44 protein-coding genes, 4 pseudogenes and 1 other annotated feature are annotated in these 42,156 nt (G+C 56.3%); of the genes and pseudogenes, 38 read left to right on the top strand and 10 right to left on the bottom strand.

The window, feature by feature from the left end; translation table 11 throughout:
• Positions 1 to 151, top strand: a pseudogene (locus AKU79_RS20060) (IS110 family transposase); the annotation flags it as partial.
• A 49-nt stretch (positions 152 to 200) separates the two neighbouring features.
• Here AKU79_RS20060 and AKU79_RS13085 read toward each other — a convergent pair.
• Together AKU79_RS13085 and AKU79_RS13075 are read right to left on the bottom strand one after the other, a co-directional pair.
• A pseudogene (locus AKU79_RS13085) lies at positions 201 to 1,414 on the bottom strand (IS3 family transposase); the annotation flags it as partial.
• A gap of 113 nt (positions 1,415 to 1,527) precedes the next feature.
• Positions 1,528 to 2,018 (bottom strand): annotated as a pseudogene (locus AKU79_RS13075) (transposase); the annotation flags it as partial.
• Positions 1,606 to 1,722 (bottom strand) — a sequence feature (AL1L pseudoknot). Its footprint overlaps the pseudogene before it by 117 nt.
• Positions 2,019 to 2,382: 364 nt before the next feature.
• Here AKU79_RS13075 and AKU79_RS13070 point away from each other — a divergent pair.
• Positions 2,383 to 2,976 (top strand): L,D-transpeptidase, encoded by a 594-nt coding sequence (locus AKU79_RS13070; protein WP_050524038.1) that lies wholly within the window; start codon positions 2,383 to 2,385, stop codon positions 2,974 to 2,976.
• A gap of 428 nt (positions 2,977 to 3,404) precedes the next feature.
• Positions 3,405 to 3,911, top strand: coding sequence for a L,D-transpeptidase family protein (locus AKU79_RS13065; RefSeq protein WP_050524037.1), 507 nt, complete (start codon positions 3,405 to 3,407; stop codon positions 3,909 to 3,911).
• Positions 3,912 to 4,163: 252 nt separating this feature from the next.
• Here AKU79_RS13065 and lnt read toward each other — a convergent pair whose 3' ends face one another.
• On the bottom strand, positions 4,164 to 5,750 hold the full coding sequence (gene lnt, locus AKU79_RS13060) for an apolipoprotein N-acyltransferase (protein ID WP_050524036.1): 1,587 nt from the start codon (positions 5,748 to 5,750) through the stop codon (positions 4,164 to 4,166).
• A gap of 218 nt (positions 5,751 to 5,968) precedes the next feature.
• On the opposite strand from lnt, the gene AKU79_RS13055 reads away from it, so the two are divergent.
• Positions 5,969 to 6,631: a L,D-transpeptidase gene (locus AKU79_RS13055; RefSeq protein ID WP_050524035.1), complete on the top strand. Its 663-nt coding sequence runs from the start codon at positions 5,969 to 5,971 to the stop codon at positions 6,629 to 6,631.
• Positions 6,632 to 6,759: 128 nt separating this feature from the next.
• Here the strand turns inward: AKU79_RS13055 and AKU79_RS13050 are convergent, their stop codons facing one another.
• The 3 genes from AKU79_RS13050 to AKU79_RS13040 form a co-directional block, all read right to left on the bottom strand.
• Positions 6,760 to 7,062 carry a hypothetical protein gene (locus AKU79_RS13050; protein ID WP_050524045.1) on the bottom strand — a complete coding sequence of 101 codons (303 nt, stop codon included), beginning with the start codon at positions 7,060 to 7,062 and terminating at the stop codon, positions 6,760 to 6,762.
• A 126-nt stretch (positions 7,063 to 7,188) separates the two neighbouring features.
• Positions 7,189 to 8,370 (bottom strand): ZIP family metal transporter, encoded by a 1,182-nt coding sequence (locus AKU79_RS13045; protein WP_050524034.1) that lies wholly within the window; start codon positions 8,368 to 8,370, stop codon positions 7,189 to 7,191.
• On the bottom strand, positions 8,367 to 9,506 hold the full coding sequence (locus AKU79_RS13040) for a multicopper oxidase domain-containing protein (RefSeq protein WP_050524033.1): 1,140 nt from the start codon (positions 9,504 to 9,506) through the stop codon (positions 8,367 to 8,369). Before AKU79_RS13040 ends, AKU79_RS13045 begins: the two co-directional genes overlap by 4 nt.
• A 115-nt stretch (positions 9,507 to 9,621) precedes the next feature.
• Between AKU79_RS13040 and mntR the strand changes: the two genes are divergently transcribed.
• The 8 genes from mntR (at position 9,622) to AKU79_RS13005 (ending at position 15,606) form a co-directional block, all read left to right on the top strand.
• Complete coding sequence (mntR, locus tag AKU79_RS13035; protein WP_022705387.1) at positions 9,622 to 10,125, top strand: manganese-binding transcriptional regulator MntR; 504 nt, start codon at positions 9,622 to 9,624, stop codon at positions 10,123 to 10,125.
• An 885-nt stretch (positions 10,126 to 11,010) separates the two neighbouring features.
• Positions 11,011 to 12,357: a multicopper oxidase family protein gene (locus AKU79_RS13030; protein WP_231580177.1), complete on the top strand. Its 1,347-nt coding sequence runs from the start codon at positions 11,011 to 11,013 to the stop codon at positions 12,355 to 12,357.
• Positions 12,358 to 12,395: 38 nt separating this feature from the next.
• Complete coding sequence (locus AKU79_RS13025; protein ID WP_050524032.1) at positions 12,396 to 12,851, top strand: DUF411 domain-containing protein; 456 nt, start codon at positions 12,396 to 12,398, stop codon at positions 12,849 to 12,851.
• 55 nt (positions 12,852 to 12,906) lie between these two features.
• Positions 12,907 to 13,050: a hypothetical protein gene (locus tag AKU79_RS19325; protein WP_156209739.1), complete on the top strand. Its 144-nt coding sequence runs from the start codon at positions 12,907 to 12,909 to the stop codon at positions 13,048 to 13,050.
• Between the two features lie 184 nt (positions 13,051 to 13,234).
• Complete coding sequence (locus tag AKU79_RS13020) at positions 13,235 to 13,630, top strand: c-type cytochrome (RefSeq protein WP_231575889.1); 396 nt, start codon at positions 13,235 to 13,237, stop codon at positions 13,628 to 13,630.
• A gap of 99 nt (positions 13,631 to 13,729) precedes the next feature.
• Positions 13,730 to 14,242: a TlpA family protein disulfide reductase gene (locus tag AKU79_RS13015; protein ID WP_050524031.1), complete on the top strand. Its 513-nt coding sequence runs from the start codon at positions 13,730 to 13,732 to the stop codon at positions 14,240 to 14,242.
• A gap of 40 nt (positions 14,243 to 14,282) precedes the next feature.
• Entirely contained in the window at positions 14,283 to 14,774 is a 492-nt protein-coding gene (locus AKU79_RS13010; protein WP_231580176.1) for a hypothetical protein, read from the top strand.
• 265 nt (positions 14,775 to 15,039) lie between these two features.
• A complete protein-coding gene (locus AKU79_RS13005) occupies positions 15,040 to 15,606 on the top strand; it encodes a DedA family protein (RefSeq protein ID WP_050524030.1) in 567 nt (188 codons plus the stop codon).
• 2 nt (positions 15,607 to 15,608) lie between these two features.
• Here AKU79_RS13005 and AKU79_RS13000 read toward each other — a convergent pair whose 3' ends face one another.
• Positions 15,609 to 16,046, bottom strand: coding sequence for a MerR family transcriptional regulator (locus AKU79_RS13000; RefSeq protein ID WP_050524029.1), 438 nt, complete (start codon positions 16,044 to 16,046; stop codon positions 15,609 to 15,611).
• 85 nt (positions 16,047 to 16,131) lie between these two features.
• Between AKU79_RS13000 and AKU79_RS12995 the strand changes: the two genes are divergently transcribed.
• From AKU79_RS12995 to AKU79_RS12935, 13 genes and pseudogenes are all read left to right on the top strand, one after another.
• Positions 16,132 to 18,399: a heavy metal translocating P-type ATPase gene (locus AKU79_RS12995; RefSeq protein ID WP_050524028.1), complete on the top strand. Its 2,268-nt coding sequence runs from the start codon at positions 16,132 to 16,134 to the stop codon at positions 18,397 to 18,399.
• A gap of 1 nt (position 18,400) precedes the next feature.
• The gene (lspA, locus tag AKU79_RS19000; protein WP_156209736.1) at positions 18,401 to 19,498 is read left to right on the top strand and encodes a signal peptidase II; all 1,098 of its coding nucleotides are present in this window, start codon (positions 18,401 to 18,403) and stop codon (positions 19,496 to 19,498) included.
• The gene (locus AKU79_RS12985) at positions 19,491 to 19,928 is read left to right on the top strand and encodes a disulfide bond formation protein B (RefSeq protein ID WP_050524027.1); all 438 of its coding nucleotides are present in this window, start codon (positions 19,491 to 19,493) and stop codon (positions 19,926 to 19,928) included. Before lspA ends, AKU79_RS12985 begins: the two co-directional genes overlap by 8 nt.
• A complete protein-coding gene (locus tag AKU79_RS12980; RefSeq protein WP_050524026.1) occupies positions 19,925 to 20,587 on the top strand; it encodes a DsbA family protein in 663 nt (220 codons plus the stop codon). The genes AKU79_RS12985 and AKU79_RS12980 overlap by 4 nt, the downstream gene beginning before the upstream one ends.
• A 34-nt stretch (positions 20,588 to 20,621) precedes the next feature.
• Positions 20,622 to 21,211: pseudogene (locus AKU79_RS19770) on the top strand (SCO family protein).
• A gap of 3 nt (positions 21,212 to 21,214) precedes the next feature.
• The gene (locus AKU79_RS12970) at positions 21,215 to 21,685 is read left to right on the top strand and encodes a copper chaperone PCu(A)C (RefSeq protein ID WP_050524025.1); all 471 of its coding nucleotides are present in this window, start codon (positions 21,215 to 21,217) and stop codon (positions 21,683 to 21,685) included.
• Positions 21,667 to 22,266, top strand: a complete 600-nt coding sequence (locus AKU79_RS12965) for an SCO family protein (protein ID WP_050524024.1) — start codon at positions 21,667 to 21,669, stop codon at positions 22,264 to 22,266. Before AKU79_RS12970 ends, AKU79_RS12965 begins: the two co-directional genes overlap by 19 nt.
• Positions 22,267 to 22,279: 13 nt before the next feature.
• Positions 22,280 to 22,747 (top strand): DUF411 domain-containing protein, encoded by a 468-nt coding sequence (locus tag AKU79_RS12960; protein ID WP_050524023.1) that lies wholly within the window; start codon positions 22,280 to 22,282, stop codon positions 22,745 to 22,747.
• A gap of 48 nt (positions 22,748 to 22,795) precedes the next feature.
• Positions 22,796 to 22,984 (top strand): hypothetical protein, encoded by a 189-nt coding sequence (locus AKU79_RS19550; protein WP_197087328.1) that lies wholly within the window; start codon positions 22,796 to 22,798, stop codon positions 22,982 to 22,984.
• Between the two features lie 334 nt (positions 22,985 to 23,318).
• A complete protein-coding gene (locus AKU79_RS12950; protein ID WP_231580175.1) occupies positions 23,319 to 23,705 on the top strand; it encodes a FixH family protein in 387 nt (128 codons plus the stop codon).
• Positions 23,702 to 25,138: an efflux RND transporter periplasmic adaptor subunit gene (locus AKU79_RS12945; protein WP_050524020.1), complete on the top strand. Its 1,437-nt coding sequence runs from the start codon at positions 23,702 to 23,704 to the stop codon at positions 25,136 to 25,138. Before AKU79_RS12950 ends, AKU79_RS12945 begins: the two co-directional genes overlap by 4 nt.
• Positions 25,135 to 28,284, top strand: a complete 3,150-nt coding sequence (locus AKU79_RS12940) for an efflux RND transporter permease subunit (RefSeq protein WP_050524019.1) — start codon at positions 25,135 to 25,137, stop codon at positions 28,282 to 28,284. Before AKU79_RS12945 ends, AKU79_RS12940 begins: the two co-directional genes overlap by 4 nt.
• 668 nt (positions 28,285 to 28,952) lie before the next feature.
• On the top strand, positions 28,953 to 30,068 hold the full coding sequence (locus AKU79_RS12935) for a Fic family protein (RefSeq protein ID WP_050524018.1): 1,116 nt from the start codon (positions 28,953 to 28,955) through the stop codon (positions 30,066 to 30,068).
• Between the two features lie 93 nt (positions 30,069 to 30,161).
• Here the strand turns inward: AKU79_RS12935 and AKU79_RS12930 are convergent, their stop codons facing one another.
• The 3 genes from AKU79_RS12930 to AKU79_RS12920 all read right to left on the bottom strand — a co-directional run bounded on the left by AKU79_RS12930 (position 30,162) and on the right by AKU79_RS12920 (position 32,237).
• The gene (locus AKU79_RS12930; protein ID WP_050524017.1) at positions 30,162 to 31,001 is read right to left on the bottom strand and encodes a hypothetical protein; all 840 of its coding nucleotides are present in this window, start codon (positions 30,999 to 31,001) and stop codon (positions 30,162 to 30,164) included.
• A gap of 219 nt (positions 31,002 to 31,220) precedes the next feature.
• Positions 31,221 to 31,859 carry a hypothetical protein gene (locus AKU79_RS12925; RefSeq protein ID WP_231580174.1) on the bottom strand — a complete coding sequence of 213 codons (639 nt, stop codon included), beginning with the start codon at positions 31,857 to 31,859 and terminating at the stop codon, positions 31,221 to 31,223.
• Between the two features lie 12 nt (positions 31,860 to 31,871).
• The gene (locus tag AKU79_RS12920; RefSeq protein ID WP_156209734.1) at positions 31,872 to 32,237 is read right to left on the bottom strand and encodes a hypothetical protein; all 366 of its coding nucleotides are present in this window, start codon (positions 32,235 to 32,237) and stop codon (positions 31,872 to 31,874) included.
• Between the two features lie 217 nt (positions 32,238 to 32,454).
• Here AKU79_RS12920 and AKU79_RS19545 point away from each other — a divergent pair, with 217 nt between their 5' ends.
• The 13 genes from AKU79_RS19545 to istA all read left to right on the top strand — a co-directional run.
• A complete protein-coding gene (locus AKU79_RS19545; RefSeq protein ID WP_050524014.1) occupies positions 32,455 to 32,793 on the top strand; it encodes a hypothetical protein in 339 nt (112 codons plus the stop codon).
• Positions 32,777 to 33,394 carry a lytic transglycosylase domain-containing protein gene (locus tag AKU79_RS12910; RefSeq protein WP_197087326.1) on the top strand — a complete coding sequence of 206 codons (618 nt, stop codon included), beginning with the start codon at positions 32,777 to 32,779 and terminating at the stop codon, positions 33,392 to 33,394. Before AKU79_RS19545 ends, AKU79_RS12910 begins: the two co-directional genes overlap by 17 nt.
• 17 nt (positions 33,395 to 33,411) lie before the next feature.
• Entirely contained in the window at positions 33,412 to 33,711 is a 300-nt protein-coding gene (locus AKU79_RS12905; protein WP_050524012.1) for a TrbC/VirB2 family protein, read from the top strand.
• 15 nt (positions 33,712 to 33,726) lie between these two features.
• Positions 33,727 to 33,993, top strand: a complete 267-nt coding sequence (locus AKU79_RS12900) for a VirB3 family type IV secretion system protein (RefSeq protein ID WP_050524011.1) — start codon at positions 33,727 to 33,729, stop codon at positions 33,991 to 33,993.
• A gap of 121 nt (positions 33,994 to 34,114) precedes the next feature.
• A complete protein-coding gene (locus AKU79_RS12895; protein ID WP_197087324.1) occupies positions 34,115 to 35,785 on the top strand; it encodes a VirB4 family type IV secretion/conjugal transfer ATPase in 1,671 nt (556 codons plus the stop codon).
• Positions 35,761 to 36,324 (top strand): hypothetical protein, encoded by a 564-nt coding sequence (locus AKU79_RS19540; protein ID WP_050524009.1) that lies wholly within the window; start codon positions 35,761 to 35,763, stop codon positions 36,322 to 36,324. Before AKU79_RS12895 ends, AKU79_RS19540 begins: the two co-directional genes overlap by 25 nt.
• Positions 36,325 to 36,542: 218 nt before the next feature.
• Positions 36,543 to 37,637, top strand: a complete 1,095-nt coding sequence (locus tag AKU79_RS19890) for a lytic transglycosylase domain-containing protein (protein ID WP_050524008.1) — start codon at positions 36,543 to 36,545, stop codon at positions 37,635 to 37,637.
• A complete protein-coding gene (locus tag AKU79_RS12880) occupies positions 37,634 to 38,431 on the top strand; it encodes a type IV secretion system protein (protein ID WP_050524007.1) in 798 nt (265 codons plus the stop codon). Before AKU79_RS19890 ends, AKU79_RS12880 begins: the two co-directional genes overlap by 4 nt.
• Before the next feature lie 2 nt (positions 38,432 to 38,433).
• Complete coding sequence (locus tag AKU79_RS12875) at positions 38,434 to 38,916, top strand: hypothetical protein (RefSeq protein WP_156209732.1); 483 nt, start codon at positions 38,434 to 38,436, stop codon at positions 38,914 to 38,916.
• Positions 38,916 to 39,917: a type IV secretion system protein gene (locus AKU79_RS12870; protein WP_082224038.1), complete on the top strand. Its 1,002-nt coding sequence runs from the start codon at positions 38,916 to 38,918 to the stop codon at positions 39,915 to 39,917. The genes AKU79_RS12875 and AKU79_RS12870 overlap by 1 nt, the downstream gene beginning before the upstream one ends.
• Positions 39,918 to 39,962: 45 nt before the next feature.
• Positions 39,963 to 40,643, top strand: a complete 681-nt coding sequence (locus AKU79_RS12865) for a virB8 family protein (protein ID WP_050524004.1) — start codon at positions 39,963 to 39,965, stop codon at positions 40,641 to 40,643.
• Position 40,644: 1 nt separating this feature from the next.
• Entirely contained in the window at positions 40,645 to 41,169 is a 525-nt protein-coding gene (locus AKU79_RS12860; RefSeq protein ID WP_050524003.1) for a TrbG/VirB9 family P-type conjugative transfer protein, read from the top strand.
• Between the two features lie 107 nt (positions 41,170 to 41,276).
• Positions 41,277 to 42,156, top strand: an 880-nt coding sequence (gene istA, locus AKU79_RS12855) for an IS21 family transposase (protein WP_050524041.1), incomplete at its 3' end; no start/stop codon positions are given.

Genomic DNA, 42,156 nt, shown 5'->3' with positions numbered 1-42,156 from the left:
GTTCAACCCTGATCTAAAGGCCAAATATCAGCAGTTGGTATCGACTGGGAAGTGCAAAAAACTGGCCATCACAGCAGTCATGCGCAAGCTAATTGTCATGGCAAATGCATTACTGCGCGACGGTCGAAAATGGAATGAATACCCCACTTGACCAATACGGATACTCGGTGATGCAAGCATCACCTGCCGGTCAAAGGGTAGCGTTGGTTGTTGTAATACTCGACGAAGGCCCCGATCTGGCGTTCGAGGTCGCCGGGGAGGTAGTAATTTTCCAGCAGCACACGGTTCTTCATAGTTTGGTGCCAACGCTCTATCTTGCCCTGGGTTTGCGGATGGAATGGCGCCCCGCGAACATGCGTCATTTTGTGGCCTTCCAACCATTCTGCCAAATCGCCTGAGATATAGCATGAGCCATTATCGCTCAGCAGGCGCGGCTTGTGCCGCACAACAGCTTGGTCGCATCCTGATGCCGTCAAAGCCAATTCGATCGTGTCGGTAACGTCATCAGCCCGCATGTTGGTGCAAAGTGTCCACGCAATAATGTAACGGCTGTAATCATCCAAAATTGTGCTGAGATAATACCAACCCCAGCCGATAATCTTGAAGTAGGTGAAGTCCGTTTGCCACATCTCATTGATCGCCGTGGTTTTGTCGGTGAACTCCTCTGCGGCCTTGATCACCACATAATCGGGTGCCGTGATCAGATCAGCCGCTTTCAATATGCGGTAAGCCGATGATTCAGATATAAAATACTGCTTCTCATCGGTGTATTTGACGGCCAATTCCCGAGTCGTCAACGCCTCATCCTCCAGCGCAAATCCAATCAAGTTATCGCGCCGATCCTGCGGAATGCGGTTCCAGACTGATCCCGGTCGAGGAGATTGATCTGCCAGTGCATCAAACCCACCTTCGAGATAACGATCATACCACCGATAAAAAGTGGTGCGAGGGATGCAAAGCATATCAAGCGTCTTCTTGGTGGGCAGATGTGATCCTTCGACCGTGCGGATGATCTCGAGCTTTTCAGAAGCGGGATACCTCATTCCTCGACCTCCCCAGCCCCTGTCATACTTTTTTTAAGCAATCGGTTTTCAAGGGTGAGATCGGCTACGCATTCCTTCAAGGCCAGCGATTCCGAGCGCAGATCCTTCACTTCTGGTGAAGTGGCTTGACGGGCCGTGTCGCCCGAAAGCCGACGCTTGCCTGCCTCCAGAAATTCCTTCGACCAGCTGTAATAAAGGCTCTCGGCGATGCCCTCGCGGCGGCAAAGCACTGAAATGCTTTCTTCGCCTCGCAGCCCAGCCAAAACAATGCGGATCTTTTCCTCCGCAGAATAGGTCTGGCGCGCCTTGCGGCGGATGCTCTTGACGAGCTTGTCAGCCGCGTCTTTCGAAGTCTCAGGTTTCTTCATCATCTCGATCTCCTAATCGATAAGATGAACCAGAAATCCTCCGTTGATCAAATCCTCAATTATGCCCCACGAGTGCTGACGTCAGACACATCTCAGGCCGCGTCGATCTTAACGCTCAAGGCGGAGTCCGACTTGGCCCGGGCCGATGCACGGCCAGGATCACGCGCGATGGCAAGCCGGTCATAATAGGTGGAAGGGGCAAACTGCAACGCCCTGCAGATTGGCTCGACCCCGAGAGCTCCACAGCTTTCCTCAATGAAAGCAATCATTTGCGAAACGGGCGGTCGAGCTCCGCCTGGGCAAAATACGCGGAAGCTTTGCGCAGGATCTCATTGGCCTGCCGAAGTTCACGCACTTCGCGTTCAAGTTCCTTGATCCGTGCCTTCTCCGCACTGGTTTGCCCCGGTCGTTCGCCACCATCGCGCTGGATCTGGCGCATCCAAACGCGAAGGCTGTCTGGCGAACAACCCAATTTACCAGCGATCGCTGTCAGCGCCGCCGCTTCGCTCTGATAATCATCGCGGTGCTCCATAACCAACCGAACCGTACGCTCGCGGAACTCAGGTGAATACGGCTTCGAGGTCTTCTTCTTTTGTGCATGTTCCATAACGGGCAATTCTCCGAGAGTTTTGCCCTCCGGTAAACAAGGGGCGGTTCAAACTGCTTTAGTAGCTTTAGGTGCAAGGCATCTATTGGGAGATCACAGCATTGTCAGATTGGTGCGAAGGCGATCGATTTTCGACAGGCGCTTGCAACTGTGGAAAGATTGTCTCGCTCAATACAAGCTTACCACGTGTCCATTGGACATCTGCGTCGCTTGCACGCCGCGTCATAACTTGGTGTGCGGTTGAGGGGAGAAAGGATGGTCGCGCTCCTCGCCGCGAATAGCGACAGCTAACGGATGTTTGATTTGTCTCTTCCAAAAGTGAATGATACCCCATCTTGAAAAATGACCAATGAAGGAGTGTGCCATGGCCAACGATATGATGAAGCGGCGGGCTTTGCTGGGTGGCGCAATCGGGATGGCCAGTTTTGTAACTCTGCCAGCTTGGGCGCAAGAAGGCAGCACAGAATTTCAAGTTCCAGTCTCCGGCAGCGTGCGTAACAACGTGTCCAGCTTCGTGATGCCTAAGTGGCAGGATTACTTTGAAAGTACTCGGGGTGGTGCAATTCTGGCGGACACTACGTCACGCGCACTGCATTATTGGTCAGAGGATCAATCAATCTACCGGCTCTATCCCTCGTCCGTTCCTCTGTCCGAGGAACTAACCCGGCTGGGGCGGACCGAGATTGTTCGCAAAGCCGTGAACCCGCCGTGGCGTCCGACGGCATCCATGCTCGAGCGCAACCCGGACTGGCCGAAGATGGTGGAGGGTGGCGTTCCGGAAAACCCGCTTGGTGTCCGCGGACTGTATCTGTCTTGGCCTGCCTACTTGATCCACGGCACCCACGACACCCGAAAGATCGGACGCAGATCATCGAATGGCTGCATTGGTCTTTACAATGAGCATGTCATTGAACTCTACGATTTGGCGCAGGTCGGCACTCAGGTGCTGCTGATCTGACGACCAAGAGCAAAGCTGTCGGGCGCTATAGCGGGGGTTTGTGTAGCAACCGGCTAAGGCTAACCGTGGTTTGCTCCAGTTCAACGTTGTCCTTGCTTCAAGGTGGATATTTCCGCGATATTTGCTTGTAAGTACGGCGAGACGGATTCTTGTCATGGTGAAAAACCCGTCCGCGTTCAGGCGATGAGACTGTGGCCAATCATCTGACAAATTGGGCAACCCTACGCCGCGTGGATTTCCGATGGCTGCAATCCATGATTTGCTGGACCCCTAAAACTCGCGGGATTTCTCCATGACTGCAGTCAAGGCCGCTAGCTCAAGGCTATCTTTTTGCCAACGCCCGTGGTTGAGCTTATCTCACCTTGGTCAGGACTGATCACAAAATTGTACTTTATAGCAATCCGACCCAAATGGATTGAGGAGTGAATATGATACATGCGACACGCCGCATAGTCGTTCTAGGTAGTCTTGCTCTTGGCTTGGTCGGCTGTGCCAATAGCAGGTTCAGGACCTATGACGGCCCGGAAGTCACCCGCATACAATTATTCAAGGGCGACCGACGTTTGTTTCTTTACAACGGTGATCGCGTTCTTAAATCCTATAAAACAGATCTTGGCTTTGCGCCGATGGGACACAAGCAATTTGAAGGCGATGGCAAGACACCCGAAGGCAAATACATCATTGACCGGCGCAATCCGAACAGCTTGTTTCACCTTTCCATCGGCATTTCCTATCCAAATGAGGCTGACATCGCTTTCGCCAAAGCGCAGGGGCGCGAACCTGGCGGCGAAATATTCATTCACGGCGGGCGGAGGCGCAACATCGATCCGATCAAGCCGGATTGGACGGCGGGGTGCATCTCGGTTTCAGATCGCGAAATGGAAGAGATTTATGCGATGGTACGAGATGGAACACCGATTGAGATCTTTGTTTGAAGCCAAGCATGGCTTGTTGCGTCTTGGACCGCAATGTTTCGAGGTTCAGACAAGAGCTCATTCAAAAAGGCGTTGCCAACTCAAAATCCGATGCGCAGAAAACAGGCTCATGACTGTTCTAACCAGCCGCCAATCGCCAAAGGCGTTAGCGGCCAAGTGGGCTGGGGTCCAGCCGACGTAAGGTCAGATTCGAGCCATTTGTTGTGTTGCCCGGCCGGCAAAGATTGTGCATAGGCTCTCAAAGCGAGCCGATCATGTCATTATGCTTGTCAGGCGTGCTGGCTTTTGCAGCCGCAGTCGCAATCCGGCGATGATCCATGCAAACATGATCAACGCTATTGCAGTCCAGTCACCAAAACGAGCATAGGGTGTTGGCGGAAGCGGTCGGGGTAAGCGCGCATCGATGATGCCTGACCTTTCGAGCTCGATCATGGCAATTGTTCTGCCATACGCATCGACCACAACAGAAATCCCGGTGTTTGCGGCACGAACAAGGGGAAGGCCTTCTTCAACAGCCCGCATGCGCGCTGATGCCAGATGCTGCCAAGGCCCGATTGATGTTCCGAACCAGGCGTCATTTGTGGCGTTGAAAATCCAGCTCGGTCGGGTTGCGCCATCAACGACATGACCTGGAAAAATGGCCTCATAGCAGATTGCAACACCAACCAAGGGGAGGCCGGCCCCAATCGCCAACGTGCTTGGCCCCGGGCCGGGCACAAAGTCGCCACGAGACTCAACCAAGCGCGGAAGGGGCAATATGCCGCGCAAGGGAACATATTCGCCAAAGGGCACGAGGTGGTGTTTGGCGTATTGCGCCAAAATCGTTCCGTCTGAGGCAATGGCAAGCACGGCATTGCGGTATGTCGTTCGGGTTGCGGTTTCTTCCTGCACTGGACTGCCCGTGATCAAGACGCCGGATTCCGGTAGAAGGCTTGCCAATATAATGCGTGCTCCTTCATCCTCTGCCAGAAAACCTGGCCAAGCAGTTTCGGGCCAGAGCAAAAGATCAAACGATCCAGCGCGTTCGGACAAGGTTATAAGTCGCTGTTTGTTCTCGTCTCGGGTAGCTTGATCCCATTTGGCGCTTTGGGCTATGTTCGGCTGAACAACCCGGATGCGCGTACCACCTTCTGGGGGCAGGGTAGAGGCCGCTATCCGCACTATGCCGAACCCAGATATGCCAATCAAGATTGCGGCCGTCCCGGCGACACGGAGCCTGCGCAAACGGTGATCGGAGGGACAAAAGGTATATCCCGCGAGTGTTGCGCTTAGCACGATCAGAAACCCTAACCCGTAACTGCCGACCAACGAAGCAGCTTGGGATAGCACCGTCCAGTCCGCAAGACTATAGGCCGCTAGATTCCAAGGGAAGCCAGTCAGAATATGCCCTCTCAGCCACTCTGAGGCGACCCAAGCTGAGGCCAACGACAGCGCCGACGGTAGGCCGGCCCGCGTCATGCGCGTAGCGATAGCACATGCCAATGCCGGAAACGCTGAGAGCAACATCGCAAGTCCGAACACGGCGGGCAGGGCGAGCCATCCGAACCGGTCTGCCTCCACCTGGAAGCTTTCGGTGATCCAGAAAAGGCCTGGCACGAACTGACCCAAGCCGAACACATATCCCAAACTGAACGCCTTGAGGGGGGACACACCACGCAAAAACACCGCCAGGACCGCAAAGGGAATGAGCGCAAGCGGCAGAATCGAATAGGGTGGGAGGGCCAAGACAAAGGATGCACCCGCCGCGACGGAGACAGCAAAACTGGCCAAGTTTTGTAAACGCGTTTTGCTGCAAAGCCTATGTGTTTCCATTCGGACCGAAATTTGAAAACCCTCCATATCGAGCAAAGACGCTTAGGGGCTCTAGTTCCTTTAGGTGCAATAGATCCTTTGACACATCACGGTATTGTCAGAATGACTAGTACGTGTGCAGGCTTTCAACTTTCATCAATGGTCACACAGACTTGACTGGACACCTGTCCCGTATTGCTTGACCCTTAAAGCCCGTCGGAAAAATATAAAGTAACGTTCCAAGTATTGATGAGAAAGCAACGCCCATGCTCACACGACGCCATTTTATCGCAACGGCAACAGCGCTGTTTTCGTCGCCAATCGCAGCACCGGTTTTCGCCTCGTCTCATATGGAAGATCAGTGGGCGACTTGGGATGCGCTCGTTACCCCAGCAGGTTATGATGCTGCGACGACCAACCCTTGGGGATTGCAACCGCGCTTGCTACCAACTCGGGTAGAAGCGCGTGCTGGGCTTGTGCCGGGGGATATTCATGTCGATGCCGTTGCTCGGTATCTTTATCACATTCAGTTCGATGGCACGGCCATGCGTTACGGTGTCGCCATTGGCCGAAGTGGATTATACGAGCCTGGTACCTATACCATCAAACGCAAGGTAAAATGGCCGATTTGGACCCCCACGCAGTCCATGATCGAGCGTGAGCCCGAACTCTATGCCAAATACGCAGATGGGATGGAGCCTGGACCGGCAAACGCCTTGGGATCGCGGGCGCTGTATCTGTTTGTGGGTGATCGTGATACCTATTTGCGGATCCATGGGACACCGCTTCCGCGTTCTATAGGTAACCGGGCGAGTTCCGGGTGTGTGCGTATGGTCATGCCACACATAAATTCGCTGTTCGACCAAGTTGAGACCGGCGTGACAGCATACCTTTATCCGGCAGAAGAAGGTCGTTTAACGACAAGCTAACAAAAAGTCTTAGTGCGGGCGTGGCACCGCGGCGGAAGTTCATCCTTTACAGAGGCAACTCGACTCCGTGTGTCAAACACATGAATGCACGGCTTAAAAGCCAGCGCATAGCCTAGTAAACGGTTTTGTTAGCCTGCGGCTTTTGTGCAGATTGGTCTTCCATCGACCGTAAGTAAAGGAAGCATTGTCGTTTCGACGGGTCCGAAATGGCGATACCAATAGCACCCGTCGTCGGGTTGCAAGATCACCTCCTGAAGGTTTTGATAGGGTGCCGCAATCAGGGCGACCCCCTCGGGCAGTTCCTTGAGGAACCCGGTGGATTTATCGGTAGTCTGATTTATCGGCGTGGAGCAGGCTGCAAGTACCAGAAGTCCGGAAACAAGTAAGATCGACCGAACTTGTTTTTTCACGACGGGAATTTTGCTGTCCATGTGCGCAGGTTCCTTAACTAAGTTCACGGGCCAAATATCATAATGTGGTGGCATAGGGTATCCGCATTTCTTGCTTTGTCGCGTAGACGATCCGAAGTGTTGAGATCTGGATAAAACGTGCGTTGATCAAACCTTGATCAGCGCAGCAGTTGCATACATGAAACCGAGTCCCGCAAGAAACCCGCCTAGAACGGCGGGAGAAAACAGCACCACTTGCCGGTCGCTGCTCTGGCGCATCAGATAAGCCGTAACCTCGACCATGACCTGCAAAATTGCGCCAGCCCCAACGGCCATCGCCAATGCCGACCATTGCGGAGCGTATGCAAGACTTCCTGCCCACATTCCTAGAACGGCAGGGCCACCCGCTAAAAGTGTCAGGGCTGCAAAACTCCAGAGTGGCGGCCGGATCCGCAACATCGGCGCAGCGATGCCAATCCCTTCGGTAACGTTGTGGAGAGCAAAGCCGAGAACGAGGAACGTACCGAGTCCTGCCGATCCGGCAGCAAACGCGCCGCCAATCGCCAGCCCTTCGCCAAAGTTGTGCAAGCCTATCCCTAGGGCAATGTAAAATGCCAACGCCAGCCCTTCCGGCGTGCCGCGCCAGCGTCCGATTGCCATCAGCATGAGGAAACTCGCGAGCCCAGACAGCCAGACCATGGCCGATCCTTGGAACAATGCTGCAGCCTGGTCTGCAAGCTCCAACGCCTCGGACGTCATGTCAATGAGCAGGAAGGTCAACAAACCGACCGTCAGCGCGAGAAGAAAACTCACCCCAACACGCCCGGCGCTTCGCATTGCCGGATAGAAAATCAGACCTAGCGCCACAGGCAGCAACCCAACAATCGCTCCCACTAATGCCTGAAGGCGAAGCTGACCCACCGTGGCCTTTGGTGTTGGCACAGCTACAGCGATTTCATGTTCGAACGAAGCACCAGTGTTAGACAGCATATTAATTGCGTGCGCCTCGCCGAAAACCCACGGATAGGGTATCTGGATCCACACAGCACCCCCACGAACGATCGGCCCGGGCGGGTTCTGCGTGAAAGTCCAGAACGCGTCGTCCACCGCCACCTGGGCGATCACCATGGCGTCTGAACCACCGGCACGGACCAAAAGCCCGATCCCGGTCTCGTCCAGAATTGTCCGCTCCACGGTCAATGCCTCTACTGGCGGCGCGCCATTGTTGAAACTGCGCAGGGGATCAAGCGACGCGATCCAAACGAACATGCCAAGCATGACTGTCAATGGCACAAGCACCAGCAGCAGGCGGCTCAGGGCGGGGCGCTTCAGTTGGGCTTGCTCGTTCATTTCGCAGAGCTCCTTACATCAAACATTCCGACCCAACCAAGTTCGGTGAACTCGGACTGATGTGCATGAAACATGTACATTCCATCTTCGTGATCGGCGAAGCTGAACTCGAGGATTCCGCGCTGCGCCTGACATTGCATGATCAGATCAACGGTGCGCAGCGTTGGCGTCAACGTGGTTCCGGTGTCGTAATAGTCAAAAAAATTCGCGTGCAAATGGAATGAATTGATCGGGTCGAATTCGGTCACGTTCACCAAGTAAATGCGAACTGGGCGCGATTTGTCGATGCGAATTGGCTCATTCATGTAGGCTTGGCCGACAGTGTTTGCAGCATAAACTTCATTTGCGCCGTCGAAATTAGTGTCGAAGGCGTTCATCACCATAGCCATCTCTTGCCAATGAGCATTCTCAGGGCTGCCAAGCAGGCGCGATGCCGCGACGGTCGCGTTCTCGGGGTGACGCTCAGGATCGGGGTCGATAACGAAAAGACCATACATACCTTTGTGCATATGCCGCTTTAGGGGCAAGGCGTGGCAGTGATAAAGGTGGCAACCAAAAGGTTTAGCGTCAAATTCGTAGATAAACTCCTCGCCCGGACCAATCAATCCAGCACCAGGAACACCATCCATCCGCGCCGAATGGATGCCATGGAAGTGCATGGAATGTGGGTGCGAGCCTAAGTTGCGAAAGACTATCCTAAGCCGTTCGCCCTCCTTCGCCCTCAGGGCAGGACCAGGGACCCGGCCATTGAAGGTCCAGGCTGGAAAGAAAATGCCGGGTGCAATCTCGATTTCCTTGTCAATGGCATCGACTTCGAATGTTCGAAGCGTTCTCCCATCAGGCAATAGCTCGGTTGTTCCCCTTTCCCAATCCGTCAACATGGCAGTCGGATCAAACCCGTTTCGATTGTGATCGACCAAGCCAACCGTTGTCATGTTGCCGTGCGCCATTCCCTGCATTGGGGCAGCATATGGATCTGCCGGCATGGTGGACATATCGTGACCAGCCATAGGATCCGCTGTGCTTTGAGAGCGCGCACTGCCAGCGGCGATGGCTGCTCCGCCTGCGGCCACAAGGCCACCAACCAGCAGAGCGCGGCGCGAAGGATCAAGAGAGGGTTTGGAAGCGTCGGCCATGAATCGGGTTTCCTTGCGGGAGCAGTGCTAAAGTCTATGCATCAAAAGTTAGACAAGGCTAACTTGTCTACTCTACACCTTTACCTGTCAATCCAATTCATGCAAAACTTAACGGATGAAAAAGAATGATAATCAGGAAGTAGAAGCCGTCATGCCTGACGAGCGCGCGGTGGATTCCCGTGCCGAAGCGTTTGTCGGGGTGCGTGCGGCCCGACGAAATGAACTGGCGGAGGACTATGTCGAACTGATTGCCGAGCTGATCTATGCGAAAGGCGAAGCGAGACCTGTTGATATTGCAACGAAAATGGGGGTTACAGCACCTACCGTTGCCAAGACGCTCGATCGTCTCGCACGCGAAGGACTGATTACCCGTGCGAAATACCGCTCTGTCTTTCTGACTGAAGAGGGACGCGCTCTGGCGAAAGAATGCCGCCACCGGCATGAAATTGTATTGCGCTTTCTTCTCAGCCTTGGTCTCGACTTAGAGACCGCCGAACGGGATGCCGAAGGGATTGAACATCATGTGAGCGATCGAACGCTCGCGCTATTCGCAGCATTCGCAGACGGGTCGAGAGTAGATCGCAGGAACCTCATGGGCGAGGCATTGCGCAGCAACTAGCCCCTAATCGAGGCAGTATCGATACTTGCCAGCGTATAAGCAATCAACATTGCTGACCATGCCAAACCGAAGGGCGCCAGAAAACCTTCACTGCTTTTTCAAGAATTGCCATCGGCACTCTTAGGCACCTTGCAGCAATTGAGTAACGATCTGTGCTGGCTCAGGACACGTGCGCCGCTTAACCCGCGTGAACTCACTTGCCGGGTAGGGGCCAAGACTAGCTGCCCAAAAAATGTGATGGGTTCCGACAAGAGAGAGGCAAGAATAAGCACTGGAATTGAAGGTTATCACGGCCAAGTGACAGAGTATCGCTTGACCTCCCCTTACTGGAAGGCTGCATATGGCTTCTATGATCCATGTCCTTCGCCTTGCTTTGATTCTAGCCCTGACCTTCGGTGCAGTGGTTGCCCCAAAGGGATCGTCGGCGAGCATGGCTGACATCGCCATGGTGCATATGGATACCGCCGGAAGTGCAGATCAGCGTTGCGATGGGTGCGGTCCCGAGGGATATGTTTCTGGCGTAATTTGCGAGGGCGGGTGTCCTGTTCCTTGCGGTTCAGTGGGAACGGCTGGGATCATAGGTCAAGCGTCTTCTTGGCGATTTGCGATACTATTTTGTCTCATCGTTTCGGTTGACGAACCTTTGATCCCGCGCGGCGTCAGCCCTTCGCTTGACCCATTCCCTCCCAAGCTTCCTATCTGAATTTGAATTTGGTCTCGCTCGTGGCGAGGCCTGACCGTTGACTTGGCCGAATTTGGCCAGCGCGACATTTTCAGAACAAGGCAGAAGCGATGATGCTCAACAGAAATATCTCACGAAGGCAAGTGCTGCGCACTGGTGCCGCTTTCACAGCCATATCCGCTTTGTCACCTGCACGAATAGCCATGGCAGGCCCGACAGACGAACCGTTCGTGCTGCGCGCGGCGTCCGGCCAGGCGGCCTTGCGTCCAGCACCTTATGGCCCGACCGATGTCTGGAGCTACAACGGATCTATTCCGGGCCCTGAAATCCGCGTGCGTCAGGGCGACCGTATTCGTGTTTTGGCCCAAAATGGGTTGGATGAAGGCACAACGGTCCACTGGCATGGCATACGGACTCCGAATGCTATGGATGGCGTGCCGTTCCTGACACAAGATCCGATTTCGGCTGGCAGCGACTTTCTCTACGAATTCGATGCACTCGACGCAGGCACGTTCTGGTATCATCCCCACCACCGCAGTTCGGAACAGGTCGGACGCGGGCTTTCCGGGCCATTGATCGTTGAGGAAACGGACCCGATCCGCGTGGATCGCGACATGACTTGGATGCTCGATGATTGGCGGATGTCTCCCGACGGGCAGATTGTGGATGATTTCGGCAGTCAGGCCGATGCCATGCATGGCGGACGTATTGGGAATTCTGTGACTATAAACGGTCAAATACCGGAACGTATTTCAGTCCGGGCCGGAGAGCGCATCCGACTTCGGCTGATCAATGCAGCCAATGCCCGAATTTTCGCGTTAAATTTTGGAACGTTTGCGCCAGTTATTGTCGCGCTGGACGGTCAGCCCGTGGCGCCCCATGCACCAGAAGGCGATATCGTGCTTATCGGCCCGGCGATGCGGGTTGATTTGGTCATCGACATGACCGGCAAGCCTGGTGATGCGGCTTTTGTCACCGATACTTTCTACCAAGGGTTGGAATACCGTCTGGTCGATCTCGTCTATGCGCCTGACAGATTACGGGACACGGTGCCGGATTGGCCGATGGATCTGCAGCCTAACCCGCTTGCCGACCCTGACATGGCCTCGGCTGAGCGGCATCAGATCGTCTTCAATGGCGGAATGATGGGGCAGATGATGATGGGCAATAGCATGAGGTCGATGATGGACCAGATGCGCGAGGGCAACATTTGGTTCATTAACGGCAAGGCGGCGACAGGTCCGATCAAGGAACCCTTACTGGTTTTGCCGCAGGGAACGTCGCACGTGTTCGAGATGGACAATCGCACGGCCTGGCATCACCCGATCCATTTCCACGGGCATTCGTTCCGCGTCATCTCGCGCAACGGGCAACCAACGCGTTATCGCGAATGGCAGGATACAGTGATGATGGCCCCCGAGGAACGGGTTGAGATCGCGTTTGTGGCGGACAATCCAGGAGACTGGATGTTCCATTGCCACATTCTAGAACATCAGGCAGCTGGCATGATGGGCGTCGTCCGCGTCGCCTCCGGCAGCACTAAAATTTGAAGACCCACAAAACACTGATCACATGAAGGAATGAACCTATGAAAAAGATACTTGGGTTTGCAAGCCTTGGCACCGCTGGTGCTGCCGCCATATTCGCGATGAGCCTGAATGCCGCACCGACGGCAGCGCAGGAGGTCATGCTTTACAAGAATCCGAAATGTGGATGTTGCGAAGACTACGCCGACTATCTGCGCCAAAATGGTTTCACGGTAGAAGTGAAACCTACCCAAGATCTTTCGCAAATCAGCCGCGAGGCAGGTATCCCGGATGATTTTCAGGGCTGCCATACTGCATTTCTGGGCGATTATGCTGTGAGTGGCCATGTTCCGATTGCCGCCGTCAAAAAACTTCTTGATGAGCGACCAAAAATTGCCGGAGTGACGCTTCCGGGCATGCCGATGGGGTCGCCGGGTATGGGCGGCGCTAAACAGGAGCCATTCAAAGTGTTCGCTGTCGAAAAAGGTGTGAGCCCGACTGTCTACATGGTCGAATGATCAATTGCACGGTCTGGCGCAATTGCGCGCCAGACCGGCTTCACAGGAAAAAAGGATGAATTGTATGATGATGGGCGGTGGAATGATGGGTGGCAGTATGGTGGTTGCGACGGGTCTCGTTTGGCTGCTGATTGTGGTGGTGCTGGGGCTGGCGGCAATTGCACTGGTCAAATACATCCGCTCGGACAACGGGAAATAGTAAGGCACCGAGATGCGGATTGAAGGTGCCAGTAGCGGCGACAGCCTGTTGATGATGGGATTGGCCTTGGCGGTTTGCGTCCTGCTTATCTTGTCGTTTTTCGTGGCATTTTTCATCCTCTGTAGGTGGCTCGCAACGAGGAGGCGGAAGCGCAGTGAAAAACACCATTAGGCTCTCCGCATTTTTGTTCACCGCAACGGTCTTACCGGTTGCGGCGCAGAACGACATACCCACGGGCGCGCGCCTTTATCAAGAAAACTGCGCCAGTTGCCACGGTGCTAACCTTGAGGGGCAGCCTGAGTGGCGCTCAAGATTGCCAAACGGCAGATTGCCCGCCCCACCGCATGACCCATCGGGGCATACTTGGCATCATTCGGACCGCATATTGACTGACATCGTAAAGCGTGGAACTGCGGCGATCGTCGGGAACGGCTATGAAAGCGACATGCCCGGTTTCGAAGAAGTGCTGAAGGATGAAGAAATTGTGGAAATCTTGGCCTTTATCAAGAACACATGGCCCGACCGGATCCGCGAATTGCAGGAAAGCCGCAGCCAAGCGGATGAGAAGGTACAACCATGACGCAGAAGTCTGCAAGCAAGAATGAACCCCCAAGCTCATGCTGGTGCCTCTGCTGGCGATCCGTAATTTGAAACGCAAAACTGCCAAGGGACCAACGCAATGAAATATTTTACGCGGGCTCTGATTGTATGGGCATGGTCTTTTGGAATAGCGTTCGCGGGACCGCAAGGGTTTGCTGTCCGTGCAATGCCACAACCGATCGTCAATGTGCGCTATCTGACAGAAGACGGCCGTCGGGGAGATATGGAAGATTTTCGAGGTAAGGTCATCCTCGTGAACCTGTGGGCGACATGGTGCGTTCCATGCCGAGAAGAGATGCCGACGCTGGATGCGCTACAGGCAGAACTAGGGAGCGATGTTTTCGAGGTGGTTGCTCTGTCGATAGACAGGGCAGGTGCGCCCGCAGTCCGACGCTTTTACAATGATATTGGCGTTAATAACCTTACCATGTATGTCGACAATACCATGTTGTCGATGACCGCGCTGCGCGCAATTGGCCTGCCGACGACAATCCTGATTGACGATAAAGGGCAAGAGCTTGGGCGACTGATCGGGCCGGCCAAATGGGACGATCCAAAGATGGTGTCCTTCTTGCGGGATTTTATAGAATGAACATCGCCAACCCAAATGGGAAACCGAGCCAGGAGGGCCAATGAGCGATCCCACAATAGGCGTCATGCCGTCGTTGACCGACGCGATTTCTTTAACCGCAGTTCGTCGATATTTTTCAGTGATCATCCCAGCCAATCTGATCTGGGAGTTTGCACACATGCCGCTTTACACGATTTGGACCGCGGGCAGTTGGAAGGAGATCGTCTTTGCGGCCGTTCATTGCACGGGTGGGGATATCCTGATCGCCCTGAGCACACTGATGCTCGTCTTGATACTGATAGGCAAAGGCTGGCCCTATTTCGCTGCGACGCGACGTTCCGTAAGAGCTTTGACTGTAGCTTTCGGCTTGGGATATACTTTCTTCAGCGAATGGCTCAATATCACGATCCGCGAAGCTTGGGCCTATTCAGATTTGATGCCGATCATTCCGTTCCTCGATGCGGGCCTGTCGCCGGTTTTGCAATGGATTGTTATTCCGTTGGTCGCGTTCTGGTGGGCAGGACGGACCTTTAATGACAAATGCAATCAATGATGGGTTTTGCGGTATAGCATCTTTGCCGAATTCTCGGCTGGACCGGCAGCATCGGCTCGCTCCTGATGCTCGGCTTCACCTCCACAGGCATGCTGGCTCATATTGATCTATTCCGAGGGGAGGGGCGTATATTTCCAAAAAGATCATTGTTCGCCAATGCCATCACCGCGCGGGTCCGCTATGTATCTAACGCTGAGGGCAGAACGCTACATGATCCATAAGCATCGGCCACTCAACAAAACTTTCGCCCAAAGGATCGTTTTTCTTGGAAGCTATTATCTCTCTGATTTCGCAGTATGGCACATTGGTTTACCTGCTGCTTTTTGGCTATTGCACCTTGAAAAGCGGGTCTTTGCCGTTGTTCGGGGGGTATGCGGCGCAAGCCGGGGCGCTGGATGTCGCACTGGTCGCGGTTGCGACATTTGCGGGTGGCTATTTGGGTGATGAATTGCGCTTTGCCGTGGCGCGGCGGTTTGGCGCAGGCTTTCTGGCGTCACGGCCGCGTCTTTTGGCGCTGATGGACAAAGCCGAAGCACTGCTGGATGCCTATGGCTGGGCTTATATCTTCATCTATCGTTATCCCAAGGGAATGCGCACAATCGGGGCGCTGCCTGTGGGTCTGACGCAAATGAAGTGGCCGGTGTTTACGGTGTTGAATGCTTCCTCGGCTTTGCTATGGACGGGGCTTTTGGTGGGTGCTGGATATTACTTTGGCGCCGCGATTGAGCGTGCGGTGGTTGACGGGTGGGGCACCTTCAGCATCGTGCTGCTTTTGGTTTTTCTCGGCCTTGCTGTTCTGGGATGGCGGCGGCTCTCGCGGACGGTCGGCTGACGTTATAGGGATGGGTGATCCGACGCGTTATGCGCATGGCCGCATAGATCATGGTTCCCCAGCACCTCAATCACGCGGCAATCGGCGATGGTGCCGTGGGCGCATTGAGCGATCATACGTTCCAGTTCTACTTCCAGCGCCCGCAAGCGGGCAAGGCGATCCCGCACGGCGACAAGTTGTGCCTTTGCTAGCTGATCCGCCGCCGCACAGGATTGATCGGGGGTATCGGACAGGCTGAGCAGGTCGCGGATGGCCTCCAGCGTGAAGCCCAGCTCGCGGGCATGGCGGATGAAAGTCAGCCGGTCCATTGTGGCCGAGCCATAAAGGCGCTGATTTCCGGCGCTTCGTTCCGCTTCGGGCAGCAGACCGATTTCTTCATAATAGCGGATCGTCGGCACTTTGACGCCGGCAGTCTTGCTCAACTTTCCGATGGTCAGCATAAAAAACCTCTTGAACCTCTAGTTGCTAGAGACATTAAAGATGGGAATCAATAAGAGCAATGCCTTGACCAGACCGGAGATAGATATGACCACGCCACCCGTTGAACAAACCGACAGCAGTTGCGAATGGACCGTTTCGGGCATGGACTGCGGATCCTGTGCCAATAAAATCAAGGATGCGGTGGGGCGGCTGCCGGGGGTTTCTGATATCAGTGTGGCACTGATGACGGAACGCCTGCGGTTGACACTGGATGAGGCGCAAACCCCCCGTGGGCGGATTGAGGCGACAGTCAAATCGCTTGGCTACGGTATTGCGCCAAAGGGCGAGGCCACCGCGCGGAAGGGGTTTGTGATGCCCGAGCAGGCAGGTGCGCAGGATCATTCCGATCACGACGGCCATGACCATGAGGCCAAATCCAGCCCCGATGCGGGCCACGGCAGTGCAGGCCATGTGCATGACGACCCCGCCGACAGGGGCAAGCGTTGGTATCAGACCTCCAAGGGCCAACTGGTCATCGTGACCGGTATTCTTTTGGTGGTCGCCTGGGCCATCGAACTTTTGACTTCGTCTGAAATCGGCTATTGGGCGTTCTTTGTTGCCTGCCTGATCGGAGTAGCACCCGTGGCCAAACGGGCCTTTGCCGCGCTGCGCGTCGGCCAACCTTTTACCATCGAAAGCCTGATGACCATTGCCGCCATTGGCGCGCTGTTCATCAACGCGGCGGAAGAGGCGGCGTTGGTAGTCTTTTTGTTTGCGGTGGGCGAGGTGCTGGAAGGCGTTGCGGCAAACAAAGCGCGTGACGGCATTCGTGCCTTGGCCAATCTCGTGCCCAAAACGGCGCTGCTGGAGGAAAATGGCGCCACCCGTGAAATTCCCGCGGATACCCTGACTGTGGGCCAGATCGTGCTGGTGCGTCCCGGTGATCGCATCCCAGCGGATGGTGAGATTGCATCGGGCACAAGTGGCATCGATGAAAGCCCGGTAACGGGCGAAAGCGTGCCGCGCACCAAGGGGCCAGGCGATGCGGTCTTTGCAGGCTCGATCAATACCGAGGCCGCCTTGCGGGTGACTGTGACCAAAGCCGCGCAAGACAACACAATTTCCCGCATTATCCAATTGGTGGAGGAGGCTGAAGAGGCCCGCGCGCCGACAGAACGGTTCATCGATCGGTTCAGCCGTTGGTATATGCCTGCAATCGTAGGCGTAGCGCTGCTGGTTATCCTCGTGCCCCCCCTTATGTTCGGGCAGTCGTGGGACACATGGGTTTATCGCGGCCTCGCACTTTTGCTGATCGGTTGCCCTTGTGCGCTGGTGATTTCGGTGCCTGCGTCCATTGCCTCGGCCATGTCTGCAGGTGCGCGCAAGGGGCTGTTGATGAAAGGCGGGGCCGTGATCGAGGCCGCCGCCAAGACCACCCATGTGGCCTTTGATAAGACCGGCACTCTGACGCATGGTCGCCCGGTTGTGACGGATGTGGTTCCGTTGGGGGCGTTGGAGGAAAGCGCCGTGTTATCACTTGCGGCAGCGGTTGAGGCCGGATCAAACCATCCGCTCGCCATGGCAATCTCCGGCAAGGCCAAGGACGCAAATGCGCCTGTATTGGCGGCGAAAGACGCCCGCGCGATCCTGGGTAAAGGGGTTGAGGCAGTGATCGACGGCGCGTCCGCATGGGTTACCAACCCCAAATATGCAATGGAACAAGGCGGTCTGGACGGTATTGGGTTGCGGCGCGCGACAGCGCTGGAGGAAGAAGGCAAGACCGTTGCCGTGCTTTACCGTGCCCGCGAACCCCTTGCCCTGTTTGCGCTGCGGGACGAACCGCGCAGCGATGCCGCCGATGCGGTGCGCCAGTTGCGCGCCATGGGGATCACCCCAGTGGTTCTGACAGGCGACAACCCACGCACCGCAGCAGCTATTGCGGGCGGCCTCGGCATAGAGTTTCAGGCGGAAATGATGCCCGAGGACAAGCTGGCGGCGATCAAGAAGATGAGTGAGACCGGTCATGTGATGATGATTGGTGACGGCATCAATGACGCGCCGGCGCTGAAACAGGCGTCGGTTGGCGTAGCGATGGGGTCGGGCACCGATGTGGCGCTGGAAACCGCCGATGCCGCCATTCTTCGCGACCGGGTGACGGATGTGCCTGCGCAGATCCGGTTGGCGCGGGGGGCTATGGCCAATATCCGCCAGAACGTGACGCTCGCACTGGGACTGAAAGCGGTGTTCCTTGTGACCTCGGTGTTGGGGATTACGGGGCTGTGGATCGCCATTCTGGCTGATACCGGTGCCACCGTGCTGGTTACCCTGAACGCGCTGCGCCTGCTGCGCTTTGACCCTGAGCGGGAGGGATGACGTGATATCACTGTTTGGGTGGGTCGTTCTTGCCATTTTGGCGACATATCTTGCTCTGTTCGTCTGGGGCAATGCGATGGCCTCGCGTGCAATAGGACGATCGGTCTGGCTGTTTGGCAAGGCCAAGGGCAGCGACCGAGTCGCCGCGCTTGGGTTTCGCTCATCCTTTGTGGTGGCAGGCTTTGGATCAATGCTTTGGCTGGCAGTTCCGGCGCTGCACAAGGCTGACCCGCTTTGGACCGAAGGCGCGTTTCCCGGCCTTGGGATCATTGGTATATGCGTCGCAGCAGTTGGTGCGATGGTCGCCGTTCTGGCGCAAAAGTCGATGGGCACCTCTTGGCGGGTCGGGGTTCCTGAGGTTGATACCGGAGCTCTGGTTCAGGCCGGGTTGTTTCGCATCAGCCGCAATCCGACTTTCTTGGGGCAAGCTATGCTGTTGGCCGGTGTGGCACTGGCGATCCCAGCGCTGCCGACCGCGGCGGCTGTCGTGATATTCCTGACCTCGGCCAGCCTGCAAATCCGATCAGAGGAAGCTGCTTTGGCCCGCACGCTTGGGCAGCCCTACCTAGCATATTGCAAGGATGTTCCGCGCTGGATCGGATTGAAAATGGAATTTCCAGAAACGCGTCTTGCGATGGGTCTTGTTCTGGTTTGCGTGGTCGCTTTTGATCAGATCACAAAGCTCATGGCGCTTGTGTGGTTGACGCAAGGGGATGTCTATCCTGTTTCGCCCAGCTTTAATCTCGCACTCGGTTTCAATGAAGGTGCAAGTTTCGGCATGTTGTCTGGGGTGATGTCAGGCAGGCCTTGGGCCATGGTTGCCCTGACGGGTGGATTGACATTGATCATAGGGATCATGGCATTGCGGGCGAACAATCGATGGGAGCGGCTGGGGCTGGCGCTGGTCGTCGGTGGATCGCTCGGAAACATTATTGATCGGGGGCGGCAAGGCATGGTGACAGATTTTCTCGACGTCTATTGGCGGACGTGGCATTGGCCGACTTTCAATATGGCCGATGTGGCGATCAGCCTTGGGGCGGTAGCATTGATTTTGGCAATGCTGCGTAAGGCACCTGAGCAGGAGAATGCCAATGCGTGAAAACGGATTCCTTACAACTTTCCGTTTGGAAGGGGCGCTGGCGGTAGCTTTCGGGATTGCCCTTGTCGCCACCCTGGCCGCGCTGTTCATCGGTGAGGTGCTGGGCCAGATGCCTTGCACTCTATGTTGGTATCAGCGCATCGCCATGTTTCCTTTGGTGCCGCTTTTGGGGATAGCCACATTGCGCGGGGATACAGGCGTGCGGATATACGCGCTGCCCCTCGCACTGGCGGGGCTCGCATTGGCACTTTGGCACAGCGGGCTGTATGCAGGGTTGATCCCTGCTGCCATCGCCCCTTGCACCGCATCAGGCCCGTCCTGCACAGATCAGGCACAGGTGGTCCTTGGAATACCCTTGCCCTATCTATCAACCATCGCTTTTGCGGCCATCCTGGCCAATCTCAGCTTACTAAAAGGATCCCGCACATGAATCGCCGCGCTTTTGTTCTCGGCTCGACCGCTTTGGGCGTAATAGCCTTTGGTGGCGGCGCGTTTTACGTCACCCGCCAGCGTCAGCGTGACGCCGCCCTTGCCGCAGAAACAGCCCCTATTTCCGATGACGCTGTTCTGATTCGACCCTATTCGCCCATCCTTGGCCCGTTCGATGCCCCTGTGACGCTGGTCGAGTTTTTCGACCCTTCCTGTGAGGCGTGCCGCGCCTATCACCCCGTGTTGCAGCAGTTGCGCAAAGAATTCCCGACGCAGCTGCGAATTGTGTTGCGCTACACCGTGTTTCACGAAGGGTCAGATGAGGTAGTGCGGATGCTGGAAGCCGCGCGGCGTCAGGATCTGTTCGAGCCTGTTTTGGACGCTTTGCTAGAAGAGCAGCCAGGCTGGGCCGTTCACGGAGCGCCCCAGCTTGACGTGGCTTGGGAAATCGCCGGGGCTGCTGGCCTTGATCTTACCCGCGCCGAGGACGACATGCTGTTTCCCGGCACCACCGCTGTGCTGAACCAGGACGCCGCCGATGTCGAAACGTTGAACATCCGCCAGACGCCAACATTTTTTCTGAACGGCAAGCGCTTGGAAAGCTTCAGTGCCGACACTCTGGTTGCCGACATTCGGCTGGCTGTGGAACAAGCAGGCTGATTGCAATCACAAACGCTAATGGAGACTACCGTCTATGAGGCTTCGACATATTCAGATCGGACTTTGGATCATGGCCTTGCTTGCGGCCCTAGCCTACGGTGCCTTGGTGCTGCGGCCCCAAATGAACGCGCAAACCCAAGAAGCCACGTTTCGGCCTGCATTTTCTCTGGCCGATAGCGCAGGCCAGCTTCGCACAACAGACGAATTCGCGGGCAAGTTCCAACTCGTGTTTTTTGGCTTCACCAATTGCCCTGATGTCTGCCCGACCACCCTGTCTGAGGTGGCGCAAGTATGGATGATTTGGGCGATGCCGCAGCAAAGGTGCAACCCATCTTTATTTCGATCGATCCTGAGCGTGACCGCAAGCTGGGCATCGACGCCTTCACCCAGGCTTTTCACCCCGCCATTCTGGGGCTAACGGGTGATGCAGAGGCCACGCGGGCAGCAGCGGAGAGTTTCAAGACATTCTTTGAGCGCGAGGACGCGCCAGATGCTACCGATGGCTACACCATGTCGCATAGTGCAGCCCTTTACCTTATCGGCCCGAAGGGTGATTGGTTGCGCCAATTCGACTATGGCACCCCTGCCGATGCCATTCTTTCCGATCTGAAATCGAGGTTCTGACACATGAAAAATCTCCTTCCTGCAATGGCATTTTTGTTGGCGGCCCCAATGGCGCAAGCCTGTGAAACCTTTACGAGCGGCGATATCAGCGTCCAACAGGCTTGGTCCCGTGCCTCTATCGGAACGGGGCGCCCGGCGGTTTTGTATCTGGAGATCACCAACAGCGGCGCGATGGATGACGCCCTGCTTGGCCTCACGACACCGGCGGCCAGCATGCCGATGCTGCATGAAACCACTGTCACAGATGGTGTCGCCGCGATGCCCCATGCTGCATCAATTCCCGTTCCAGCAGGCCAAACTGTGGCTCTGTCGCCGGGAGGATTTCACGGGATGCTCATGGGCCTGACCGCACCGCTGGTCGAAGGCGAAAAATTTCCTATCACTCTAACCTTCGAGAAGGCAGGTGCGCTTGACGTCAGTGTTGATATTTTGTCGATGCGGGCACAGGAGGCTGCGTGCGACGACGCCAAATAATCCTGTCCCTTGCCGGAGTGGCCGGAGCTTCGGCGTTCATGCTGGGGCTGGGGGCGTGGAAGACGCGCAACCGCGCCGTTCCTAACCCGCTATTACCATTGCCGCTGACATCAATGGACTGGCGTCTGACCAATCACGTCGGGCAGGAGGTCACACCTGCAGATTTGCGGGGACGCCCTGCCATGGTGTTTTTTGGCTTTACCTATTGCCCCGACGTTTGCCCAACCACGCTGCTTGATATCGCTGACTGGTTGGAAGCGCTTGGCTCAGACGCCGACAGGCTGACGGTTGCCCTGATCACAGTCGACCCGGAGCGTGACACACCGGATGTGCTGGCGGATTACATATCTAATTTCGACCCGCGTATCATTGGCCTTACCGGCAGTATGGGCGAGACAGCCTGCGCGGCCGCTGATTTTCGCATCAGCTTTGATAAAATGCCTACCGTGGACGGCGACTACACCATTAACCACACTGCGGGCGTTTTCCTGTTCTATGCCAACGGGCGATTTGCCAGCATCATTGACTTCCACGAGGATCGGCGTTTCGCTGTTCCAAAACTACGCCGCATTCTTGCCTGAGGAGAAGCTCACCATGTCTTTTGCCACCTTAACACGCCGCCACCTGATGTTGATCGCCGGAGCTTCAGCCATCGCCCGGCCGGCCCTTGCAGCAGATCCTGCCATTCATGTCGTCAAGGATCGAAACTGCGGATGCTGTTCGGCTTGGGTCGATGTTCTGCAGACCGAAGGTTTTGCGGTTACCACCGAGGACAGTCTTGGAACCTTGCTGATGCAGTATAAATCCGACAATGGTATCCCGCAGGACATGATCTCATGCCATACTGGCCGGATTGATCAGTATATGCTGGAAGGCCATGTGCCACCATCCGATATAAGGCGCCTTCTGGTCGAGCGCCCCGATGCTATCGGCCTAGCCGTTCCGGGCATGCCCTACGGCTCACCGGGGATGGGGCCTGAAAACGCGCGCGAGGCCTATGATGTGTTCCTGATCCGGCGCGACGGCACGACCGAAGTCTTCTCGCACTATGAGGCTGCGTGAACGAACGCCATGCGTTCTTGAAATGGCCTTGTGGGTGCTGCCACCATCATGAAATTCGGCACAAAAGCTCACCGAATTGTGTATTGTCGTCGTTCTACATTTACTTCATATCAATTTGGTGTGGATAAAGATGCGCCTTTTTCTAGTTGGATTGCTGGTCGGCGCTTTTTTGGTGCAGACCAGCCTGAGTCATGTTTCAACCGCAAGTGCAGCGGTCATGATAACCATGCAGGATGATTGCTGCCCAAGTGATTGCCCAGATTTGCCGGAATGTGATGCCGCGTGCGTGTCCACGATGCAATGCCGTGCGGTGTCATCGGTTCAAAGCAAGAAACTGGCCGTCTTGGAGTTTTTTCCAACTTCGAAGATTGCGGTCTTTTTGACTGTTGGGCTAACGGATAGTCTTCAGTACATGGACAACGGCCTGAGAAGACCACCGAAGGCATGAAAGTTGGGGTGCTTCGCGCACCCCAAAGCTGCACGTTGATCTGGGGTAGGTTCCTTTCGGGGATACACTCCAAGTTTCGGCGCCCCCTTTGTCCAAATTTACAGGTCTGTCATGCTCCATTTATTGCCCCGCTTTCTTGCGGCCCTTGTGGTTGCGGCCCAATTTTCTGTGCCGATGGCGCAGGCGGCCGCGTCTTATTATTCCCTTGTCCTTGCGCAAACCACATATCCGTTCGGCAACGGAGCAATTCTGGATGTGGCCCTGATCGACACCCGCACCAACACGCCAGTCGACGGGGCCATCCTTTTTGCGACGCGGATGGATATGGAACCGGACGGCATGGAGACTATGACGACGCCCATAGTGGCATTGCCCACCGAAAAACCCGGCCACTACCGCTTTTCCACCGATCTGACGATGGACGGCAACTGGCGCTTTTCAGTTGCGGCAAAAGTGCAGGGCGAGGCGGAGACGGTGCAGGCGCAGATTGTGATCGAGGTGTTGCCATGAGCGTGTTTGGAAAGCTGGTTATGCTTGGTTTCGTCGGCGGCATAACCGGATGGATGGGCCTTGCAGCCGGGGGCAAAGGTTGGACGCCTGCGATGCTAACGGATGCGGCACAGGTGCAGTTTGTGATATGGACCGGACTGGACGCGGAAGCGATGCCAGCCACGGCCAAAGAAGCGGCTGGCCCCATCATCTATTACCGCCATCCCGACGGCTTGGCCGAGTGGTCGGCCGTGCCGAAAAACGCCGTCGATGGTCGCGCGTTCTTGCCCGTGCTGGCAAGCGAAGATGTGTCATTCGATCCGGCCGCAGCTCCTCTTGCCGCGGCCGACGGCGCGCCGCGCAAGATACTTTATTATCGTCACCCAATGGGCCTGCCAGATACCTCTCCGGTGCCAAAGCTCGATTCGATGGGAATGGATTATCTTCCCGTCTTTGCTGACGAGGCAAGTGATGCGGGTTCAGTGACCGTATCGCCGGGTAAGTTGCAACGGACCGGCGTGCGCACAGCACTCGCGGTGTTGGAGCCGATGGCTATGACGATCCGCGCGCCGGGAATAGTGGTGTTGGACGATCGTCGGGTCAGTGTCATCTCATTGCGCGCTGATGCGTTTATTGAGACGGTCGAGGATGTGACGACCGGATCAATGGTCGTGGCTGGCGCGCCGTTGGCGATGCTGTATTCACCCGAAATAGCTGCTGCAGCGGCGCTCTATGTCTCGGATCTGCGCAATGACGGTGGGCGCGCCGAAGGTAGCCGCCAAAGATTGGCAAATCTGGGTGTTCCTGCGGCGGTTATCGACCAAATTGCAACTGACAGGCGCGCGCCGGTGAACATCGCGCTGTTGGCACCGCGTTCTGGTGTCGTGCTGGACCGGATGGCGGTCGACGGCATGATGTCATCCGCGGGCGAGGCGTTGTTCCGCATCGCTGACACGTCGGTGATGTGGGTCATGGCCGATGTACCGGAAAGCGCCTTGAAAGGGCTTCGGCGCGGAAACATGGCGACAATCGCTTTCACTGGTCTGCCCGGCGAAACCTTTTCCGGGGTCATAGACGAGATCTATCCGCAGGTGGACATGCAGACACGCACAGCCCGTGTTCGCATTGACCTTGCCAACCCTGACGGGCGCTTGCTGGTCAACATGTTTGCCGATGTCACGCTTGCTACGGGCGACGATGGGCCGGTGGTACAAGTCCCACAATCAGCGGTCATTGATACCGGCGACCGCCAAGTCGTTATCCGCGATCTGGGCGAGGGCAAGTTTGCACCGCAAGATGTGGTCTTGGGACGGCAAGGTGCCGGAATGGTAGAAATCCGCGAAGGCATCAATGAAGGTGACCGCATCGTCACAACGGCGACATTCCTGATCGACGCGGAAAGCAACCTGAACGCCGCACTCGCGACGCTGGCAACACCGGAAGCAGTCAAATGATCGCGCGTATCATCACATGGTCGGCCCGCAATCTGGTGCTCGTGTTCTTTGCCACCGCCTTGATTGTCGCGGCCGGGGTTTGGTCGCTGCGCACGTTGCCAATCGACGCCATCCCCGATCTGTCGGATGTGCAGGTGATCGTGCTGACCAACTATCCGGGTCAGGCCCCGCAAGTGGTCGAAGATCAGGTGACCTATCCGCTGACCTCGGCCATGCTGACGGTGCCACGATCACGCGTGGTGCGGGGGTTTTCATTCTTTGGTATCTCGTTCGTTTACATCATTTTCGAGGACGGCGTTGACCCCTATTGGGCACGATCCCGCGTTTTGGAATACCTCAACGCCGCTGCGGCCCGCCTGCCTGACGGGGTAACGCCCGCTCTTGGCCCCGATGCCACGGGTGTGGGCTGGGTCTACCAATATGCAATCACAGGCGAAAACTTGTCACTGGCAGAATTGCGATCCTTGCAAGATTGGGTCGTGCGCTTTGGCGTAAGTCGGGCCGAAGGCGTTTCCGAGGTTGCGAGCGTTGGTGGTTTCGTTAAGCAATACTCGGTGACAGTCGATCCCGTGCGGATGCGGGCGCAAGGAATTACGTTGTCCGACATCGGCACGGCTATTTCTGAAAGCAATATGGATACCGGTGGGCGCACGGTAGAGCTGGCCGAATTCGAATTCATGGTGCGGGGCCGCGGTTATCTTTCGGGAACCGAAGATATTGGCAACATCACCCTGCGCAGCATCGGCGGCGTGCCTATCAGCCTAAAAGACGTGGCGCGAATCGAAATCGTTCCGAATGAACGCCGCGGCATCGCCGAGTTGAACGGCGAGGGCGAGGTGGCAAGTGGCATCGTGTTGCAACGGGTCGGGGCCAATGCGCTGGATGTGATCGAGAACGCCAAGGCCGAGTTGGACGTGGTCGCCCAAAGCCTGCCCGAAGGGGTAGAGATCGTACCGGTCTATGACCGTTCAAATTTGATCCTGTCAGCCATCGAGACGCTAAAGACGACGCTACTGGAAGAGAGCCTAGTCGTCGCGTTCGTGACCATCGTGTTTTTGCTTCATTTTCGCTCTGCCTTGGTGGCGATCATCATGCTGCCGGTTGGGTTGCTGATGGCCTTCACTGCGATGAAATTCCTTGGGATTGGCGCGAACATAATGAGCCTTGGCGGCATCGCCATTGCCATCGGTGCGATGATCGATGCGGCCATCGTGATGATCGAAAACGCGCATAAACACTTGGAACGCGCCGCCCCTGACAAGCCCCGCACCGAGGTGTTGGTCGAGGCGGCTACCGAAGTCGGTCCTGCGCTTTTCTTCAGCCTTTTGATCATCACCGTGTCGTTCTTGCCAATCTTTTCGCTGGAAGGGCAAGAAGGCCGCATGTTCGGCCCGCTTGCCTATACCAAGACGTTTGCTATGGCTGCAGCGGCGTTCCTGTCGGTAACGCTGGTGCCAGCGTTGATGGTGGTGTTCGTGCGGGGCCGGATCATCCCGGAACACAAAAACCCTGTAAACCGGGCCTTGATCGCGATTTACCGTCCAGTGATTCAAGCCGTTCTGAAGGCTAAAAGCCTAACGATTATCGTGGCCCTCGCGGCACTTGTCGCCACCATCTGGCCTGCGCGCCAGCTAGGGTCCGAATTCATGCCGGTGCTCAATGAGGGCACGCTGATGTATATGCCGACCACCCTGCCGGGGCTATCGGTCACAAAAGCTGCCGAATTGATGCAGACGCAAGACCGTATCATCAAGACCTTCCCCGAAGTATTGACGGTGTTCGGCAAGGCAGGCCGCGCTTTGACTGCCACCGACCCCGCACCGACAGAAATGTTCGAAACTATCATTCAACTGCGCCCCGAGGCCGAATGGCGCCCCGGTGTCACCACCGAAAGCCTGCGGCAAGAAATGGACGCGGCACTGCAATTTCCCGGCGTGTCGAATGCGTGGACCATGCCAATCCGCGCGCGCATCGACATGCTGTCCACCGGTATCCGCACCCCTGTGGGCATCAAGGTCTATGGCACCAGCCTGACCGAGATGGAAAAGGTCGCGCGTGAGGTCGAGGCTGTGTTGCGCACGGTTCCCGGCACAACCAGCGCCTATGCCGAACGGGTGATCGGCGGTTACTATCTTGATATCACCCCTGACCGCGCCGCTCTTGGTCGATACGGCTTGTCTGTGCAGGATGTACAAGACGTGATCGGCATGGCACTCGGGGCCCAAGCGATCACCCAAACGGTCGAGGGGCGCGAGCGGTATGATGTCGCCGTCCGCTATCCGGCGGCCCTGCGGTCAGACCCGGAAGCGATCGGGCGCGAGGTTCAAGTGGCGCTGCCTGGCGGCGGCACCATTCCCTTGGGCGATGTGGCAAAAATTGAGCGCACACGTGGGGCCACCTCGATCCGCACCGAAAACGGACAGTTGGCGGTCTATATCTTCGTTGATATTGCGGGCCGTGATTTGGGCGGCTTTGTTGAAGAAGCGCAGGCGGCTGTGGCCGCATCTGTAACCTTGCCGCAAGGCTATTCGCTGGGCTGGAGCGGGCAGTTCGAATACCTCGAACGCGCCAAAGAACGGCTTGCCATTGTGGTGCCGCTGACGCTGGCGCTGATCTTTTTGCTCCTCTTCCTCAACTTCCGCCGCCTGACGGAAACCCTGATCGTCATGCTGTCATTGCCCTTTGCACTGGTCGGAGGCATCTGGCTGATGTGGTTCATGGGCTTCAATATGTCGGTTGCGGTGGCAGTAGGCTTTATCGCGCTGGCTGGCGTGGCGGCAGAGACCGGGGTGATTATGTTGATATACCTCGATCAGGCACTGACCGAGGCACGCGAACGGTGCAAAGGCCGCGATTTGACCCGCGACGAGCTCTACGCGGCAATCATGGTCGGTGCGGTGGACCGTGTACGGCCCAAAATGATGACTGTGGTCGCGATAATGGCGGGCCTGATGCCGATCCTCTGGGCGCATGGCACAGGATCGGAAATCATGCAACGCATCGCCGTGCCGATGATCGGCGGAATGGTATCGTCAACCTTGCTTACTCTGATCGTCATTCCCGCCGTCTATGGCATCATCAAAGGCTGGGGTCTGAAAAGAACGAGCGCGGCATCAGATTTTCCGTTTGAGCAGACTGCCCGGTAGGTGCTGTCGCGTAACCCGCGCAGTTCCACAGTTTTCAACGTCAATCTCAAAGCCTTGCGGTCACTTTTGGCGACCCTTGGCGGCGGTCAGGCCGGGCTGAATGCCTTCGGGGCCGATTATGCTTCACGGCCAAATTTATGGAAGGAACGATTATCAAATAAAATCAATATATTACATAACCTTTATTATAGGGTTGGGCTTTGTCGGCGCAAAGTTAGAATGTCCCCTGTGAGCAAAGTTAAAGTGTCACCCTCCCTGTGTCGCCATCTCGGCGCGTTGGAGGATACACATGGGATGGGTCATGATGAGCGAGCGCGAGCTTAGGCGAGTTGATGTTCTGTCGCGTACGCTCCATGGAAACATAGTCAGTGATCTGGGTGTGGCCCGCACCAAGAAAACTATTTGCGGCTTACCAGCAAAGCTGGCGTCGCTCGATATTGGCGCTGCAGAAGGTTACGTCGTAAACCTCGGGGTAGCTTGAGAGCGTCCAGTTTTTCGACAATTACGCAGCGAGCGCAGCAAACTGCTGTCACTTGAGAACGTCTAACGCCGAAGCCGGTTTCGACCTTGGCAGGGAGCGCGCCACACGCCGCAACTGAGCGATAGCATTGACTTCTATGCATCAAAAATGGTCTATATGTGAGTTATAGAAAGGATGCTTATAACTCATGCCCTGGAACTGGACATTACCTGATTGGCCGGATTTCCGGTATGACGCCTCCGTTCTGGAGACGTTCGAGCAGAAATTTCTGCTGTCCTCCGGCGAGATCGTCGGTGCAGTTCATCATGTCAGCCAACCTGATCGCGAGCAACTGCGCATCGAACTTCTGAGCGACGAAGCGATGCAAACCAGTGCCATTGAGGGCGAAATCCTCGATCGATTGAGCGTACAGTCGTCTTTACGCCGCCAGATGGGACTGGACCCCGACAGCTACCCGACCAAACCGCGTGAGCAGGGCGTGGCTGAAATGATGGTGGACCTCTATTCGGGTTTTGCGGATCCGCTCGACCACGAGACCCTGTTTCGCTGGCACCACATGCTTCTGTCCCATGATCGCCGGTTGGAGAGCATTGGCGAGTACCGGCAGCACTCCGAGGCAATGCAAATCGTCTCAGGCCGCATTGACCGGCCGACAATCCATTTTGAAGCGCCTCCCTCCGTTCAAGTCATGCCCGAAATGGAGCGCTACGTTGGATGGTTCAACAAGACCGGACCCGGCGGCGCAATACCGCTCCGAGGCCTGACACGCGCGGGGCTCAGCCACCTGTACTTTGAAAGTATCCATCCTTTCGAGGATGGCAATGGCCGGTTGGGCCGCGCCCTGGCTGAAAAGTCACTGGCGCAGAACATTGGCCAACCGAGCCTGATAGCGCTTGCCTTCACCATCGAGAAAGAACGCAAGGCATATTACGACCAGCTTGAGTTCCATCAAAAGACGCTGGACGTGACAGAGTGGCTCGTCTGGTTCGCCGAGATCGTCCTGAAGGCCCAACAGGTCACGCTCGACCGTGTCGGGTTTTTCATCAGCAAGGCGCAGTTTTACGACCGGCATCGCGATCAGTTGAACGATCGCCAGGAAAAAGCGATCGCACGGATGTTCCGTGAAGGTCCTGATGGGTTCAAAGGCGGGCTCAGCGCCGAGAGTTACCTCAAGATCACAGGCACCTCTCGCGCGACTGCAACACGGGACCTGCAGGACCTCGTCGAGAAGGGTGCGCTCAGACGAACCGGTGAACGGCGGCATACGCGCTACTGGCTTTGCGCAAGAGGGGCTCCAATGTAGAACCCCGCAGTTGGCACTGACGTGCCAAAATTGGCAAGATGATCCATCTCAAAGGAAGATGCGCAAAAGGTTTGATACGAGCTCTATCAAACATCACCGCAAAATTTCCCCGGCCATGACCGCTCGCCCATGCACAGCAAGGGTTGCGGTGAACCTCGGGCAGCCGAAACGCCTTACGACTTCGTGGACGCGGGTGTCATATGCTGCTTGCCCAATCGCCTGCCTCAGATCCGCCTCGTGAAACTGCCGATTTCTAACCGGCGCTGCCCCAATCAACGCCGCAAGCTCAGCCTGTACCGGGTCAACCGGAACGCCCTTCTCCGGCACCGTCACCTCTTGCTGCACAGCCTTTGGTGCGTTCCGCCACCGCCGCATAAACCCCAACAAGTACCCCGCTGGTACGCTCACATTTCCGCGCTGACGATTGAACGCAATGAACCGATCCCATATCACCTGCGTATCAACATTCCAGCAGGGCAGGGCGGTTTTAGCTGCCTTGATCAGCCCGACCCAACGGGTCAGAAATACACTTTGCGTTTCCCCGATATCTATCTTTCCTGCAAATATAGTTTTGTGAGAGTTTTCTCTAAAGAGTGATGTGTCGCCGCCTGATGACACCACGTCCTGTGATCTGCTTTGTATTCTCTCGCCAAACCGAAACAGCCACGGCGCATATTTGCCGTGCGGTTTGCGCCGTTCCAAGCGAAGCCCAGAGGCGGCAAGCTCACCGAGCAAATTGGACAGGTACTGACGCGAAATCCCCATGCGCTCAGCCAGTGATGCCAGCGTAAAGGCCGCCGTTCCGCGCGGCAGGCCATTGTAGCCATCTTTCCAAGCAATGCCGTCTAGAATGATCGTGGCAAGCTTGTGGGCGGAGACCGAAAGATCGGTCTCAGTGATGCGGCGAAGGATTGCGCCGGTTGTGAGTTCCATTGTTGTCATCCTTTTTTGGGAATGACGCCGAACCATTGGGCAAAATATTTTTGTTCCCCAAACAGTTCTGGGAATTGAACGGGCCTGAATGCTCGGTTAGAAAAGCAGTGCAAAGCATTTCTGAACCGGCGTCGGACCTATGGTCTGGCGTCGTTTTGGTTTCTGGGGGTGAGATCGACTCGCGCTCTGAAATGGCTTTGGACTTGCTGGGCGCAGCGCCTAGTAGTGAACCTCCTCTGAGCCGTAGCTGCCTTGGTAATCCCGCCATTCGACAAAGACGGATCGGTAGGAATAACGGCCGCATTCTTGGGGCTCGCGAAACGCTGAGGCCGGTGGAACAGAGGACGGCGTGCTGGGCCTGCGGCTGTATCCCCCCTGAGCATTGTAACTGCCCTCGAAGACACTCGACCAAGTGGTGCAACTGCTGCCGTCGCTTTGATCCATCTGATAGGTGATTTCAAAAACCCTGATGGAGCGAACAAAATCAAAGGCGGGATCAGAGATGTCGACATCGGCCTGATTGACAACGCGCTGCACAGGACCCTCTCTGGTTGGGGGTAGCCAGGACCATTCTGGCTTTGGCGCATTACCGCGAATATCAAATAGCCGTTCCAAATCTGTCGGTTTTGGAAAACGCACCCGCATCGGGCAATTCCAAATTTGGAGCGGCGGCTCTATAGGCCAAGGTGTAATGCGGCGGATAAAGACCGCACGCGCATGGGTACATTCGGCGGAGCCGGGCCACCCGCCCGCCAAACACAAGAGAATGGCGCAATCGACTGGGTAAGCGGCGGCGGGCTGCACAGCGGCAGTAGAAAATCCAAGGCTTAGCAATAGGGCAGGGAGAAGCGGCTTCACGAATTGTCCTTTTCAGTTTGAGGGGGTTTGAAGAAACGTAGCGTAAGAGGCCGTGGCCGCATTCGCCTCGGCCAGAACACGGGCACGCTCACCGTCATGGCAGGCGATGTAGTCGCTCACCGCTGAGAAATAGGCCTCGAACTCGGCGCTGATTTCTGCGCGGTATTCGGCAAGAACAGCATCCGGCAAAGCCGTGATAGGCACCGCAGGGGCAAGGCAGCGAATCACTTCAGGTTGTGCGAAGGCCGCACGGCTCGCCAAACCAAGGCAAGTGCCAGCAATCCCTAATGCAGCGCGGATGCGCGAAAATCTGGGCCTCAACGCGCGTGAACCCATAAACACTGTCGTCTCAAAACCCACATTTTCTTGGCTACTCATAAATTCCAGCACATCTTTGAAACAGGTCCACCGCCTCGCATGGCAACATTGAAGGCGCGGTTTCCAATCAAGAACGACTGGATCGGCGATCTTCACTTCAACTTAAATTGGTGTGTTTGTCATTTTTGTATTGAATGCAACATAAATTCTGTTAGGCATCGCTGCACGGAGAAATCTGCGTTACAACGACCCCAACAGAACCATCCGAGGGGACCCCATGACTATGAAACGGCGTGCAATACCAGTTTTACTGGAGCGGGATTTCCGCAGCCTGGCCGCCAAGGACGGAGCGACAGTTGAGATCGAGTGTGTCACTGCGCCAAACCCCGATGAACGCTTCTCGGGCGAATGGCTGTTTTACGTCGTCAATGCGAGTGGCGAGCGTTTTATGCTGGTCACTGCCCTTGCCAGAGAGCGGATCGTCAATTCGTCAATCGGCCTCTTCGGGCTGGCGTTCGGCAAACTCAATCTCGATCATCTCGACGTGCCTTTTATCGCTGGCGATGTCCGCACCGGTATGCGGAGCCGCCCAGGCGGACGTGATCCGCTGGAATAAAGCAGGGCAGGGGGGCGATGTGCAGCTCGCCTCCTATGACGCCGTAGTTCTGCGCTATGACGGGCAGGGGCATCTGATTGTTCCGGCCAAGAAAAAACCAGTGGAAAGATCCCGAGACGAGAAGGCGGGTGGTCTTGGCGCCACTGCCGCGCTCGGCTCTCGGAGCGTTGCGGCACCGACGGCCGTCTTGCCGTCGATCCGATTGATCGCAACACGGTATCAAGATCACCCGGCGCTTGCGCGATTGGATCTCAGCCCAAAGCAATGGGCGGCGTTTTTTCAAGCGATGATCAAGGTCGAGAGCAATTACACCCAACGTGCGGTTAGCCGAGTCGGGGCGCAAGGCCTTGCGCAACTCATGCCAGACACCGCCAAGTATTTACGCGTCAATGCATCTGACCCGCTGGAAAACCTCGATGGTGGTGCCCGCTATTTGCTCGAGCAAATGGACAGTTTTGACAGCCTCACGCTGGCTCTCGCCGCCTATAATGCCGGGCCACAGGCCGTGCGCAAATATGGCGGTGTGCCGCCCTATACTGAGACCCGCAATCACATCACACGCGTGATGGCAGCTTATGACCGCATCCTCGCAGACCTCTAGACCCCAAGGAAATCCTCATGCAACTTTTTCCAGCTTTGACGCTGGCCCTGGCGGCCACGCTTGTCGTTCTCACCCATGCCGAACCCGCCTTCGCGCAGGTCGTCTTTACCAAAGCCGAAACCGTGGCCACCGGCATTCTGGCCTCATTCAGGGGCACGCTCGCGACTGCCTTCTTTGGCATTGCCTTTGTCGTCACCGGGTTTCTCGCGGCGTTCAACCGCATTTCCTGGGCTTGGGTGGCACTTGTCGTGGTTGGCGCCTTCCTGGTTTTTGCAGGCCCCGCCATTGTCGCAAACCTGCGCACGTCCTTTAGCTAAGACCGGGGAGGGGACATGGAAAAAAGCGCGGTCATCCTCGGCCTCTCACGGCAGGCGAAGTTCTTGGGGCTTCCGATGCCCTACGCCATGGCCGTGGGGGCCATAACCGTACTTCCTTTCATTCTGTTCAAAGTGATCTGGTGGTTTCTGACGGCTCCGGTCTGGTACGCGTTGGCTCGTATCGCGACACGGGTCAATCCGAACGGGCACCATGTCTTTGCCGTGATGATGCAAGTCACGCCCCTCGCCATTTTGCGCAAAGGGCGGCGTCATGTTTCTTGAGCGGTACGGGGTGCGGGGCAGGGCGCGGGCAATGATCCCGGCGGACCCAAAACTCTATGCCCATTTGCCCTATGTCATCGAGATTGATGATGAGACCGTGCGCACACGGGACAATGCACTGATGATCTCGCTGGAAATCACTGGCATCGATGGTGTGACCACGGGAGCGTCCGCAGTCACGGCTTTGCGCGCAGGCTTGGCGCATCTCTTGGACACGCTGGATGAGCGGTTCACCTTCTACCTGCACCGCATGATGCGTCCGGCCGAAACGGGACTAAAGCCAATCCATGGCCAAAGCTTTGCCGCGGATATCGACAAAGCCTGGGAAAAAGATCTCGGCCGCCGCAACCTGCAAGAGTCAGTGCTGATCCTAACCGTGGTGCGGCAGCGAACCGCACCGCTTGCCGTGCCACTGTTTGGGAAGACCGCAGCAAAGATCTGGGGCGAGGATACCGATCGGCGGCTTGAGGAACTGCGCGAAGTGGTCTCGATCTTGGAGACCGGGCTTGGCGTAAAAAGCCACCGACTCAAAATCAGTGACGGCAGCCTCATCGGGTTTTATGCGTCCCTTCTCACGGGCGAGCTTCGCCTTGTGCCACGCTGCCCCTATGGCCTCATCGCGGAAGATGCCGCCGGGGCCGCGATCCGCTTTGAAAACGCGCAGTTCACCGTGGAAGAGGGAACTGACACGCCGCGCGTTGGCGCGGTCCTCTATGTCAAATCCTATGCCACCTCGACTTGGCCCGGCATGCTTGATGCGCTCGGCGCGAGCCGTGACACCATCATCACCCACAGCTTCACGCCAATTGAGCGCGGCAGCATCACCGAGCGCGTCAAGCGCCGCGTCGCACAGATGCGCGCCGCCGAAGACATCGCCGCAACGGTCGAAGCGCAGCTCTTCGAGGCCGCCGACAAGGCTGAAAGCGGCGAGTTGGGTTTTGGTCTGCATCAGATGACCATTACCATTTTTGCAGAGGGCCAAACCGCTCTAGATACAGACGTCGCGCGCATCCGGGGCATCGCGCATCAGAATGGCATGCGGCTGGTGCGAGAGACGACAGCGCTCGAAGCGGGTCTTTTTTCCATGCATCCCGGCAATATGGCGTATCGCGCGCGCGACATGACCGTATCATCGATCAATTTCGCCGATATGGCAGCCCTGCATGCAGCTGACACCGGGACAGAGCCTGCGCGTCTGCCGTGGGGCACACCGATCACGCTGTTTCAGACGCTGCAAGGCTCGCTGCATCGGTTCAGTTTCCACGAGCCCGGCGACCCAAAAGCCGAACCTACGAACGGCCACACCCTCGTCTTGGGCAAATCCGGCGGCGGTAAATCCACGACGGTGGCCTTCTTGGCTGCGCAAGCCCAAAGGGCAGGCGGCCGAACCATCATCTTTGATAAGGAAGCGGGGCTGAAGATGGCTGTCGCTGCCCTTGGCGGCCACTACGCCGAAATCCGCGCCGGGCGTCCGACGGGGTTAAACCCGCTTGCCACTGAATCCGGCGAGCGTGGCGAAGCTTGGTTCTGGACTGGCTGGTCGCACTTTTGGAGCAGCGCAGTGGACCACTGTCACCCCTGCAGTCCGAGGCCCTCAAGTCCGCCATCACCCAGAATGGAAAAGCGCGCGTTGGGTTGCGGAATTTCCGCGCGTTTCAAGAGCTCTTTGGTGATGTCGGCGACGGGCTTGATCTGGCGCAGCGCTTGCGCGAATGGGGGCCGGAGGGTCGCTATGGCTGGGTCTTTGGCGAGGCCGACGAACCGGTGGTGGATTTTACCAGCCATGATGTGACGGCTGTGGATCTCACAGAAATACTTGACCTCGGCACCGAGCGCACAGCAATCCTTGGCTATCTCTTCCGCCGCATTGAGATGCTGATCGAGGAAAAGCGCCCGACACTGATCTTGATCGATGAGGCTTGGAAGGTTCTGGATGACGAATATTTCGCAAAGAAGCTTGCCGAATGGTTGGTGACGGCGCGCAAAAAGAACGTCGTCGTGGTGATGATGACCCAGTTCCCGAGCCAAATCCGCGGCTCTAAGGCCCGCTCAATCCTGGAAGCGCTGCCAAACCAATTGCTCTTTCCCAATGGCGAGGCGGCGGTCTCAGACTATGACGGGTTCCGCCTGACCGATGGCGAATTGGATTTTGTCCTGAGCCCAATCCCCGGCCAACGCATGGTGCTGTCACGCAATCCGCGCAGCTCCACTGTTCTGAATGTTGATCTCAAAGCCTTGGGGCCGCTTTTGACTGCCCTCGGCGGTGGTCAGGCTGGGTTGAATGCCTTTGGCACCGACTATGCAGCGCGACCCAAATTCTGGAAGGAATGATTATCTAATGAAATCAATATATTACATAATTACTATTATAGGATTCAGCGTTCTGACCCTGTCTGCTTGCGCTGAAGTCCCAATTACAAAAACCAATTGCTGGAGTACTGCAGGCTCAAATACAGTCGTCTCGACAATGGGTACTGGCTCGAACTTGGCAACGGACACTTATGCCTCACCCTGCCGCTAGGTTTTCATACTCTCTTTGCGGTCTGTTGATGGCCACAGCGTCACTGCCTCTGGCAGCGGCGGCGCAAGGCGTCCCGATTGCAGACGGGAAATCAATCATTCAGCACAGTCTCGAGATCGCGCAGATGACAACGCTGACCGGCGCGCGCGAACTTGAAGCCGACAAAAAGCGTCGGATCGATGCGCTGCATCAAGATCAGCTTGATGCTCTGGACGCCACATTGGCGATGATGACCGGCAAGACGCCGTGGATCGGCAATCTGGAAACACTTCCCGGTGCAGAGGCGAAGGTCCTCTATGCAGTTGACGACAACAATCCCTATGCCGCGCGGCTTTTTGGTGATGCCAAGACCAGCGTTGAGGAAATGATTATAGCCACGGCTCGCAAATATGCGGGACATCCCGGTCTTGCGCGGGCCGGCTTAAGCGCGGTCGAGTTCCGCATCTGGTTTCAGAGTCTGGTGAAGCAGGAATCTGGGTTTTCCATTGGCGCGCGCAGCCCTGTTGGAGCGTTTGGGTTGACGCAAGTTATGCCGGGAACTGCAAAAGATCTGGGCATCTACCCTGCCTACTATGATGATCCAATGCTGCAGCTTGATGGCGGGGCGCGGTATTTTCTGGCGCAACTCAATCGATTTGGTTCCGTCCCTCTTGCTTTGGCCGCATATAACGCTGGGCCCGGTGCTGTGATCAAATACGGCGGCGTCCCGCCCTATAAGGAAACCCAAGGTTACGTGGTTCGGATCACGAGCTTCTTTAACGCTTATGCGGGTCGGATCAGTGGGATTGATCAAGTTGGCACGTTTGATCCGCGAGACATGGCGATATCTGAGGCCAGCAATATCTCGGACGCAGGTTTGCATTATGGCATGCAGGCCAGTCTTGAGATTGAGACATCGCTAAAGCGCTTGCGCAGCATCATCGAGCGCATTCCGACCACCAAATCCGCCAAAGAAGCTCTTGATCTTAACAGCTATGCACGGGCTGAAGCCGTGCGGATTGCGCTGATGGTCAACCGGGTCAAGGCAGCCCGGGGACGCGTCGATCAAGCGCGCTACGCGCTCTGGCTGCAGGCCTATGCCGAGGACGCAACATTTATCAAAGTAAGGGCAGGTTCCGAATGATCCTCAAACGCATCCGGGGTCTGCGCCCCCTTCTCATCTCGGCCGCACTTATGATGCCTGCGACTGCGCAGGCACAAGGCGTGCCGACCATCGATCTGACCAGCATCGCCAAGATCGGACAGGTTCTGACGGAAGCCAAGCTGCAGGTAAAAGAGCAGATAGCATCCAATTTGAAACTCGATGATCAGATTTTGAAGCAGATCCAGCAGATCCTACTTTTGGAACAGCAATTGAAGGCGTTGAAGGAAGGACTGACGCTGGAAGCCCTCGGCATTCCGGATCCCAAGACGTTTTTCGATGATATCTTGCCTGATGTGAATGACCTGACGGGCGGGCTCTTGGCCGCGAAGGATGGCAGTTATTCCGGCATGACCACTTCTGGCAACGTCGGGGGCAAGCCTGCTGAAACCTATGTTTCTGAGTTTTTCACCTCCGTTGGCCTTGATGTGAAAACCGTCGACACGCTTGCCAAAAGTGAAAACCCAGGGGCTGCCCGGATCGGCACACAGGCCAATACCGCCGCATTTCTCTCCGTCGCCGCTGAAACCTCCTCGGTCAAGGCGTCCGAAAGCCTAGGACGGGTAAATGATCTCGTTCAGGCAATTCCCGACACCGAAGGGATGAAAGAGGCCATTGATCTGAACACCCGCGTAACTGCGGAACTTTCCATCGCCCTCGCCAATATCTGGAATATGGAATCCGCCCAATTGATGGGCATGGGCGAGGCCGGCGTCATGGACGCCGCTACAGCCGCCGAAGAGCAAAAGTTCATAAAAGTCCTTGGAGAGAAATGATCATGTCACTAATTAAACGCGCATTAATCATGACCCTTGCGACGGCATCTTTTGTCGCTCTTGTTGGGCCGAGCATGGCTCAAACCCCTGCCCCAACGAACCAAGCACAAGAAGAGGTTTTCTTGAACGTGCTGCCGAAGGTCGAAATACCTGACGATGTTCAACCCCTTCCGGGCGCCGTGAATGAGGAATTTAGAACCTGCCGGGCCTTCTGGCCGAAGGGCTATGACCAAGCACAATCAGGCCCGGAGGCCCGCGCTCTTCGGGACATCTACGGCTTTGTACAAGCAAGGAGTGTGATCATGTCGCAGAATTGTACTTGTGCAGGGAAAGTAGGGTCATGGGATGACGTTGAAAGCGTCGCAACTGCGATACGCAAAGGACAAAACGTTCAGCGTCTAAGTTGGCAACAAACGAAGGCCATCGCGGAAGAGGCTAACCGCCTGACCGAAATTGCTGAGATGATGTGCGGCGGAAGTTTTTGATGGACAGCGTCTCGACCATTTTGGCGACTTTGGATACAGCCATAACTTCAGTGGGGCGGCAGTATTTCGAGGCAACTGCTGGAGCAATTGGACCGATTTATACAAGTCTACTCAGTTTGCTCTTGGTACTTATTGGCATTAATATGGCACTCAATGTCTACCGGATCGCTATGCGAGACGCAGTCCAACTATCGTTTCGGATTGTGATGGTGTTGATGTTCGGGCTGACTTGGCTGAACTTCGTGCAAATCTATGATGCATTAAGCAACGGGTTGAGCGCATTGGCCCTCGAATATTTTCGCTTGGGAAGTGCTGGTGTCGGAACTTCTGCTACGGCCGCAATGGATGACATGGCGAATATGATGGCGGGGAACGTGGACAGCGTCTCTTCCGCCATGTCGTCCATCATGCGCGGATTTGTTGCAGCAGTCCTTTATGTCGTGCTGGGCGTGCTGATGGCTGTTTATGTCTTCATCGTAGGCTTCTCCAAGCTAATGATCGCCTTCCTTTTGGGCGTTGCCCCCATCGCCATTGGCGCAACAATCTTTGACAAAACCAAGGGCATCTTCGAGGCTTGGCTCTCGGCTATGATTGGATACCTTATGTATCCCGTCGCCTCTGCCGGGGTCATCGTTGCCGTTGTCACGGTGGCACACGATGTCTTTCGCGAAACCAAACATGTCACTGATCTAGGATCAATCCTCGGTTTCTTTGTTATCGTTTTCGTGGGCATCTTTGCCTTGATGGCCATCCCGAATGCCGTCACGCACATCACCGGGCAGATCAGTCTGGCTGGTTTTGCGCCGCAAGCGTTGCGCATTGCAGGAAAGCCGCTTGAGAAAACCTCCGATTATACGTCGCGGCGGATGAACGAGTTTCGCTCGGGGATGATGCATGGCGGCAAAACCGAACACCATCATCTGCGCGATCAAGCCCGTTCAGATGCCGAGCGTGGTCACGCCACACGACAACGCTTCTCTCAGTTTCTTCGCGACAGCTAACGCCGCCCGATACCCGCGTATTTCCCCATTTTCCGGAGCAAGACTATGACAGGTTCGTCCCCTGAATTGAGAAGCTTTATTGAGGTCGAGATGTTCTTTGGCGTCAAAAAGCGCGAGCGCATCGCCTATGCAATCGCAGGCGGTGGGCTTGCCATCGGGCTGATGGGCATGATTGCCGTCACCGTGATGCTCCCTCTCAAACAGACCGAAGCCTTTCTGGCCATCGTCGACAAAGACACAGGTGTAGCCGAACGGGTTGTCACAGTGGAAAAAGCCGGGATCGAACAGGCTGAAGCCATCCGACAAAGCCTGCTCTTTGCCTATGTCACCGACCGCGAAACCTATGATCAACACGACAATGAAGCCCGCATCCTGCGTGCATACACCTGGTCTGCGGCCAATGCACGCCAAGGCCTCGTAAGCCTCTGGACCGAAGGAAACGCCAACTACCCGCCAAAGCTTTACGGCCAGAGTGGGCGAGTTGTCGTTGATATCCTGTCGATCACGCCAGTCACCGACACCACAGCACAAGTGCGCTTCACCAAGACCTGGGTCTCTGACGGCGAGGGCATTCCCGACCGTGAGGGTAAGTTCACGGCCACCGTCACCTATCGTTTTGAGCCCTCCAAACAAACAGCACTCGATCTCGTTTGGCAAAACCCGACCGGGTTCTTGGTGACCGATTACCGCATCACTGCCGAAACCCTGCAAGCTCAAGAGGGCTAAGATGACATCACACATGACAATTGCTGCCTTGGGATTGCTGGCCAGTCTCACCGCCCTGCCCGCTTTTGCCGAAACCGCCCCCAAATCCGGCAGTCGCGATGCGCGGGTGACTTATGCCAATTATCAAGAAGGCCAAGTCTACCGGATCACCACACGGCTTCGCGCTGTGACCCTTGTCGAATTAGGGGCTGGCGAAAAAATCCAGTCCATCGCCATCGGTGATCTCGAAAGCTTCAAGATTGATAAGCTGGAGCGGCCAAACCTTTTCATCATCAAGCCGGTGGTCGCAGGAGCTACGACCAACCTCACGGTTGAGACCCAGCGCAACATCTACTTCTTGCAGGTCTCTGAAAGCGCCAGAGGCAATCCAAACTATTCGGTGAAATTCACCGTACCGGGAGCAAGTGGGGCCAAGCAGACAGCCTCTGAAATCCCACCCCTCCAACCCATGGCCTATAAGGTTATGAAAAAGCGCAAAAAGCTGCCAGCCTTTGCACCGATCTCTATCTCGGATGACGGGTGTTGATTGTCATTGAGAACTGACCCGGCACCAGCAGAAATTGTCATTGAGAATTGACCCATGTGTAACCTTGCCCCGGCTTGAATCAGCTGGGGGCGCATGGAGTGATAGACATGGGATTTTTGAGGGTAATTCGGAAATGGGCACTGCGGGATAAGATGCCTATTCGCGAGATCGCGCGGCGGACGGGCGTATCTCGCAACACGATCAAGAAGTATCTGCGGGAGGGGATTGTTGAACCTGCATTTCAGGTGCCAGATCGCCCCAGCAAGCTGGACCCTTATGCTAAGCATCTTACTGCGTGGCTGACGACTGATCAGCGCAAATCACGCAAGGAACGCCGAACGGCGAAGCTGATGCATGCCGATCTTGTAAAGCTTGGATATGACGGTTCCTACGAACGTGTTGCGGCCTTTGTGCGGGAATGGAAGGGTGACCGGCAGCGTGCGCATCACACGACAGATCGTGGGACTTTCGTGCCGCTGGTGTTCGCGCCGGGCGAGGCTTTCCAGTTCGATTGGAGCGAGGACTGGGCCTATGTCGGCGGCGAGCGTATCAAGCTGCAGGTCGCGCATATCAAGCTGTCGCACAGCCGGGCATTTTTGGTGCGGGCCTATCTGTTGCAAACGCATGAGATGCTGTTTGATGCCCACTGGCATGCATTCCGCGTCTTCGAAGGCGTCCCCGGGCGTGGCATCTATGATAACATGAAGACCGCGGTCGACCGGGTTGGCGTCGGCAAACAGCGTGATGTGAATGCGCGGTTCCTGGCCATGACCAGCCACTACGTCTTCGATCCCGAGTTCTGCAATCCGGCGGCGGGCTGGGAGAAGGGTCAGGTTGAGAAGAGCGTGCGTGATGCCCGACATCGCCTATGGCAGTTCGCTCCTGTCTTCCCAGACCTTGCTGCACTGAATGAATGGCTGGAAGATCGTTGCAAGCTGCTGTGGGCGGAGACGGCACATGGCGCACTGCCTGGCAGCATTGCTGACG

Source organism: Pseudorhodobacter wandonensis (assembly GCF_001202035.1).
GTDB classification, from domain to species: Bacteria; Pseudomonadota; Alphaproteobacteria; order Rhodobacterales; family Rhodobacteraceae; genus Pseudorhodobacter; species Pseudorhodobacter wandonensis.
The sequence above is the reverse complement of the archived record's forward strand: the minus strand, read 5'-3'. Positions and strand labels throughout refer to the sequence as shown.

Excerpts from the sequence above, each read along its gene's own strand:
- AKU79_RS13070 (WP_050524038.1), top strand. The coding sequence starts at position 2,383 with ATGGCCAACGATATGATGAAGCGGCGGGCTTTGCTGGGTGGCGCAATC.
- AKU79_RS13065 (WP_050524037.1), top strand. The coding sequence starts at position 3,405 with ATGATACATGCGACACGCCGCATAGTCGTTCTAGGTAGTCTTGCTCTT.
- lnt (WP_050524036.1), bottom strand. The coding sequence starts at position 5,750 with ATGGAGGGTTTTCAAATTTCGGTCCGAATGGAAACACATAGGCTTTGC.
- AKU79_RS13055 (WP_050524035.1), top strand. The coding sequence starts at position 5,969 with ATGCTCACACGACGCCATTTTATCGCAACGGCAACAGCGCTGTTTTCG.
- AKU79_RS13050 (WP_050524045.1), bottom strand. The coding sequence starts at position 7,062 with ATGGACAGCAAAATTCCCGTCGTGAAAAAACAAGTTCGGTCGATCTTA.
- AKU79_RS13045 (WP_050524034.1), bottom strand. The coding sequence starts at position 8,370 with ATGAACGAGCAAGCCCAACTGAAGCGCCCCGCCCTGAGCCGCCTGCTG.
- AKU79_RS13040 (WP_050524033.1), bottom strand. The coding sequence starts at position 9,506 with ATGGCCGACGCTTCCAAACCCTCTCTTGATCCTTCGCGCCGCGCTCTG.
- mntR (WP_022705387.1), top strand. The coding sequence starts at position 9,622 with ATGAAAAAGAATGATAATCAGGAAGTAGAAGCCGTCATGCCTGACGAG.
- AKU79_RS13030 (WP_231580177.1), top strand. The coding sequence starts at position 11,011 with ATGGCAGGCCCGACAGACGAACCGTTCGTGCTGCGCGCGGCGTCCGGC.
- AKU79_RS13025 (WP_050524032.1), top strand. The coding sequence starts at position 12,396 with ATGAAAAAGATACTTGGGTTTGCAAGCCTTGGCACCGCTGGTGCTGCC.
- AKU79_RS19325 (WP_156209739.1), top strand. The coding sequence starts at position 12,907 with ATGAATTGTATGATGATGGGCGGTGGAATGATGGGTGGCAGTATGGTG.
- AKU79_RS13015 (WP_050524031.1), top strand. The coding sequence starts at position 13,730 with ATGAAATATTTTACGCGGGCTCTGATTGTATGGGCATGGTCTTTTGGA.
- AKU79_RS13010 (WP_231580176.1), top strand. The coding sequence starts at position 14,283 with ATGAGCGATCCCACAATAGGCGTCATGCCGTCGTTGACCGACGCGATT.
- AKU79_RS13000 (WP_050524029.1), bottom strand. The coding sequence starts at position 16,046 with ATGCTGACCATCGGAAAGTTGAGCAAGACTGCCGGCGTCAAAGTGCCG.
- AKU79_RS12995 (WP_050524028.1), top strand. The coding sequence starts at position 16,132 with ATGACCACGCCACCCGTTGAACAAACCGACAGCAGTTGCGAATGGACC.
- AKU79_RS12985 (WP_050524027.1), top strand. The coding sequence starts at position 19,491 with ATGCGTGAAAACGGATTCCTTACAACTTTCCGTTTGGAAGGGGCGCTG.
- AKU79_RS12980 (WP_050524026.1), top strand. The coding sequence starts at position 19,925 with ATGAATCGCCGCGCTTTTGTTCTCGGCTCGACCGCTTTGGGCGTAATA.
- AKU79_RS12970 (WP_050524025.1), top strand. The coding sequence starts at position 21,215 with ATGAAAAATCTCCTTCCTGCAATGGCATTTTTGTTGGCGGCCCCAATG.
- AKU79_RS12960 (WP_050524023.1), top strand. The coding sequence starts at position 22,280 with ATGTCTTTTGCCACCTTAACACGCCGCCACCTGATGTTGATCGCCGGA.
- AKU79_RS19550 (WP_197087328.1), top strand. The coding sequence starts at position 22,796 with ATGAAATTCGGCACAAAAGCTCACCGAATTGTGTATTGTCGTCGTTCT.
- AKU79_RS12945 (WP_050524020.1), top strand. The coding sequence starts at position 23,702 with ATGAGCGTGTTTGGAAAGCTGGTTATGCTTGGTTTCGTCGGCGGCATA.
- AKU79_RS12940 (WP_050524019.1), top strand. The coding sequence starts at position 25,135 with ATGATCGCGCGTATCATCACATGGTCGGCCCGCAATCTGGTGCTCGTG.
- AKU79_RS12935 (WP_050524018.1), top strand. The coding sequence starts at position 28,953 with ATGCCCTGGAACTGGACATTACCTGATTGGCCGGATTTCCGGTATGAC.
- AKU79_RS12930 (WP_050524017.1), bottom strand. The coding sequence starts at position 31,001 with ATGGAACTCACAACCGGCGCAATCCTTCGCCGCATCACTGAGACCGAT.
- AKU79_RS12920 (WP_156209734.1), bottom strand. The coding sequence starts at position 32,237 with ATGAGTAGCCAAGAAAATGTGGGTTTTGAGACGACAGTGTTTATGGGT.
- AKU79_RS19545 (WP_050524014.1), top strand. The coding sequence starts at position 32,455 with ATGACTATGAAACGGCGTGCAATACCAGTTTTACTGGAGCGGGATTTC.
- AKU79_RS12905 (WP_050524012.1), top strand. The coding sequence starts at position 33,412 with ATGCAACTTTTTCCAGCTTTGACGCTGGCCCTGGCGGCCACGCTTGTC.
- AKU79_RS12900 (WP_050524011.1), top strand. The coding sequence starts at position 33,727 with ATGGAAAAAAGCGCGGTCATCCTCGGCCTCTCACGGCAGGCGAAGTTC.
- AKU79_RS12895 (WP_197087324.1), top strand. The coding sequence starts at position 34,115 with ATGATCTCGCTGGAAATCACTGGCATCGATGGTGTGACCACGGGAGCG.
- AKU79_RS19890 (WP_050524008.1), top strand. The coding sequence starts at position 36,543 with ATGGCCACAGCGTCACTGCCTCTGGCAGCGGCGGCGCAAGGCGTCCCG.
- AKU79_RS12880 (WP_050524007.1), top strand. The coding sequence starts at position 37,634 with ATGATCCTCAAACGCATCCGGGGTCTGCGCCCCCTTCTCATCTCGGCC.
- AKU79_RS12875 (WP_156209732.1), top strand. The coding sequence starts at position 38,434 with ATGTCACTAATTAAACGCGCATTAATCATGACCCTTGCGACGGCATCT.
- AKU79_RS12870 (WP_082224038.1), top strand. The coding sequence starts at position 38,916 with ATGGACAGCGTCTCGACCATTTTGGCGACTTTGGATACAGCCATAACT.
- AKU79_RS12865 (WP_050524004.1), top strand. The coding sequence starts at position 39,963 with ATGACAGGTTCGTCCCCTGAATTGAGAAGCTTTATTGAGGTCGAGATG.
- AKU79_RS12860 (WP_050524003.1), top strand. The coding sequence starts at position 40,645 with ATGACATCACACATGACAATTGCTGCCTTGGGATTGCTGGCCAGTCTC.